Raw genomic sequence first — 57,671 nt, forward strand, 5'->3', positions numbered from 1 at the left:
CCCCAACCTGGTAATCTCCCTCGCGGTCCTATCCGCCACCCTGATGATCCCCTCTACGGCACCGGACGATAAACACAGGACGCAAACACCCAGGACAGGACTCAACACACACCAGACGCTAAACATTGAACTAGTCACCAAATACCGGGTACGCGACACCACTCAATTAATGCGAGTGGGAAGGAATTGGGGGACTACCGAACTATCGGAAGAAACCAGGAATGGAAAGAATAGAAAAATAGAAGAAAACTCCACCACAGAATTAACGTCATGACAACGATTAGCGTCATGGCAACGTTAGTGGCGGAGTCTTCTTTCTATCGTCCTATCGCAAGTATTACGGCAGCATAGTCACTGTATAGCTACTGTCACTGTAGGCAGTTTCAAATTACCTACCTGTCTGGCTGTGGCTGCCCAGTGTCTACTCGCTTTTAGCCCTGGAAACGTTCTTTGGCTTGTTCAAGGATTTTTTCAGCGGCAGCCTTGTCGCCCCAACCAGTGCCAGAGACTTCCTTGTTGGGCTCTAGGTCCTTGTAGTGGACGAAGAAGTGTTCAATCTCGTCGCGGAGATTCTGCGGCACATCATTGATGTCTTGAATGTGGTTCCAGCGTACGTCGTCGAGGACGGCGATCAGTTTGTCGTCTCCACCGGCTTCATCGGTCATGTTGAAAACGCCAACGATGCGGGCGGGGACAACGCATCCGGGGAAGACGGGTTCGGGGAGAATGACGAGGGCGTCCAGCGGGTCTCCGTCTTCGCCGAGTGTGTGGTCAATGTAGCCGTAGTCGGCAGGGTAGGCCATGGGGGTGAAGAGGTAGCGGTCGAGGCAGACACGTCCGGTTTCGTGGTCAACTTCGTACTTGTTGCGGGAACCCTTGGGGATCTCGATGGTAACGTCAAGGCTCATTGTGTAACCAACCTTTGCTGCAAGAAATAATAGTTTCTTACAGGATAGTCCAGGGTCGCACGGAGCTTGTGATTCGTGACAGAATGAAGCAGGATTGCGTTTGCATAATGTGGCATGCGTTTGGACAATAGTGGGCAACGTTTCACGTAACGTTTGGAAAAGGGCCGTTGATGAAAGACCATAGGCGTCTCGCCATCACCACCTCTATACTGGTGGTTCTTCTGCTTGTGGTGGGTGCCGTTGTGGCGTTCAATGTGGTGCCGCGCGTGCGGGGGTTGAATTCTTCGGATGCGTCCTCCTGGATGAAGGGTGTGGCGCTTCCTCCCGATACTGATAAACGTGACGATGCATTCCGTCCCGTTTCTAAAGATGCTCCTATTCCCGATACTGATGTGTTGGCTTCGCGGCTTAATAGTTTGCTTGCTGCTGCTGGTGTTGAGCATTTCACTGGTTCTGTACAGGATGCGATGACGGGAAAAGACTTGTGGAGAAAGAATTCTGATAAGTCTCTTCAGTCTGCCAGTGTGATGAAGCTACTTACCGCCCAGGCGGCTCTCCGTGTGCTGTCTGATGAGCAGCGGGTGAAAACGGAGACTCTTCTCCTTAATGGGGACACTGTCGTATTACGTGGCTATGGTGACGTTACCTTGTCTGATGCGAGTAAAGGGCAGGATAGTTTCTACCATGGTGCGGCCCGTATTGAGGATCTTGCGCAGCATACAGAAACCATGCTGCGGAAACGCGGCATCACTGTGCGGAAACTTATTGTTGATACGTCCCTCTACCGTGGATCTACTATGGCGCCAGGCTGGAATACGGAGGATATTGGTGGCGGTTCCATTGCCCCCATGTCTCCCACAATGGTGAATGGTGCCCGTCTTGATGCAACAGGGGAGGATTCCCCCCGCACTGTCGATCCTGCTATGCAAGTGGGTCGTGCGCTTGCCCAGCATCTTGGTATTGCTGTCGATAATGTTACTGTCACCAGTAAGAAGACGAATACGTCTACGATGTTGGGGAGGGTGTGGTCGGCGCCTCTTATTACCCGCTTGCATGATGTTCTTATTCATTCCGACAATGTGTTGGCGGAGGCAATTGGCCGTGAAATTGCGGTGCAGCAGGGGAAGCCTGCCACGTTTGCTGGTGCTACGGAGTCCATACGCCATATTTTGGGCGACAATGGTGTTACGACAGTCGGTTTGACGATGTTCGATGCCTCCGGCCTGTCGCTTAAGAACAGAGTGTCGTCCCATACTTTGGTGGATGTTCTTCGCTTGTCTGCGACACAGGATCAGAATCGCGCAATCCTTGATGATCTTCCTGTTTCTGGTGGATCTGGTACTCTTTCCAATCGTTTCTATGACGGTTCCCTAGCGCGTGGTTGGGTGCGTGCCAAGACTGGAACATTGTCGTCTGCTAGTAGTTTGGCGGGCATTGTGGTTACCCGGGATGGGCGTGTCCTGGTATTTGCCTTCATTATCAATGGTGAGGAGCCGTCTGCGGCCCGCCCAGTGCTGGATGCGCTTGCGACAAGCCTGCAGGCGTGTGGGTGTCAGCCGGCTCATTAGGCCAGGTCACCAGTGTGGGGAGGGAGAGTGTGTAAGGAGAGAAGATAGTAGCATAGGTCTATGCGTATGCCCTCTCGCCTATTCCGCTCCCACTTGGCCCGTACTTCTACTCCTGCTATTGCTTCTGTTCGTGCCTCTGTCTGTACTTCTATCTGTGCAGCGCTGACTGTAACAGCAATGGTTGTTTCTTCCGCAACGGCAGGAGCGTCTCCTGCGTCCCTGTCTGCGGAGTCCCCGGCGGCAGAATCTTTAGCGGTAAGCGGTGGTGTCAGTAATGCCATCGGGATTGATGGGGTAGGGAATAGTGCGTGTACGCAAAGAATGCAGAAGGCTTTAACATCTGTTCTCCAAGCTAGTGGGGTTAATTCTTTCGGCGGTATTGTGCACAGTGCGGGTAATAGTGTGGTGGGTAATAGTGCAAAGCCTGTGTGGCAGAGTAACGCTGACCGTGCGCTGGCTCCCGCATCTATTACGAAACTGTTGACAGCCTCCGCAGCTCTCCATACTTTGCAGCCGACAAAACGGCAAGAAACTGGCGTTTACCTGGCTATTGATGGAAGTTTGGTCCTGCGTGGCACGGGCGATGTGACATTGTCACGGCGTGCTACCGCCCCCACGTTTTACACGAATGCTGCCCGCATTTCGGATCTCGCCCAGCAGGTTTCACACAAGGTGAAGTATCTTCCCATTAAGCCGAAGCGGCTGATTGTGGATACGTCTTTCTACACGGGGCCAGATATGGCGCGTGGGTGGGATCGCTGGGATATTGGCGGCGGCAGTATAGCGCCCATAGTTCCGGCCATGCTCGATGGTGGCCGTATCCATGATGCTGGCTGGTATAGTCCCCACACTCCCACACCGTCCCTGCAAGTGGGGGCTACGCTTGCCCAATATTTGGGCATTGATGGGCTAAAAATAGAGGTCGGGAAACCACCTCTGGCGCTACTTCCCTTGGGGAAGGTACATTCGGCGCCTTTGCGTGATCGTCTGCATGACATGCTTATTCATTCCGATAATGTGCTGGCGGAGTCCATTGGGCGAGAAGTTGCGAGTGAGATGGGGCATCCGGCTAGTTTCCGGGGTGCCGCAGATGCTGTAATTGCCACTGTGGGTTCCCATAATGTTCCTACGCGGGGTGCTGTTTTGGAGGATACGTCTGGCCTTTCCTCCTATGATCGTCTGGCGCCGCGCACTATAGAGGAAACGCTACGTCCGCATAATTTTTCCGAGAAAAGAGATGTGACGGACATTATTCGCGATAATCTGCCGGTGGCGGGGGAGAGTGGCACACTGCGGTATCGCTTCGGGGGAGAGAATGCTGCCGCGCGGGGCCATATTCGTGCGAAAACGGGATCGTTGAATAATGTCAGTACGCTGGCGGGTATTGCGTATAGTGCCCGCTCGAATACACCGTACTACTTTGCGTTTCTGGTGAACGATACGGTGTATTGGTTGGCGACGATGCTCGTTGATAACTTGGCCGCCACTGTTTACCGTACGGGGTGTTAGCTGATGGTGTCGACGCCGCAACCGGCAAAACTGCCTAAACCGTCTAAAACGCCAGTGCTGAGCTCTGCTGCGCCACTGCCGCATGCCTCCACGTTTGGCGGGTCTGGAGATCCCCACATGTGGGCGGTGACGAAAGCTGTCCGCGCATGGTGGGAGAAACATGGTAGGCCAGCACAATTGTGTGTGGCTCTTTCCGGTGGGGCCGATTCTCTCGCACTTACCGCGGGGGCAGTCCGTACCGGCGCACAGGTAACGGCGCTCCTTGTTGACCATCAACTACAAGAAGGATCCGGGCAGGTTGCTCACCATGCTGCTGAGCAGGCTCGTCAATTGGGATGTGTTGAGGCACTTGTTATTCCCATTGTTATTAACGATGAAAACGGCCTCGGTATGGAGGGTGCGGCGCGGGAGGCCCGCTATGCAGCCTTGGATATGATGCGCGCTGGACGCCCAGTTTTGTTGGGACACACGCAAGATGACCAGGCGGAAACGCTACTATTGGGTTTGCTGCGTGGTTCGGGGCCGCACGCTATTGCCGGCATGAGTGACTGGGATGACCCCTGGGGGCGTCCGCTGCTTGGCCTACGCCGTGCCGATACGCATGCTGCTTGCGCGGAGCACGCTATTGACGTGTGGAATGATCCACAAAATAAGGATTCCGCGTTCACGCGTGTGTGTGTACGCCACGAGGTAATTCCCCTTTTGCAGGAGATTAGTGGGGGAGAGATTGTGCCGGCGTTGGCGCGTACAGCTCAACTGGTGCGGGAAGATGCTGACGAACTAGATAGCCAGGCAGACACCATACTGCGGGAGGCACTACAGCGGAGTGATGGCAGCGGGGAGCTTCCCCTGGACTCATTGCGTGAGCTTCCTCTTCCCACATTGCGGCGTGTACTGCGATTATGGCTGCATGCGCATGGTCATACGCAGGCAGGCTATACGCATTTGCAGGAGGTAGCGCGTCTTGTGACGGACTGGCATGGGCAAGGTCCCATTGCATTACCCGGTGGAGACATTGTGAAACGGCAGGATAAGGCGCTCTATTTTGTGCCTGTTGTGCCGGCTGCAGATTCTGCATCATCTGCATTATCGATGGGGTGCGGGCATGCGCATGGCTGCCGTCATGGTCATTAGCGTGTCTCTAGAGGTGTATTCAGGGTGACATCTTCGATAACGTCCTCTGAATAGATTTAGGTGTTTAGGGTGTAGACAAACTATCCTACGAAAGGTAGGACGCACAGACCGTGCCCTACGGACACCCCGCATTTGGTAGAGACCCCACCACGGATCAGACACGTCAGAGGAAACCGATGAGTACTGTGCCGGAATCAGCAACCTCCTACTATGAAAACTCCATCGAAGAGGTTCTTATCGATGAAGAAACACTCTCCAAGCGTGTTAAAGAACTAGCCGAGGCAACCGCCGCCCGACACGCTGATGACCCCGAGGATCTCATCCTTATCTGCGTCCTTAAAGGCGCCGTCATGTTCCTCACGGATTTCTCCCGCGCACTCCCCATTCCCAACCAGATGGAGTTCATGGCCGTCTCCTCCTATGGTGCCGGCGCAAGCTCTTCCGGTGTTGTTCGCATTCTGAAAGACTTGGAGCGCGATATTACCGGCCGCGATGTTGTTATCTTGGAGGACATTCTCGATTCCGGTCTCACACTTTCCTGGCTACTGCGTAACCTTTCTGCCCGTAACCCCCGCTCCCTCGAAGTAGTAACCTTGCTGCGCAAACCGGAAGCACGCCAAACTGTTAACGTGGAGTGCACCGATGTGGGATTCGACATTGACGATGATTTCGTTGTTGGCTACGGTCTGGATTTCAACGAACAATTCCGTTCCCTCCCCTTCGTCGCCAAGTTGAAGCCTGAAGTTTTTCAGTAACTGCTACTGACGTTTCACCCGGCATGAATAAGCATGAATGAATAAACCGGGTATTGTGCGAAAAAAGGCGTGAGTGGCGTCTAACCGGTACTGTGTACGTAGATACATTAGAGAAGGGATGGGCCACTCCATACGGCCCGCATGTGCATGAACCGTAAGAAGCTGTTTCGTAACATCGGCATTATTGCCTTTATCGTGCTGCTTTTTGTTGGCCTGTCGTTCTTCGGAGGTAACAACTCCGTTGACTACCAGTCCGTCAACACCTCTACCATCCTGCAACAAATAAAGGGTGACAATGTTGAGAAGGCAGTAGTAGAAGACCGTGAACAGGTCCTCAAAGTCATTCTGAAAAAGAAAACAAAAGTAGAACCTGCGGAACCACAAAAGCAGGGACTATTCGGATCCACATCCAAACAGGGTGACTCGGGGGACAAGAAACACGTCGAAGCGAAAGCTCTCTCCGCCCAGTATCCGGCTGCTTCTGCCGACGACATCTTCAGCCTCCTGCAGGAATCCAAAGTAGATGCCTTCACAACTGAAGTACACCAGTCCAGCTGGTTCACCCAGGCTCTTATCTACCTAGGCCCCACCCTGCTGCTGGTGCTTCTCATGATCTGGTTCTTCGGCCGAATGCAGAAGAACGGCCCCATGGGGTTCGGTAAATCCTTCGCCAGTGGCGTCAACAAAGACCGTCCCACCACCACGTTTAAGGATGTGGCTGGTGAAGATGAGGCAGTGGAAGAACTCAATGAAATTAAGGACTTCCTGCAGCACCCGGAACGCTACGAAAAACTTGGCGCGAAAATCCCCCGCGGTGTCCTCCTCTACGGTCCCCCAGGCACCGGTAAAACCCTCCTGGCACGCGCTGTCGCCGGCGAAGCTGGCGTACCTTTCTTCTCCATCTCCGGCTCTGATTTCGTAGAAATGTTCGCAGGTGTTGGTGCCTCCCGTGTCCGCGAACTCTTCGACCAGGCAAAAAAGAATAACCCCAGCATTATCTTCATTGATGAGATTGACGCCGTCGGCCGCCAGCGTGGTGCCGGTATTGGCGGCGGCCACGATGAACGCGAACAAACCCTCAACCAGCTACTAGTGGAGATGGATGGCTTTGAGGACCGGCAGAGCGTCATTCTTATTGCCGCCACAAACCGCGTTGACGTCCTGGACCCCGCACTCTTGCGCCCTGGCCGTTTTGACCGCCAGATTCCCGTCACCAACCCGGATCTGAAAGGCCGCCAAGCCATTCTCAAAGTGCACGCGGAAGGAAAGCCCTTCACGAAAGACTGCGACCTTGACGCCCTCGCTAAGCGCACAGTGGGCTTCTCCGGCGCTGATCTAGCCAACGTCTTGAATGAGGCGGCCTTGCTCACCGCTCGCCAAAACCAAAAAGCTATTACCCCAGACAACCTAGAGGAAGCCACCGACCGTGTTATTGGCGGGCCACGCCGTACTGGCCGCATTATTTCCGAAAAGGAAAAGAAAGTGACAGCCTACCACGAGGCTGGCCACACTATTTGTGCATGGGCCATGCCGCAAATGGATCCCGTCTACAAAGTCACTATCCTGCCGCGTGGCCGCACCGGCGGCTACTCCATGGTGGCGGGAGAAGACGACTCCGGCCTGCGGACCCGCACCCAGCTGCTCAGCCAGATCGTGTTCGCCATGGGCGGACGCACCTCGGAAGAACTCGTGTTCGCGGAACCCACCACAGGTGCCTCCAACGATATTGAGCAGGCCACCAAGATAGCCCGCGCCATGGTGAGCGAATGGGGCATGAGTGCCAAACTGGGGCCCGTCAAGTACGGGGAGGAAGAAGGCGACCCATTCCTGGGTCGCACCCTCGGTACCAAGTCCACCTACTCGCATGAGGTTGCCCGCGACATTGACGAGGAAGTACACCGCATTATTGACGCCTGCCACACGGAGGCGTGGGAAACCCTCACTCAGTATCGGGATCTGCTTGATAACCTCGCCTTTGCCCTCTTGGAGAAGGAAACTCTGCGACGCCCTGACCTGGAGGAGATTCTAGGAAGTATTGAGACTCGCCCACGTATTACCGAGTTTGACGATTTCGGCGAGCGTACTCCGTCCACACAACCACCAGTAAAGACACCTGGTGAACTGGCGAAGGAACGCGGCGAAGAATGGCCGCCGAAGATAGGTAAGCAGGCTTTGCCGGAGATCAGTGAAGACGATATTGTTCACTACTCCAGCCCGGATAAACCCGCGCAGCCGGGTCGTCCCACGCAGTCTTCTGATTCTTCGTCACAGCGACAGTCGCGCCATCATTCTGATGATGCGCAGCAGAATGGCCGCGGGGATAGCGATAACCGCCGTGGAGGCCTCTTCGGTGGATGGGGTTTTGGTAAGAATCGACGCGATAAATGAGTTACGGAGAATATGACGCACAACGTGTAGAACACGCTGTTCGGGAACTCCTCATCGGCATTGGTGAAGATCCCGACCGGGAAGGGCTCCGCGACACCCCCAGCCGGGTAGCACGCGCCTACACCGAAATTTTCGGTGGTCTACATTGCGACCCTGCTGACGTTCTTGCCACGTCTTTCACTGAAGGCTATGACGAGCTTGTTTTGGTGCGTGATATTCCCGTGTACAGCATGTGTGAACACCACCTACTGCCCTTCCACGGGGTAGCCCATATTGGCTATATCCCCAATAAAGAAACTGGCCGTATTATGGGCTTATCGAAGCTGGCCCGGCTGGTGGACCTCTATGCGAAGCGGCCACAGATACAGGAGCGGCTCACTGGCCAGGTAGCCGACGCCATTATGGATCGTTTGGATGCGCGTGGTGCTGTGGTTGTTATTGAATGCGAGCATTTGTGTATGGCTATGCGGGGTATTCGTAAACCTGGTGCCATCACTACTACCAGTGCGGTGCGGGGCAGCCTGCGCGCTAATGCCACGTCGCGGGCGGAGGCGTTGGCACTTATTCGGGATCCCCGCTGCTAGTGCCAGTGGATAGTGCTAGTGGATAAGGATGTAGGAAGGACTGCCATGGTTCATTCGCCATGTTTAGTGATGGGTATTCTCAATATCACGCCAGATTCTTTCTCGGATGGTGGTAAGTGGAATACCCGGGATAAAGCCCTTGCCCATGCCCGCGATATGGTGGCGCAGGGTGCGCAGATTATTGATGTGGGTGGGGAATCCACTCGTCCTGGTGCTACGCGTGTCACCGCGGAAGAAGAAGCCGCCCGCGTTGTTCCTATCGTGTCTGCCCTCCACCAGGAGGGTGTGACGGTATCCGTGGATACTATGCGGGCCAGTGTGGCTGCTGCTGCACTGGGGGCGGGTGCGGATCTTATTAACGACGTCTCCGGTGGGGAAGCAGACCCGGATATGCGCCGCGTCATGGCAGATGCGCGAGTCCCGTACTGTGTGATGCATTGGCAAGCTGACAAGTTCGGGGACGCTGCCGGTGCCGCCTATAACGATGCGGATATTGTGGGCAAAGTAATGGGGGACCTGCAGATTCTTGTCCAGCGTGCTCTTGACGCGGGGGTGAAAGAATCCAACATTATCCTGGATCCAGGTTTGGGGTTTGCGAAAACCCGCGACCAAGATTGGGCGTTGCTGAAAGCCCTCCCTACATTTGTTAAGAATGGTTTTCCAGTGCTGATAGGGGCTAGCCGGAAGCGTTTTCTGGGGGACGTGTTGGCAGATACGGACTCACGCTACAGCGTAGAAAGGCCCTCGGAGCCGCCGGAGCGAGATCTGGCGACCAGTGTGGTGTCGGCTTTCTGCGGACACTATGGTGCGTGGGGTGTGCGCGTCCACGATGTGCCTAGCACTGTGCAGGCCTTGGCGGTACAGCAGGCGTGGCAGGCGGGGTGTAATCCTTTCCGAGAGGATGGCTAACTGTGCTGAACCCAGGGACTGGCCCTAGCCTAGACCGCGTTGACCTCACCGGTATTTCTGCCCACGCCTATCACGGGGTAGAAGACTTCGAAAAGAAAGACGGGCAACCTTTTTCGGTTGACGTGTCATTCTGGCTAGACACACGGCAGGCAGGAAGCAGTGACGACCTATGCCACACCGTCAACTACGCCGAAGTTGCCGATATAGCATATCGAGTGTTGACGGGCCCCAGCCTCAACCTGGTGGAAACGCTCGCCCACCGTATTGCCCTACGTATCCTGCAGAAGTATCCGCCCACACAGCGGGTAGACGTATGCGTGCATAAACCATCGGCGCCCATTGAAGTACCGTTTGGTGATGTTGCCGTCACCGTCTCCCGTACCCGAGATGATCTCGCCTCTGCCCCAGGACAGTATTCCGCATGACGACGGCATTACTCTCCCTTGGCGCTAACATTGGCGATCCTCTTGCCCAATTACAGTACGCAGCCCACTGCCTAGCACCCTGGTGCTATGCCCATGCCAGTGTGTACCGGACCGCTCCGTGGGGAGTAACCGACCAACCAGAATTCCTCAACAGCGCTGTCCTGGTACGCGATATCTCCGCCACCGCACAGGACTGGCTGTCCCGCGCCCAGACTATTGAACAACAGGCTGGCCGTACACGAGAAGTGCATTGGGGGCCACGTACTTTAGACATTGACATCATTGCCTGCTGGCACAACGATGACAATAACACCCCCATTATTTCCACCGACCCCCACCTCACCCTCCCGCACCCGTATGCGCTAGAACGGAGCTTTGTGCTGGTACCCGCCCTGGAAATACTGTCTTACCACCATCCAAATCTTCCCCTCACAACAGAATTTCGGCAGGCACTTACCGCATTACGCTCACGAGATCCGGCCGCAGAGACTAGCATTCAACGAGACGTCACCCTTCAGCTTGTTCCCGGAGGAGCGCTTTCATGAAGACACCTGAGCACACTCCCGAGGAGCCGCAGAACGATAACAAACTGCATCTCACGTCTGTCAGCTCTCTTCTGGTATGGGCGGCAGTATGCGCATTTTGTGCCTGGCTGATGGTGTCGACGTTCTACTCCACCCTGGCTGACTTCACCATCTGGGTAAGTATCCCCGTCATCATTCTCGCTATTGTTGACGGGATCCTGGCTTTCTACATTCACCGCGCTATCGAACGTAACCAGGTGGGGCAGGATCATCACCAGTTGCATCCCGTCCGCGCCGCCCGCGCATTCGTGTTAGGCAGGGCATCCGCTTTTGCGGGGGCTGTCTTTTGTGGTGCCGGTATAGGTTCCGGTGTTTATGTGTGGCCCCGCATCCATACATTATCTGCTGCACAGGCAGATTCTCCCGGCATTATTGTGTTTACCGTGGCAGGTTTCCTGCTGGCGGTGGCGGGATTAGTACTAGAGCGAGCGTGCCGAATTCCGCCGGATCAGATGGAAAAAGACGCTGCTGGCGCACAAACATAACGTTATTGCTGGCAGTATGCGAAAAATTCTTGAGTAATCACAGTACTTAGTTTTGGTAAACAGTGCAGTTCTCCCGCAAAACCCGGTATCCTCGACGGTATGGATGCACCCGAATCAGCAGATGTAGAAGAGCGTGACGGCGGTCGTGTGAGTCGTTCCTCGCACTCTCACAATACGTGGCCCATAGTGGGTTTAGTGGTATTGGTCGTTTTGGCTATTGCTGCCACTGTTGTCATCATGCTCACAGATTCGAATGTAGGACTGCGCGTAGCCGTGGGGGTAGCCCTCTGGGCAGCTGTCTTGGGTGCTCTTCTTATGATGTACTACCAGCGCCGGGCCAGCCAGTACACGTCGCGAAATGGTCTTATCGCCGAGGACTATGAGCGTGCTCTGCAGCGTGAACTCGACAAGCGTGATGCGGCAGAACAGAAACGCCGCGAGGAGCTGGAGGAAGCCTCCCGGGAAGAAGTAGAGCAGCTGCGGGAAGAGCTTTCGGAATTACGGATTTCGTTGGCGCAGTTCTTTGATCCTGATTTTGATGATCAGCTCGCTATTAGCGATGGTCAAGGCTACTACTATTACCCGGATAACTCCTATGGGTATTCTTCCGATACTGACTACTCTGATGCTGATGACCTTGGCTCTGATTACTCCAGCTCTGCCTATGCTGAGGCTAGCCCCGATTACGGTGATTCGGATTACGATTTCGCCACACAGGGGTACGCCTATACATACACAGAAGATGACACACCAGAAGCACACGTTGTTCACGATGCACAGGTAGTGTTTGAAACACGTCACCCGGGTGAAAGTACTACCGGAAATACTGTTGGTGCCGGTGATGACACGCTGTCGAGTATTGTTGTCCCCAGCTTTTTCATGGATCATATCGACAACTCAACGGAAGATTCAGCAGAGGACTCGTCAGAAAAACCGGCAGAAAAGCCAGTTGAAAAGCCGGTAGAAAAGCCAGCAGAAAAACAAGCGAAGAAGTCCGCAACTATAGATTGGGACGCTTTTAGCTCTGGCCAGTCCACTCATAAATCTTCCCATAGTTCCTACAGTCCCAAGCGCGCTCACGATGGTGCAGCTACAGTATCCCCAGCATCCTCGGCATCTTCCGCGTCTTCTACTGCTTCAGCTAGCACGGGTCGACATGGCTCACATGGGACAAGGACGACAGACAATGCCAGCGCTTCTGCACATACCGAAAAAGCGTATGCAGAAAGAGAAGGCGGGCACCATGCCGCGCATAGCCATGACCAGGAACAGTCAGGCGCGCACACTAATGGTCTTAGCTTGGCAGATATTATGAAGCGACTGGAGCGGGACGCGTAAATGCTTTCCAACCCCGGATACCATCCAGGTACAGTTACCTGCCATACACATCCGCAAAGTATTGCGCAGGTAGCACGAGCTCTGCATGCTACCCATCGGCAACTTATTGTGGTGCCTACGCACGGCCATTTACACGGTGGGCACGCTGGAGTCATTGAGACCGCTGCGCGTGTGCCCGGCAGCGTCGTCATTGTCTCATCGCTATGCGCAGACAATGCTCACCTTGATGCTGTTGCGGCGGACTGCCAATTCCTGCAGTCATTGCCGGGCTGCCCCGCCTCACTCTTCTTCGCACCCGCCTGGGAAACACTGTTCCCACATGGACTGCGCACTATGGTACGGCTCAATGATCCTGACGTTATTGTTCCTCCTCCACCGGGGATAGAGGAGTCATTAACTGTGCACATGGCGTTGCTGTCACTCCTGCATCCGCAGCGTCTTTTCGTAGGGGAGAGGGATTTTTACCAGCTGGTGGCACTTCGTCACCTTGTGAAAGATCTGTGCCTTCCCACCACAGTGACGGGTGTGGACACGTTGCGGAATAGCGACGGTGTAGCTATTAGCCGCTTCAGTGAGCAACCCCGCATGGCCCCAGCACAGGCATTACCGGCCGCCTTGGTTGCCGGTGCACATGCATTCCGCGAGGGTAGCGAGGGCGTTGTTGCGGCAGCTAAGAATGTTCTTATGGCTGAGCCTAAGCTCCACGACCCGCAGGTTGCGGTAACAAATTATGATTTGGGCCCCGCTCCCGCAGAGGGGGATGCGCGGCTTCTTGTGTCTGCCTATCTGGCAGACGGAACATATTGCCACGATAATATCGGTCTCATGCTGGGTATCTCTGAGGACTAACACCATGGCTACTCTTTCACGCCGCCTTGTCGCCGGTGCTCTTTCTGGTGCACTTCTTATGTCTGCAGTGTTCTTCACTAACGCTGCACCGTGTGCGTTTGCGGAGCAGGAAAAACAGCCCCGCGTTCTTGCCGATGAACCGTTCCCACAAATTCCAGTGGGTGCTCCTCTTACTGGCAGACAGTATTCTCCGCATCGCAGTTACCTTCGTCCGGGCTGCACGTGGGATGTTTTTGGGCGTGGTCTGCAGCAGTGTAACGTGTATTCGCACGCGATGAAGCGGACAATTCCGGTGGAGATTATGCCGGCGAAAACACCTGGTAATCCGCGTATTGTAATGGCTCTTGACGGGTACGGCACCAACAATAAGAACAATGGTTTTATTTTTGGTGGCGATCTACATGGCCATTTGGCGAACTACGATGTTACCTTAGTTGCCCCCATTTCCGGTGATTACGCTGCTGGTACCTACTACACCGATTACGCGTCCCCACTGGATAATGGGAAAACTATTCGCTGGGAAACTTTCCTTGTCCAGGAGCTACCTCATTACCTTTCCCAGTATTTTCGTGTTCCAGTGCGTCCCCATTCCACAGCATTAGTGGGGTTATCCATGGGATCAGTGGGCATTATGAATCTCGCGCAGCGTTTCCCCGAACGTTATAGCGCGGTGGACTCGATGAGTGGTTTCTACACGTTATCAGCACCAGCGCAGGCAAGTTCTTTGGCAATGGGAAGTGCGTTAATGGGGTATCGTCCTCGCGCAATGTGGGGTGCGTGGCCCAGTTCCCAGTGGAAAGCACATGACCCGGCGTTAAATATTCGCCGCTACACCATGCCTGTGCGTGTGTCGTGCGGTAGTGGAAAAACGTTGACGGGGGTGGAGCCGTCACCTTTTGCGGTTACTGCGGAGGTGGCGTCCCACTCTAATACAGTGGTTTTTAAAAAGTTGGTTGAGCATTCTTCGAATCGTTCGCATTTTACGTTCCGGATAGCGGAGAAAGGTGCCCATAACTGGGCATTTTGGTTTGATGATCTCTACCGTCGGGGCGGGTATGTATTCCTTTTGCGCCATCTTGGGCTTATTCGGTAAGTAAGGGCTTTAAGTACGGGAATACTGGAGGAAATCTAGAGGAAAAGGCTGCCTGCTTCATCGTTACGACGAGGCAGGCAGCCTTTTAATGTAGGTGGATAGTGAAATACGGAGGCTTAGGATTCCAATTCTGCTTCTGCTGTTTTGGTTTCCTCTGCTGTTGCATTTTCCTCTTGGGTTGCGCGGACGGCGTCGCGCTTGGCGCGAGCTTTAGCAAGGATTTCTTTTTCCTTGCGGTCAACGAGGCCCAATAGAACGATGGATAGTACAGCGCAGATAATAAGGAAGATAAAGGCTGCACCCCACCCCATGTGCTGGGCGATGGCACCTATGCCGGTGGAGGCCATGGTGGCGCCTAGTACATAACCGAAGAGGCCGGTGAAGCCTGCTGCGGTACCTGCGATATGGGTGGGGGACAGGTCGAGGGCTTGCAAGCCGATCAGCATAACGGGGCCGTAGATGAGGCCACCGGCAAGGGCTAGTGCTGTCCAGGAAACCCACATGGGGGCATCATTTGAAGGCAGCCAGTAGAGCAGGACCGCGAGAATGACACCCACCATGAAGACAATGCCGGTGACGGAGCGACGGCCTTTGAATACACGGTCGGAGATCCAGCCGCAGAGGAGGGTGCCGATAATGCCGGAGATTTCAAAGATGGAGAAACCAGCAATACCTTGGCTAGTTGAGCCGCCACGGACCTGTGCCAGGTAGAGGGGTGCCCAGGAGACGATGCCATAGCGCAGGGTGTAGACGAAGACGTTTGCGAAAGCGAGGTACACCATAGTGGGGTTGCGCAGAATATGGCGGCGAATGGTCTGCCACGTGGATTCTGTTTTGTCAGCTTCGTCAATCTCTACGGGTGCTGGATCATTGTGGTACTCCTCGATGGAGGGTAGCCCCATGGACTGGGGGTTATCTCGTACAAGGAAGAAGGTGATGATAGCTAGAATGAAGCAGATCACTGCGGGGAACCAGAAGGCGGAGGCCCAATTGTCGGATCCGAAGTGGTCGAGGGCGTAGGCGACGAGTGCACCGGAGAGAGCACCGCCGACGTTGTGAGCAATGTTCCACAACGCCATTTTCCCGCCTCGCTCGGAGGTGGAGAACCAGTGCACCATGACGCGGCCGGCGGGAGGCCAGCCCATACCTTGGAAGATGCCGTTGATGGTCATGAGGACGGCGAAGATACTTACCGAAATGGTGCCGTCGGCAGAAATACCAATGAGGATATTGGTTAGGCCGGAGAGGATAAGTCCCAGGGGCATAAAGAAGCGAGCGTTTGCACGGTCACTGATGGTGGCGGCGAAGAATTTTGAGAAACCGTATGCCAGAAGGAGGCAGTTGGCGATAATGCCAATGTCGGTTTTACTAAGTCCGTTTTCGGAAAGAGTATTTGCAACCAGACTGACGTTGTTTCTGATGAGGTAGAAAGAGGCGTAGCCGATGAAGATACCTATGAACACCTGGAATCGTAGGCGGGGGTAGAGCTTATCGACCTCTTTCTGAGGACGTAACGGCTTTGGTTGCGGGGCGCGCAACCAACGTGGGAGTCGAGATGTGGGCTCGGCTTCTACAGTAGCTGTGGTGGTATCCACCGTAGCTGTCGCATCGGCTGTAGTGTTATCCAGTACAGCTTCTTCATCGTATGTGGAATTAATCACCTCATAATTCCTACCGTATGGACTTCTGTGCTCGTTATCGCAATTACAAGCAGTTGCCATAGTTGCCTACACGAAATGTAGTGTCCTCTGTTCTCCATCTTTGTGCCAGATTCATCTAGCTGGCAAAAGGCACTATCCTAGAGAGCGTGACTGATCGCAAAAAAACCCCGCACAATAATTCTTCCGTGGCTGCCGCAGCATCCTCTTCCGCCGAGGACAAGACTCCAGAGCAAATGCGTATCCGGAGGGATAAGCGCACACGCCTGTTAGAAGAGGCGGCGGAAGGCCATGAGGATCGCCATCCGTACCCTGTTGTCGTACCGCGTACGCATACACTGCGTGAGCTTATTGACAATAAGAGTTATGACTCGCTGGCAGACGGTGATGAGTCTGATGACGTCGTCACTATTGCGGGTCGCGTCCTGTTCGTTCGCAACACCGGTAAGCTCTGCTTTGCCCGCCTGCAAGAGGGTGTTACCAACGATACAGCTGCCACCACTGCCCTAGGCGAGGCCGCACAGTTGCAGGTCATGCTGTCGCTGGCAGAAATTGGCGAGGATGCTTTAGCGGAGTGGAAGGCTGACGTAGACCTGGGGGACTTTGTCTATGTGACGGGTCGTGTGTGCCGCTCTAAGCGAGGTGAGCTTTCCGTTATGGCCACGCGGTGGGCTATGGCGTCTAAGTCCTTGCGTCCGCTGCCGGTGGCACATAAGGAGATGAGTGAGGATAGCCGTATTCGCCATCGTTATACGGACCTCATTATGCGGGAAGAGGCCCGTAAGAATGCGATCGTACGTATTAAGGTTGTGCGGGCACTGCGTCACGCTTTGGAGCGTCGCGGCTTCCTCGAGGTGGAAACCCCTATGCTGCAGACGCTGCATGGTGGTGCCGCGGCACGTCCTTTCGCTACCCATTCCAATGCTTTGGATATTGATCTTTACCTCCGCATTGCTCCGGAGCTGTATTTGAAGCGCTGTGTTGTGGGTGGCTTGGATCGTGTTTTTGAGATTAACCGCAACTTCCGTAATGAGGGTGTGGATTCTTCGCATAGTCCAGAATTCGCCATGTTGGAGACCTACCAGGCCTACGGTACCTACGATGATGCTGCCGTCATGATGCGGGAGATTATCCAGGAGATCGCGCTGGAAGTATTCGGATCGACTACCGTCACCTTGGCCGATGGTAGTGAGTATGACTTCGGTGGTGATAGCTGGAAGACCATCGAAATGTATCCTTCCCTCAATGAGGCACTGCACCGGAAGTTCCCGGAGACTATTGGGCTGGAGGTAACAGTTGATACCTCCGTGGAAGAGCTCGAGGATGTTGCCAAGGTTATCGGTTTGGAGGTTCCCCAGAATGCCGGCTGGTTGCATGGCAAGCTGGTGGAGGAAATTTGGGAGCATCTCTGCGCCGATCAGCTAGAGGGCCCCATTTTCGTGCGTGACTTCCCGGTGGAGACGTCTCCACTTACTCGCGATCATCGGTCGAAGCGCGGTGTTACCGAAAAATGGGATCTTTACGTGCGTGGTTTTGAATTGGCGACGGCGTATTCCGAGCTGGTAGATCCGGTTATTCAGCGTCAGCGTTTTGAGGATCAGGCGCGTTTGGCGGCGGCTGGCGACGATGAAGCGATGGTACTTGATGAGGACTTTTTGGAGGCCATGGAACAGGGTATGCCGCCTACCTGTGGTACTGGTATGGGTATTGATCGTTTGTTGATGGCTCTTACTGGGTTGGGTATTCGTGAGACGGTTCTCTTCCCCATGGTGAAGCCACAGTCGAAGTAATAGTGGCAACAGTCATCCTTAAGAGTGTTTGTGACGCATTTCTCACTCTCGTAGGCAGGGAAATACGTCCAGAAGATCGCCTTAGTGTGAATGTAACTATTTAGCCCGCTCGCGCGTTCTATAGAATAGGGAATGCATAGACAGGTAGGGAGACTAATGTTCGAACGGTTTACAGATCGCGCTCGCCGTGTGGTTGTGCTGGCTCAAGAAGAAGCCCGCAATCTCAACCACAATTACATCGGAACTGAGCACATTCTGCTAGGGCTTATTCACGAGGGTGAAGGTGTTGCCGCCCAAGCCCTGGAAGCCATGGGCATTTCCCTTGAATCTGTCCGCGAACAGGTTGAGGAAATTATCGGGCAAGGTACTGAAGCACCTTCCGGACACATTCCTTTCACTCCGCGGGCAAAGAAAGTCCTCGAGTATTCCCTCCGCGAAGCATTACAGTTGGGACACAACTACATTGGCACCGAGCACATTCTGCTGGGGCTTATTCGCGAGGGTGACGGTGTTGCTGCCCAGGTTCTCACGAACCTAGGTGCGGATCTGCCGAGCGTGTGCCAGCAGGTTATCCAACTGCTCAACGGGTACCAGGGGGGTACTCCGGCAGCCGAGAATGTTCAGGAGCCAGCTGCTGCCGCGGTAGCAGCCTCTGCACCATCACGCGGGCGGGGCGGTACTCCGTCTACGTCCCTTGTTCTTGACCAGTTCGGCCGTAACCTTACTGCGGCAGCGCGAGAGGGCAAGCTCGACCCCGTTATTGGGCGCGAGAAAGAAATCGAGCGCATTATGCAGGTACTGTGCCGGCGTACCAAGAATAACCCCTGCCTTATTGGTGAACCTGGCGTTGGTAAAACCGCCGTTGTGGAGGGCCTGGCCCTCGCCATCGCCCACGATGATGTCCCGGATATCCTCGCCAACAAGCAGCTGTACAGTCTGGATCTCTCCAGCATGGTGGCAGGTTCCCGCTACCGTGGTGATTTTGAAGAGCGTATGAAGAAAGTTCTCAAGGAGATCACCCAGCGCGGCGACATCATCATCTTCATTGATGAGATTCACACGCTGGTTGGCGCAGGCGCAGCAGAAGGTTCTATTGACGCCGCCAATATTTTGAAGCCGCGTCTTTCCCGCGGCGAAATTCAGTGCATTGGTGCCACCACCATGGATGAGTACCACAAGCACATTGAGAAAGACGCTGCCCTGGAACGTCGCTTCCAGCCCATTCAGGTGCCGGAGCCAACCCAGGAAATGGCTATCGAAATTCTGAAGGGCCTGCGCGATCGCTACGAGCAGCATCACAAGGTCACTATTACCGATGCAGCTATTGCTAGCGCAGTGGACTTGTCGGCACGCTACATTACCGACCGCTATCTGCCGGATAAGGCAATTGACCTTATTGATGAGGCAGGTGCGCGGCTGCGTATTAAGCGCATGACTGCCCCACCGGACCTGCGCGAATTTGATGACAAGATCGCAGAAGTCCGTGGCCGCAAGGAGTTTGCCATCGACAATCAGGACTTTGAAAAGGCTGCCGCCCTCCGTGACGATGAGAAGAAACTCATTGCGGAACGCAAGGAACGTGAACAGCAGTGGCGTGATGGTGAATCCGCCTCGGACGCCATTGTTGATTCGGAAAACATTGCGGAAGTACTAGCTAACTGGACGGGTATTCCGGTCGCTAAGCTCACCGAGTCTGAATCTAACCGCCTGCTACACATGGAAGATGAGCTGCACAAGCGCATCATTGGCCAGAATGAGGCAGTGCAGGCGGTGGCGCGTGCTATCCGCCGCACCCGCGCCGGTTTAAAGGATCCGAAGCGTCCCGCAGGAACATTCATTTTCGCTGGCCCATCTGGTGTCGGTAAAACTGAGTTGTCGAAGGCGTTGGCAGAGTTCCTCTTTGGCGACGACGATGCACTTATTACCGTCGATATGGGCGAGTATCACGACTCCTACCAGGTGTCCCGCCTCTTTGGTTCCGCCCCCGGCTATGTGGGCTACGAAGAAGGTGGACAGTTGACGGAGAAAGTACGCCGTCGCCCCTTCTCCGTGGTGCTTTTTGACGAGATTGAAAAGGCCCACGAGCGTGTCTATGACTCCCTCATGCAGGTGCTTGACGAAGGCCGCATGACGGACGGACAAGGCCGTGAAGTGGACTTCCGCAATACGGTTATTATCTTCACGTCCAATATTGGCACCCAGGACATTTCCAAGCCCGTGGGTATGGGGTTCCAGGATTCCAAGAATGCGAATGAGAGTAACTACCAGCGCATGCAGAATAAAGTGCGCGAGGGAATGAAGAAGCACTTCCGTCCCGAGTTCCTCAACCGTATTGACGACGTCATTGTGTTCCGCCAGCTCACCGAGGACGAGATTCTCCAGATGGTGGACCTCATGCTTGCCGGTGTACAGAAGCAGCTGCGTGGCCAGGACCTCACTCTGGAGGTGTCGGATCTGGCGAAGCGACTGCTGGCAAAGCGCGGTTTCGATCCCGTATTAGGTGCCCGCCCATTGCGTCGCACTATTCAGCGCTACATTGAGGACGAACTGTCCGAAAAGATCATCTTTGGTGACTTTGTCGCTGGTGACACTATCAAGGTTGACGTCGCTGACTGGGACGCAGAAGGTGCCCACGATGACGCCATCTTCACCTTTACCACTGTGAAATCGGAAGTCCCACAAGCGGATACTTCTTCGGACACGTCCCAGGAAGAAGCTCCACAAGTGGAATAGGTGGAGCACGTACAGGACGATCAACGCTAACTCGTGCCCCGTTTCTACCCATGATATGCGACCCACTATGCGACCTGGACACAGCCGGTGTGGAATCAGGCTGTGGTGCTATGGGGCATTGCTGGGTTATTTACTGAGAGGTTTATATGCTGGATAACTCCATCCGCGATCGAGCTCTAGGCGCTATTGTAGGAGCGGCAGTAGGTGACGCTTTAGGCGCATCCTACGAATTCTTAACCGCCTCCGAAATTGCCAGCCAGGGAGACATTACGATGCGGCCAGGTTGGAGCACGGCAAAAGAATCCTCCCAGGACACCCGCACTGCAGGTGAGTGGACAGACGATACCGCCATGAGCACCGTCATTTTGCAGACGGCCGCCACGCATCACGAGTTATTGTCGACTGCTGCCCTGGACAGTATTGCAGCTGGTTTTCAAGACTGGGCGGACACGAACCCAGCCACTATAGGGACGCAAACAAAACAGGTCTTGCACATGAGCCATGCACGTACTGCCGATGCACTCTTGCGGGACTCAAAGCATCTTCCGGGAACCCGTAAAGGTGGTAACGGTTCACTTATGCGTACAGCTCCAGTGGCCCTCGCCTACCTGGGGGAGGGGAAGGGGGCTGACGCCGTTGAAGCCGCAGGAATGATCTCCGACCTCACCCACTATGACCTGCGTGCCCGGCAGGCCTGCCGGTTATGGACACTAGGTATTCGCCACGCCATTCTGGTGGGCACAGTACAGGGTGTACTGTCCTACCTGCAGAATTATGCTGAGCCGGAAGAGCAGCGTTTCTGGGTGAAACACTTCCAGGCAGCTGAGCAAGCAGATATTGCCGACCACGTAGAAACTAATGGGTGGGTAGTAGATGCGCTTGTTTGTGCATGGCATGCCATTGCCACCACCCCGGGACGTGGCAGTGAACACTTCCGCGGAGCTATCCAGAAGGCCGTCAGCCTGGACCATGATACTGACACAGTGGCGTGCATTGCGGGTGCTTTACTGGGCGCGTGTTGGGGAGCGTCTGCTATCCCCACCGAGTGGGTTTCGTGCCTGCATGGTTATCCGGGATGGACAGCCGCAGATCTAGAGCGTCTCGTTGACGAAGTGCTCGCCGGCTAGACCATAATAGCCATGCGCAGAACACTCCATTAGGCCATCGCTTAGCAGGGACTGTAAAGCGCGTTCGCGCTGTGTATCATCTGGCCATACAACGTCGAGGGCGGTCTTTTCCACCCCTCCAGAGTGCTCCCGCACAACATCTAGAAGCAGACCGCGAACTTGTCGGTCAGTACCAGTGAATTTTTGTGGTTTTGGGCGTGCCCCGTGGGTCGCAGTGTCCCATACGGGTTGTCCAGCCGCTACCCAGGCACAGGAATCAGCCAGAATACACTCTGTACAATGGGGGTGACGTGCCGTGCAGACGAGTGCCCCAAATTCCATTAATGCTGCGGAGAAGCGGGCGCCAGTAGCACGATCTGCAGGGAGTAGGGCGGATACTTCCGCCAAGTCCGCTTTTTCCCTAGGTTTTCCCTGGTCTGGGTGGCCATGGTCAACGCGTGCCACAACGCGCCGCACATTGGTATCCACCACAGAAACATTGTGCCCATAGGCAAAGCAGGCCACTGCGTGGGCAGTGTAAGACCCCACCCCGGGCAGTGATAATAACGTGTCAATATCCTGCGGAACGATATCGTTGTGGCAGGTGGCAAGCGTGCGTGCACACTCTTGTAGGCGAAGTGCACGCCGCGGGTAACCAAGTTTTCCCCAGGCCCGCACCACCTCCGCAGAACTTTCTTGTGCTAGATTGTGGGGTTTTGGCCAGCGTGTCATCCATTCTTTCCATACTGGTTCTACGCGGGTCATGGGGGTTTGTTGGCTCATTACTTCGGAGACCAATACTCCCCACGCGGATACGTCAGGTGCACGCCAGGGGAAGGGGCGGCGGGCGCCGTCAAACCACTGGAGGAGACGGTGGTGGGCATCAGAAGTAGCGAGATAACTGGCTGTCACTTGCCCAGTCTAAGACACAAGGGGGGAATGAGCAGCCAGCGTCCCTATTTTTGGTTATCGTGAGAGGGTGAGTATGGAACAACACGATTACCGCGATCAGCAAGGTCAACTACCACCCGAGATTTATCGACGGCGTCGTCTAGTGGCCATCATTGCTATTGTTATCGTCGTTATCCTTATCGTGTGGGGTATCGTGGCGGCCGTCACCAAGCATAAAGATGGTAAAGACGATGCCGGTTCCTCTACCGTAACCTCAACGTCTACCGTGGCGGAGAAAGACTCTAACGCTGCCGATTGTTCCTCCGACGATCTGCAGATTGAGGCACAAGTGGGTCGCCCGAATGTGGCCCAGGGAAATGATCTTCCACTCATTATGAAGATCACGAATAAATCCAAGAAATCATGCAAGGCTGAGATGGGGGCAGCCCACCAGCGCTATGAGATTTACACGATAAAAGCGAATCGCCCAGTGTGGAAATCAGAGATCTGCTACACCTCCGCGGAGGATCGAAAAGAAGTCCTTGCCCCCAATGAGAGTCGCCGTTTCACCGTGAGTTGGGAAGGTACCCGTCAAAATTCTGATGGGAACTGTTCCGCCCAGGCAGCAGCAGTTGTTCCTGGTGCGTACAAGCTGTACACACTGTTAGACAGCGAAATGGGCGAACCTGCCACGTTTAACGTTCTCCCCGCAGGAGAAGATGATTCTGCCGGAACTGACGAAGATGAGTCGAGTACCACTCCGTCGTCCCAAGCGGAATACGGTACAGAGCAGGGTACAGGACAAGGTACGGAGCAACAGAAGCAGAGCTCGAAGAAGAGTACAGCGAAGAGTTCAACTACACAGAAATCCCCTGTTCATTCCTCTAAAAAGAAGAATAAATCGCACACCATGCGCGGCAAATCCCAAAGTAAACGGCATAGTGAATAGTACGTGCTGGTAGCATGTAAACCTATCCTGAAAAGTCCAGGTCAGACTCATGCTAGAATGGGGCGGTTGAAAGGGGAATACACCACATGGAATTTAACGTCGGAGACGTTGTCGTCTACCCCCATCATGGGGCGGCCCAAATTGTCGATATCGAAACTCGCACTCTTAAAGGAGAGCCAACAGAATACTTGGTTCTTCATATTCAGCAGTCCGATCTCGTTGTGAGGGTTCCGCGGAAGAATGTTGAGGAAGTAGGCGTTCGCGACGTCGTCGATGCAGAAGGCTTGAAACGAGTCTTTGAAGTATTGTGTACTCCCCATGTTGAAGAACCAACGAACTGGTCTCGCCGTTACAAGGCTAACCAGGAGAAACTGGCGTCTGGCGACGTGAATAAGGTTGCAGAAGTAGTGCGTGATCTCTGGCGGCGCGAGCAGGATCGTGGCTTGTCAGCTGGGGAAAAGCGAATGCTGTCAAAGGCACGCCAGGTACTCGTTGGCGAACTGGCTCTCGCGGAAGGCTCCAAAGACACTGATCGTGATGAGCGAATTGACGCTCTTCTGGAAGAAGCTGAACGTGAGCGTAAAGCTGCTGCGGAAGCCGCACGAGAAGAAGCTAACAGCAACAGTAAAAGCAAGAGTAAAAAATAAAAGCAAGTAGTGGGGGAGCCCCTCGTGTGGAGGAGAGGAATTTTATGGTTGAGTCTGCATCAGACCGAAAAGATGGAAAAGTAGTAGCCATTGTTGCTGCTGCTGGAGTCGGCCACCGATTGGGTGCTAGCCTCCCCAAAGCATTCGTTACTGTTGGCGATCACACGCTGCTAGAACACGCCCTGCTGCGTATTGATGCCAGCCATGTTGTGGATGAAATTATCATCATGGCGGCTTTTGATATGTGTGCCACCGCGCAGGAACAAGCCCAGGGTCTCAACCTCGCCACACCTGTGCGAGTATTCCCCGGTGGTGAACTCCGCTCCGACTCTATCTATGAGGGGCTGAAGTACATCATGCGGGATGATCCGGAAGAAACTATCGGCATTGTCCTTGTCCACGATGCTGCCCGGTGCTTCGCCCCCGCAGAGCTCTTCTCCACTGTGACGGAAAGAGTACGTACCATCATGTCCCAGAACGTGGCAGCCGGGGTCGTTCCCGCCCTTCCCGTTGTGGACACCATCAAAATGGTGGATAGTTCGGGCAATGTTCTGGGAACGCCAGATCGTACTCGTTTACGCCGGGTACAAACCCCGCAGGGTTTTGACGCGAAACTGTTATGGACGCTGCACCAGGAGGCCCGCAAAGAGGGACTCTCGACCACGGATGACGCTGCCCTTTTGGAGAAGTTCCAGTTTGGTGTCGCTACTGTGCCCGGGGACGAGAAAGCCCTCAAGATTACTACCCCCACCGATTTACGCCTCGCCCAATTCATTATGGAAGAGGATGCTGAAGGATAAACGCACATGGAGACTGCGAATTGGCGCAATTTCTTCCCCCGCGTTGGCGTCGGCACTGATGCCCACCAAATAGGAGCCGACCGCGAATGCTGGATGGCCGGGCTGCATTTCCCAGACGATAAGGGATGTATTGGCCACTCCGATGCAGACGTGGTGGTTCATGCGCTTATTGATGCACTCCTCTCCGCGGCAGGTATTGGGGATCTCGGGACCATTTTTGGAGTTGGTCGTCCCGAATACGACGACGTGACAGGGGAACGTCTCCTCACAGAAACCCGTGAACTCCTTGCCGATAGTGGCTGGGTAGTTCTGAATGCCACCGTACAGATGGTGGGCAATCGTCCGAAAATGGGGCCGCGCCGTCTGGAAGCCGAACACGTCCTTACCGAATTACTGGGGGCACCGGTCTCTGTCCTTGCAACATCGACCGATGGGCTAGGTTTTGCGGGGCGCGGTGAAGGTATTGGTGCTGTTGCTACCGCTCTTGTTATGCCCGCCGACTACGCCCAAGCCGTGTCGCAGGTTATTGCAGACAATCTAGGCATGGACCTAGGTATGGACTTGGGTGAGGGCGTGAGCACGTCACTTGACGAATAGGGACATGGAATAAAACCCATGGCGGGATAAATACGGTAGAAAGTATCGTAAAAGCGTACTTTCCTCTAGAATCAAGCGCGTGACCTTGCGACTTTATGACACTGCTAGCCGATCCATCCGCGACTTCGTCCCCGTAAAACCGGGGCATGTTTCCATCTACCTCTGTGGGGCAACACCGCAGACTTACCCCCACATTGGGCATGTACGCTCCGGTGTAGCATTCGACATTCTGCGTCGCTGGTTCCTCGCCAAAGGTAACGATGTTGCCTTCGTCCGCAACATTACCGACATTGATGACAAGATCCTCACCAAAGCCGCCGAGAATGGCCGCCCCTGGTGGGAATGGGTCTCCACGTTTGAGCGCGAATTCACCAAAGCCTACGACATGCTTGGTGTACTACCCCCCTCCGCGGAACCGCGTGCGACAGGGCACGTCACCCAAATGGTGGAGTACATTCAACGCATTATTGATGAGGGGTACGCCTACCCCGCTGATGGCAACGTGTACTTCAATCTTGCTAAGTGGTCTAAGGATCCCAAGGGGGACTACGGGTGCCTTTCCGGCCAGAAGATTGAGGACATGGAGGAAGGCGACTCCGCCGGCACAGGTAAACGCTCCCCGCTAGACTTCGCTCTCTGGAAGGTCGCAAAACCGGGCGAACCCAGCTGGCCCACCCCCTGGGGGCCGGGACGCCCCGGCTGGCATATTGAATGCTCCGTCATGTCCACCACCTATCTCGGCTCTGAGTTTGATATTCACTGTGGCGGACTGGATCTGCAATTCCCGCACCACGAAAATGAGATTGCGCAGGCGCATGGTGCCGGCGATGGTTTTGCCCACTACTGGCTCCACAACGGCTGGGTGACTCTCTCTGGCGAAAAGATGAGTAAATCCCTTGGCAATACTCTCTCCATTCCCAATATGTTGGAGAAGGTTCGCCCCGTAGAACTACGGTACTACCTGGGATCTGCCAACTACCGCAGTATGCTGGAATACTCCGAAGAGGCTCTTCAAGAAGCGGCCACAGGCTATCGCCGCATTGAGGACTTCCTCCATCGCATTGTCACCCGCACTGGTAGTGAACCCGAAAAAACAATGTGGACTGACGTTTTCGAGAATGCTCTCGATGATGATTTAGGTGTCCCCGCTGCACTAGCAGAAATACACACCCAAGTCCGCGCCGGCAACGCCGCCCTAGAATCCGGCGACCAGAACCGTGCCCGCGACATTGCTGGAACTGTCCGCGCCATGGCCGATGTGCTCGGCATCGACCCACTGTCTGACCAGTGGCGCGACGCCGATAACTCCGCCAACGCAAAAGCTATGGATGCTCTCGATGTTTTGGTAGGTGCCGAATTGGAGCGTCGTGCCGAGGCACGGGCGGAAAAGAATTGGGCGGTCGCCGACGACGTGCGCGATCGTCTTAATGAGGCAGGTATTGCTATTACCGATACAGCAGCTGGCCCCGAGTGGTCGTTACAGGAGGAGAACTAATGGCAGGAAATTCAGGTCGCCGCGGCGCTGTCCGCCGCGCCGGCACGAAAAAAGGCCAAGTAAAGGGCTCCGGCGGACAAGGGCGACGCGCCCGTCGGGGACGCGGCGCCACTCCCAAGGCACAAGACCGCCACTGGTATGCGGAAAAGCAAGAACGGGTTGCCCGTAAACGTCAAACGGGGCAACGCCACAGTAACGTCAAGACACGCGACCTGCCAGAAATGGTGCTGGGTCGTAACCCCGTCGTAGAGTGCCTCCGTGCGGACGTCCCCGCCACTGCACTCTACATTGCCCAAGGAACCAGCAACGATGATCGCCTAACTGAAGCGATCAACACCGCTAAGGCCGCCGGGCTGCCTATTCAGGAAGTATCCCGTAAGGAACTTGACCGGCTTTCCGAAAACGGCATGCACCAGGGCATTGCTTTGGAGATTCCACCCTATAAATACGCGGACCCCTCCGAGCTGATCGACATCGCCCGCCAAAAAGGGGAAGCCCCCCTCATTGTCGTTCTCGACAACATTACCGACCCCCGCAATCTGGGCGCGGCAGTGCGCTCCACCGCCGCTTTTGGGGGACACGGCGTTGTTATCCCAGAACGCCGCAGTGCCTCCATGACGGCCGTCGCCTGGCGAACCTCCGCCGGGACTGCTGCCCGCCTGCGCGTCGCCCGCGCCACTAACCTCACCCACACCATACAGGCCTATGCGAAAGCCGGCTGCCAAATTGTTGGCCTGGATGCAGGCGGTGACGCCACCCTGGATAATTACGACGGCACCGGCCCCGTTGTTGTCGTCGTGGGATCCGAAGGGAAGGGCATTTCGCGGCTTGTCTCCGAGAATTGTGACACCATTATGTCCATTCCCATGGCTAGTGACGTCGAAAGCCTCAATGCGTCTGTGGCATGCGGTGTAGTACTCTCCGAGTTCGCCCGGCAGCGTCGCCTAAAAGCACAGTAAGGCACTACAGAAAAGTTGTAAGAGCGCGTTCGCTAGGCCATAGGACGCTAGTGTGACCCTAGATTTCTGACCCCTAGGCTTTCTGTGGAATAGCCCGGCAGATGAGATAGATCAGGAAGCTCAAGAAGGTCACAAACACCGACATCGGCACACCCGGGGCCAGGGACAAGAGAATTCCGCCCACCGCGGAAATCTCCGCAAATACTACCGAGAGTAGAACAGCCATGCCGGGGCGTTTCGTCACCTGGAGAGCGGCCGCGCCGGGCGTCACCAGCAGGTTAAGGACGAGTAGCGCTCCTACGATCTGCACACCCTCTGCGGAGACTAGGCCTACGAGCACTGCGAAGAGCCCGTTCACAAGACGTACAGGCACGCCGCGGGATTCAGCAACATAGTCATCTACTGAGGTGAAGAGAAGCGGGCGGCCAATAGCGAGCAGCGTTACTACTACGACGACCGTCACCACCACCAGGGTGGTGAGGTGGCTGTCGGAGACGCTCACAATCTGCCCGGTAAGAAGAGAGAACTGGCTTCCCGTACGACCTGGGTAGAGGTGGAGGAAGAGGACGGCTAGGCCAAGGCCGAAGGAGAGGACCACGCCGATAGTACTGTCCCGCTCGTGGGCTTTCTTCCCCATAATGCCGAAGAGAAGTGCGGCAATAACAGACCCAATAATTGCACCGACTCCCACCGAAGTTCCGAGGAGCAGGGCAGCAGCCGCACCTGTTAGGGCTAGTTCTGAGGTTCCGTGGACGGAGAAGGACATTTGCCGCATGACGATGAACGGCCCAATAAGTCCAGAGATAAGGCCCAAGAGTACTGCAGCGATAAGAGCGTGCTGCACAAATGTGTAGGTGAGGAGGTTGCTCGTCACCGACCAGTCGAAGAAGCCGGAGAAGAAACTGCTAAGTTCATGCATGGTGGTCGGCCTCCTGGTGGGGAGCATCTTCCGTTCCTACGACAACGATCTGGCCAGCTACGCGGGCGACAGTGATGGGGGAGTGGAAGAGCGCCGTCAGCGATTCAGTGGTCATGACGTCATCGACGGGGCCAATGCGGTAATCTCCCTCGGTAAGGTAGAGGACGCGATCCACGTAGGGGAGAACAGGGTTTATCTCATGGGTGATAAAGAGTACCGCCGTGTGATGGTCGCGGGCCTGCCGAGCAATTAACTCCACAATGCGTTTTTGCTGGGTGAGGTCGAGGCTTAGGAGCGGTTCATCGCAAAGGAGCAGGGTGGGGTTGGCGACGAGTGCTTGTGCGGCACGGATACGTTGTTGTTCGCCACCGGAGAGAGTGCCGACGGGGCGATCCGCGAAAGCCTGCGCGTCAACTTCATCAATGGCACGCTGTACTATTGCGCGATTCCTCCGCCGGGAGGCGAAGCTGGAGCAGCCCCACTTATGGCCATCAATACCTAGTTGGATAAGGTCCCGGCCACGCATGGGAAGATCTGCGTCAAGCGTGCGCTGCTGGGGAATGTAGCCCACAGAGGAGAGTCCTTTATGGACGGGTTCTCCGTTTACGAGGGCGCGGCCGCGGGTGAGCGAGGTAAGTCCTAGTATGGCGCGGAAAAGGGTACTTTTGCCGCAACCATTGGGTCCCAAAACAGCAATAAATTCGCCTGGTTGCACGTCTAAGGAAAGATCATTCCAGAGAGTGCGAGTTTTGGGGGCGCCCGGGTCAGGGTGACGGACGGGAACATCCATTCCGGCTTTATGAAGGCTAAGCACAGGTTGTGTCATGAGGCAGTCACAAGAAGAGGATTGAGGAGTGGGGGCCCGCAAACAATGCGGAACCCCCACTCGAGTTCAGTACGGTGCCGCTAGTTCATTAGTTCACTGATTCACCACTTCGGCATATCAGCACTTCAGTGATGGACTAGCGAGCACCGGTACAAGGAATGCACGTTACTCTTTGACGCTGCTACTTGACGTTGAGAGCGTCAGCAAGAGCGTTCGCATTGTCGAGCATCCAGGTGGTGTAATCCTTGTTTTCCGGCAGTGTTTCGGTGAGGTCCACGACGGGAACGTGGTGCTTTTCTGCCAGTTCACGCATGTCCTTTGTGGTGGAGTTAGCGTTTTGAGTGTTGTAGAGGAAAACGTCAGCCTTCTTGTGAATAATGCAGTCTCGCATTCCGGCTACCTGGAGAGCAGAGACATCATTGCCTTCCTCCATTGCTTCTGCGAAACCTTCAGGGGTGACGTCCTTCATGTCGGCTACGTTAACGAAGTGGACGGCGAGGGGTTCAGTTTGTAGGAAACGAGCGTGCGTGTGCTGCTTCTTGATCTTGTCGAGGACTGATTTCACCTTGTCGATGCGCTGATCAAAGGTTTTTTCATTGTCCTGATAACTGGTTTTATTGGAGGGGTCCAGGTCGCTCAGTTTCTTGGTAAGAGAGGATGCAACGTCTTTAGCAACGTCCATATTGTAGAAGACGTGCTCGTTGGGGCCTTCACCGTCGTGGTGGTGATGGTGGTGTCCCTCCTCATGAGCGTGCTCGTGTTCGTCTGTGCTCTCGTCGTCGTGCTTATCGGTGTCCTTGGCGTCGGGGGCGTCTTTGAGGAAGCTGTAAGCGGTGATGACGTTCTTCTGGTCATGGTCGGCCAGAGCGTTGACGGCGAATTCGTCGTAGCCGCCGCCGTTGACAATAGCGATATCGGCATCTTTGAGCGTGGCAATATCGTTAGGGCTGGCTTCGTAGGAGTGTGGGTCGGCTGAGGGGTCTTTGATGATGGAGTGGACAGTAGCTTTATCTCCGGCAATAGCTTTCGCAATGGAGCCATAGACATTAGTACTGGCAACAATGTTGATTCCGTCAGCGTCATGTGATGAGGAGTCATTATTGCAGGCTGTGAGGCCTCCCAATCCCACTGCGGTGGTGAGGGCGAGGAGTCCTGCTGCAAGCCGGCGTTTCAGGTTGGACAGATGACCAGACATGAGGTTCCTTTCCAAGAAAGTTTGCATCTTAATGGTAAGTTTCAGAACGATGTTCAACTAATGCACGTTGTTTTATATCTGGCGATTTGTCTCGTACACAGCGAAAAAATACTTTTCAGCATGGCAACAAGTATGTGACGTGACATAATTTTATTATTAAGTGATGGGTACTACTCCTTTTTCCCGTTTTTCTTCGTGTTTTAGCTTTTTCGGCTATCAACACGCTAGGCCTTATTCGCTAGTGAGAGTGCTTTACCTTTAGAATCGATCCAGCAGACGAAATACACCAGGAACAGTGAAACTATGCCTAAGTCCAAGCCAAAACGTGCTACCCTCGCCTCCCTTGCAGAAGAACTCAATGTTTCCCGCACGACTGTTTCCAATGCCTATAATCGACCCGATCAGCTCTCGGAAGATCTACGCACCCGTATCCTGGAAACAGCAAAGCGCTTGGGCTACCCCGGCCCGGATCCCGTTGCCCGTTCCCTAAGAACGCGCAGAGCAGGCGCAATAGGACTCCTCCTCACAGAGGAACTCGCCTTCGCAGTACGCGACCCCGCCGCCGCACAATTCCTCTCCGGACTCGCCGAAGCGTGCGGTAAGCACGAAAGTGGCCTTACCCTTATCCCCGCATCAGAAGTGGGCGATTCCAACCACGCCGCTAACGTTGTCCACCAGGCTAGCGTCGATGGTTTCGTCATTTACTCCGTTGCAGAAGAAGACCCTTACCTAGAAGCCGTCATCGACCGCAATATCCCCACAGTGGTTGCGGACCAGCCAGCTGATTTACCTGGTATTCCCACTATTACAGTCAATGACTATTCCGCTATGAAAAAGCTGGCCGACCATCTTTTTGACGCGGGACATAAGAAAGTCACCATCCTGAGCATTCGTCTGAACCCGGTACGCCACAATGGCCCAGTTTCTCTTGACGATGCACAAAATGCGCGTATGCACGTTCAGGCCAACCGTATTAGCGCTGTCCTAGATTCCGCCGTGAGCCACGGTATTGACCCCAACGACATTCTTGTTCTAGAAAGTTTCGAGAACAATTACAGTTCCGGTGTTCAGTCTGCCCAAGAAGCTCTCGCTATGCGCCCAGAGACCACCGCATTGCTCTGCACCTCGGATGTTTTGGCACTCGGTGCTATGCAGTACGCGCACGGCCACAATATTTCCGTTCCCAACGATCTCACGATTACTGGGTTTGACGGTATTCCTGAAGCACTTGCACAAAAGTTCACAACTGTTGTGCAGCCGCTCAAAGAGAAGGGCTTGCGAGCCGGCGAACTCTTATTCGCCAGCGAAAACGGTCCGGTTCAATCCGAGAAGTTGGAGTGTGTCTTCCAACCCGGCGTTACCTCCGCGCCTCCGCGCCACTAACGTGCGCTACTAGTCTGCGCTATAGGCCATGCGGCGAGCGCGAGACCGGGAATCCTTACGGTGCTGCTTACGGTCCTTCCATGTGAAGTGTGCGTTTGCGTAGTGGTTGCGTTGCTCGCATAGGTAATCAAGGACGGCTGCTGCCTCCAGCTCGTTAGCAATACGATACTGTGCAGCAGTGTCTCCCTCTCCCACCTTCACCGTAATAATCTCTGTCTGTGGTGTGGTAATTCGTGCTGGTAGTCCAGTAAAAATATGCTCATCAGTAACGTCGTCTCCCAGGTACAGTATGGCGTCTGCGCCGGTGGGCCAACGGGCAGCAAGGGACGCTAAAGCAGCATCTTTTGTGGTATTAATAACCGCGAACTCGGAGACTTTCTTACCGCGTGTAAGAGTAACACCGGGAACGGCAGACAGTCGCTCTTCTAACTCCACAGTGCGTTTCTTCGCCTCATGAGGATCTTGAGCGGTGCGAGTGTGAAGAACGACGGCGTATTTCTTCTCCTCAATTGTTGCGCCGGGAATACTATCCGCGGTCTGGGTAACTTCTTCGATAAGACGTTTGAGAAGGTCCCGCTGGTGTTTCGTGAGCTCGTGGTCGCTATCCGATATTTCTGCCCCATGGGATCCCACAAGTGTGACATCACGCGTCACGGGGGCCACTTTTCGAAGTCCGGCAATATCGCGACCACTCACAATAGCGGCTTTTGTATGGGGGATAGTCGCCAGCGTATCCAGTGCTTCTAGAGAGCCGGGGATAGGTGCAGCTTTTCGAGGATTTCGGACAAGTGGCGCCAGCGTACCGTCAAAGTCTGTAGCAACCAGGAGATGCCGCTGCGTGGCAGCTTTATCCAGCGCATCCATTAATGAAGCAGGAATGGACTGGCGGGCATTCTTCAGTGCTTCCTCATCTTTTTCTGACGTTATTGTGTGGAAGCCGGGTGCCCAGAATGCCAGGATAATGGCGGTAATAACTTGTAGAGCTGCGAGCACAATAGACGACCACATTTGGCCATCGATGAAAGCATTTTGAGCATCGTTAATAAGCTGCCCGGCCAGCTGCTGCGTCATAGGGTTATGGGCCAGCGGCTCCGCGACTGCCTGCGCGCCGGCCAGACTGCCCGTAATAGCATCGTGGGCACTGGCTGCACTACCGGGTTGTCCCATTCCCATGTGTTCTGCCATGGCGAGGGTATCGCGGACGCGCCCCGCAATATCGTCAACGTTTCTGCTGTAGAAGGTGGTGAGTAGTGAACCGCTGAGGGCAATACCAAGTGCGGCACCAATCTCGCGGCCGGCATCGTTGACGGCAGAGGCAACACCATATTTCTTTTCCGGGGTTTGCAGCATGATAGCGGTGGTGGCGGGTGCTGCGGTGAGACCTAGGCCAGTGGCGAAAATCAGCATGTAGGCGGTGATGTACCCGTAGCTACTGTCGCGCGTTACCCAGATCATCATCAGGAGTGCACCAGCCAGAATAAGGTGCCCCACAACTAGCAGCCACTTTTGCCCAATCTTGCGAGTAGCCCAGATGGATAACAGGGCGAAGATAATACAGGGCGGTACCAGCGGAGCCATGCTAAAGGCGGACTTAATGGGGCTATATCCCTGCACAAGCTGCATGAACTGAACGAGGGTGTAGAAAACACCGAAGGTGGCAGCGAACTGTATAAGGAGGGAAAGAGCGCCGGAGCCAAACCCGCGGTTAGCGAACAGGCGAACGTCTAGCAGTGGGTGGTCGCACTTTAATTTCCACACGATAAAACCAGCGATAAATGCAATAGCGGTAATGAAGCAAACGATAATGCTGGGGCTTCCCCACCCCTCGGTGGGGGCTTCAATAAGTCCTAGAACGAGTAGTGCTATACCAACTGCGGATAGTACAGCGCCCAGGGGGTCAAAGCGGGGTGGGTTCTTTTCTTTACTTTCCTCAATGGTGAAAGAACAAATAGCAATAATGGCGGCAAGGATAGCCAGACCGACGAAGATGCCTTTCCAATTGGAGTGCAACAAAATAGCGCCAGATCCCACAAGACCCAGAACAGCACCCACACCGGCGCTAGCACCCCAGATAGCAATAGCAAGCGGTCGCTTCTGGCTGGGGACGCGGGACGCCAAAATGGAGAGGGTAGAGGGCATGACGAAGGCAGCACCAAAACCGGATACTGCGCGTCCAGCGATAAGTGTATTAGCACTATCGAACCAGATGGGGACAAGGCTCCCTAGTGTGAAGACAATAAGGCCGCCAATGAAAACACCTTTTCGGCCATAGCGATCCCCAATGGCGCCGGCGGGGAGTAGTAGACCTGCCAGGGTGAGGGTGTAGGCGTCAACAATCCAGGTAAGTTGGGACTGGCTGGCCCGCGTCGCTAAAGCGATATCGGGGAGCACAGTGTTGAGGGACGCCATTGCGGCCATCACCAAAACAACACCGAAACATGACACGACGAAGAGCCAGATATCGTCGCGTGTGAAGCTATCGGGGTGTCCGGTTCGGTAAAGCTCGCGAAGTTCCTCACGGTTGTGTGACCGTAGTTTTCGTGCGGCAGTTCGCTCTCGTTTAGCCTCAAGAATGATAGCTTCTTCTGGCGTATGAGATCGCTTCATGCTCGTCTTCTATCAGGATTAAATCATGAATATTTTCTAGTTATATCCAGGGTACCTAAGGATGACGAAGCCGGCTAGTATATTTTCTCTACCTGGAAAAACCGGGTAATTGTGCGGTAATTTTTGTCCGGGCAGGACATTCGGTACCTGTGACGTATGTTGCGTATGTACCCCACTTGGTGAAACTGATTTCCACCCACGTGCGTACACACGCATTGGGGTGTTGGCTGCTAAAAGCGGAGGAGCCGGCAAGGGCATCGCCCAGCTGCGAAAGCGCGTCTCCTCCCAGTGGAAGACGTGAACCGATAGTCGATATTTTTTCGCCAGTGTGCTTGTCGTGTAGTTGCACAGTTTGCTGACGGGTAAGGCTCACAACTATTACCAGGGGTCGCAGGGGACTGGCGTGGGGGTCACTCATATCGGGCACCCCGAGCGGTGCATACTTCGTATCTAAGTGAGTTTGCGGGAGAATGCTTCCCGGCTGAATGGCATCTGGTGCCTCTGGTGCTGTCGGTGAAGGGGACAGGTGACGTTGCGGTGTAGAAGTATGAGACGGTGTAGATACATCAGTGGGAGAAGTGGACGTGTCGTCTAGGGGCTGAGTGGTATCAGCCTCATCGGAGGTATCCTCCTCGCTGGAAGAAGATGTATCGGAAGCACCAGAATTAGCGGAAGCATTGGGGGACGATGTAACGGTGGTCGATGACGGCGTAGTGGAGTGTGCAGCAGTGTCCGTGGAGTCATGCGAACTGCAACCGCTAAGAAGAGTAGTCCCCATAAGCACAGTGGTGAAAAGACATATAAGAGTCTTTTGTGGCTTTCGCATCTTGTGTGTACTGCGAGCTGTATCGGCAGTAGTTATGTTGCGAACAAGAGCATCGTGAGAAGTGGTGGGGAGGGTGGTGAAGCGGTCGTGACGAGTGGGAAGCATGTGACTCCTGTGAGTAAAGGACTACACCACATCGTACCGAAGGTAACGCTTTTCAGCCGGTCTTCAGAAAAGATTCGTTACATAATCTATGTATGAAAATGGGGTTCTGTAGTTTCCTACAGAACCCCATACAAAACTTATACAGCACTGTTGCTATAGAAGGTGTTTTAGGAGGCGGCTATATCACTCGAAGAAACGTACACAACTAGTGCCGTCTTCATGCGTTGTCGCTGTGTAATTGTCACCATTACGTCCAGCGCCTTCTACTACTCCCCGAAGGACACCCGAGTGAATCTCTGAAAGGAGGTTACACCAAATCTTTTCTAAATCGAGGGGGCAACGACCCAGTGTGAGCGTATTGGTGGTGCTGTGCCAGCAGGCTTCAAATCCCCAATCTTGAGCTAACCGCAAGAGTTCAAGATAGAAAGGACGATCACTATCGAGGGTAGTGGCCAAGTATCGCCCCATTTTTTCACCCATCCGCCGTGCCTCTACCTCGGGGACGGGAGACGTTTCATCAAGATGGTCCAATAGCATCGCAATAAGCGCATGTGACGTGCGACGATCTGGAGATTCATCTTCTCCCGGAGGGGGCATGTAGGCAATAGCGGGGCGCCCACGACCAACATGCGGAACAGCCTTACGAATAAGAAGACCGTCGTCCACCAGTGAGGAGAGGTGATCCCTAATTGTATTGAGATGTAAATGGAGTTTAGTGGCGATCTCCCGCGGTTGCAGGGGCGAATCCGATTCTCTAATGGTGTCAAGAATCAGTCTGCGGCGTGGCGGAAGATCATTTTCAGCAGGGGCCTCGGAGCAGAAAGGATATCCTGGGCTCTGTGCTGCGCCAAGCTTGGCCATTAACCTAATCCTTCAATTGTGTGTTCACTTTAGGTGTTGAATTTTCCGGAAGAGCATTCAAGAATGAATGCGCCCACCGGTTAACATCGTGGGTAAGAACCTGGCGACGAAGCGCACGCATACGCCGACGGCGTTCCTCGTCAGAGTCCGTAAGTGCACTCATTATTGCATCTTTTACACCCTCGATGTCATAGGGGTTACACAGGTATGCAGCGCGTAGTTCACGTGCAGCACCAGTGAATTCGGATAGTACCAGAGCTCCGTTTCCGTTAGTAGTTGCGGCAACGTACTCTTTACAGACCAAATTCATGCCATCTTTCAGTGGTGTGACAAGCATGACATCTGCACTGCGGTAAAGCGCCAGCAGCTCCTCAAAACCAGCTGATTGGTGCAGGTAAGATATCACGGGCCTACCAACAGAACCGAACTCGCCATTAATACGGGCAACCTTTTCTTCAACACGTGAGCGTAATTCGCGGTAAGCGTCAACTCGCTCACGGCTAGGTGTGGCTAGCTGAACAAACACAAACTTTTCTGGATCAATACGACCCTCTTGAAGAAGCTGGTGCAGTGCCTCCAACCGAATTTCTATCCCCTTCGTGTAATCCAAACGGTCCACGCCTAAGGCCATTTTTTCGGGGTTACCAAGCGTTTGCCGCAATTCCCTACTGCGACGTCTAACACTTTGCTGCCGCGCCGTAGCGTTAAAGCGGGGTGAGTCAATAGAAATTGGGAAAGCACCTACACGCACGGAACGAAATTCATTGTCGCCAATAGGAACAGCAACTTCACCATAATGGCCAGGAGTATTAATTTGTCCCCTGGTAATAGCATGCTTGCGGCGCACAAAAGTAAGGCGTTGGAAGTTGACGGCGTCGTGGGGCAAGTGGAATCCCACAAGATCTGCGCCGAGCAGGCCATCAATAATTTCATCGCGCCAGGGTAGCTGGTCGAAGAGTTCTAGTGGGGGGAAGGGAATGTGCAGAAAGAACCCAATGCGAACATCGGGGCGTAGCTCACGCAGCATTTGCGGTACTAGCTGCAGCTGATAGTCGTTTACCCACACAATGCCGTTAGGGGCGGCTACTTCTGCAGCACGCTCTGCGAAGCGGCGGTTAACTTTTTGGTAGCTTCGCCACCAGTCCTCGCGATAGGTAGGGGGAACAATGCAGTTATGGTAGAGGGGCCACAGGGTATCGTTGGAAAAACCCTCATAGTAGTTCTGTACTTCATCCGCGCTAAGAGCTAACGGAACAACAGTTTTACCATCCTGTTCGAAAGGTTCAGGGGAGACGTCTGGGACGCCAGGCCACCCAATCCACGCACCGTGGTTTTTCTTGAGAATGGGCTCAAGAGCAGTAACTAGGCCACCGGGGCTACGCTTCCACTCTTGCGATCCATCTTTATTAGTGACGAGGTCGGTGGGAAGTCTGTTAGCAACAACAAGAAAATCTGCGCATTTAGTGGCATCGACGGTTTCTACAGCATTTTCTCCAGTGCTGACGCCAGAAGTAACCTGGTCGTCTTTATTAGGCTGACCGCCGCCAATGTCTGACATAGTCACTCCTCTGAGTCAGATAAACCTACTCCAAGCATGTTCATCAGTTCGAGACTTTGCTCAGGACTCTCTGCGTAGCCTGCTACGACACGACGCGCACGACGGGCAGTTTCCTCTTCCAGAGGACCGTAATTGTCGTGGTTAATACGCGTAATATCGCTAGTCTTCGGGGGCATAAAACATTTTCCTTAGATGAGTGTGTGATCAATTCCATAGTAGGTGAGGGCGCTCATTTTTCCCAGTACTAATGCTTGTGCAGATAAATTCCACCATTGGCGCCTTTATCCATTAGGATGGGATAAGCCCGGCTAGAGTGGCGCAATTGGTAGCGCATCCGACTTGTAATCGGAAGGTTGCGGGTTCAAGTCCCGTCTCTAGCTCCACCCTTATTTTTATTCCACGCAGTGCACACTTCGTACAGAGCATTCCGTACAGTGTATTTCATACAGTGCACAGACGAAGCCCTTCGCTAGCGGTTTTGCTAGCGTATTTGGCGTTGAGCTTATTCCGCTGTTGTTGTAGACGTTGCAGATGTACTTGCGGACGTGCTTGCGCTAGCACTGGGCGTAGTACTCGTCGTGGGCTTCTTCGACTGCTGATCGAAAAGCTTCTTGCACTCAGGAATCTTTTTAATGCTCTCGGTCGTTTTCTTATCCCCCATACCAATAGCAGTAGTAGCCTTCGAGGCGGCCTCGGAGTAGCGGTTGTACACCTTCTGGATAACGGCAGTAAGGTCCTCTAGCTCCTTTTGTGTAGTAATGGGGTGGCTACGGAGGTAAACAGCCCGTTCGCTAAGAGTCTTATCGCTTTCGCGCATAACATCGACAAGCTCTTGCAAGGTTTTCTTCTGGTTCTTGTTTCCGTACATCATGACGGAGCTGTTGTTAAGACGAAGAGCAGAGTCGCGGAAGTCAGCAGCCTCTCGTTCGAGGGTGGGGCTGAGGCGGTCTAGGTACTTTTCTGTGCTTTCGCCCTTCTTTACGGCGAAATTATTAAGGTCTGTGGCAATAGTGTCGTAACCTGGGCAGAATGTTGTCCAGAAACTATTAATCGAGCTTGCGGGGAGCTGTGCTTCTTGGGTTTCCTGTTTGTGCGGGTGGCTATCGACGAAAGTTGTGATAGCGAGGATCATAATAATGACGAGCCCGAAGGAAAGACCAGCAAAAATCTTTTTGCGGCGAGCAGAACGATACTCTGAAGATTCCTCTTGTGGAGCAGTCTCGTTGGAGTCGTCTTTGGGCTGTGTCGGGGTGGTCATAGTTCCTCGCTGATCGTAGATGCACAGATAAATGCACAGTAATTATATGCGTAAGTAATAGCGTTATTCACCTAAGCGATCCTCTGCAGTCCTCTGTGATCCTTTTCAGAAAGAGGCAAGAGGAAAAAGAGGAGGGTGGATAAACTCTTTCTGCAAGAGTCTACCCACCCTCCTATGCGGCGACAACACTGCTAAGCCATATCTACATGGCTATATGCCACAGGTGCTTTTATTTGAGGACTGCGCGCGGTCCGTCAACCTTCGGCGGGTTTACGCAGGAGCGAATACCCTCAGAAAGCGGGCAGAAGCGCAGTGGCGACTTCAGCTTGTAATCGCGTGGAGCACCGCCGGTGGCAGTAATCTTGCGGAATGTTGCAGGTCCGTTAGTAGGAATACGCTTCAAAGTGGGGTCGGTTAGCGCATTAACGGTGTAGAGACCGAAGCGGGAATCGTACTGTCCCCATTCGTAGTTATCGACAATGGACCAGTAGTTGTAGCCCACTACCGGATAGCCGTCAGCAACCGCACGCTGTACCCAGAACACGGTGTCATTCAGCCAGTCACCCTTGGTGAAGCCATCGGGGCGGTTTCCGTTGTAGCTGGGGATACCGGTTTCTACCATGTAAACAGGCTTGCCGGGGAATGCTGTGGAGAAGTGCTGGATGGCGAAGTAGATGCCTTCTGGCTGGGGATCGATCTTGTCGAACTTAGACGTTGCACCGTAAATGGCGGAGAGGTTGGAGAGGGCAACGGTGTAGTAGTAATCAATACCAACGAAGTCGAGTTCTTTTTCCACACGTTTGAAGAAGAATTGGTCCGCAATAGAGGTGACGAAAGGCAGGTAGGCCTCGTTGGAGCCAACGTGGGAGTGCTTATCGTATTTCTTGATAGTGCGGTAGGCAATTTTATGTGCTTCTTGCACATTCTTCATGAAGGGGATCATATCGGAGCGCTTAATGTTGCCGATTTCTACTTCGTGGCCGAAGAAGACGAGGGGCTCATTGAACGTGATCCACATGGTGCCATTGCCGCCGTAGCGCTTGGCAATGAAGTCTACGAAGTGTTCGTAGTCCTTCAAGGTCTCCTTGTTCATGAACTCACCTTGGTCCTGTACCCAGCCTGGGTAAACGTAGTGGACGGTGGTAATCATGGGAGTCATGCCCTTGCGACGCATGGTCTTGATGACGTCGTCGTAGTAGTGGATTTCTTTCCAGTTCCACTGCCCCTTCTTGGGCTCAATGCGAGACCACTCAATGGAGATACGGAAAGTGTTAAGCCCCATGGACTGTGCATTGCCAAGGTCTTCCTTGTAACGGTGACGGAAGTCCGTAGCGTTTTTAATGGGGTTGACCTTCTTCGGGTCTTTCTTGGATTCACGGTTGACATACCGCAGCCAGTTGCTGTCGTAGTTGCTACCTTCTACCTGGAATCCGGCGGTAGCAGAACCCCAGTGGAATTTACCCCATCCCTGGGTGACGCTGTTCTGTGCAGCTTCTGCAGGAGCTGCGGTAAGGGGGGCAGCGAGCATAGCCACGCTAGCGACGGCGGCGATGAGCTTACGAGAAAGCGAGTGCAGCTTCATATCGTTCCTTCGTTGATGACGTCAGATAGTTCTGGTGTTTGCACAAGTAGGTAGTAACTACCTAAATCTGACAACCTAGTAAAAACTTTAACGGTAAAGGATGGAGAAGGCGTGTGTATTTCCAGTAATTGCCAGTCCTCTGTTGCTTCCAGCAAATTTTCAGGAACGTTGTAGAAACTGTGCAGCTACTGTGGACACAATAGAAATATGAGTTTTGGAGACAAGCGAGACATCAGAATGACTAGTGGTACCAGTAGTACAGACAACAGTGCTACCAACGCTGTTAGCAGCGCTATTACTCCTGCTCATGCAGATGTTGGCGGTTTCCCCGACTACACCGGAACAAAAATTCTTGTTGTTGACGATGAACCATCAATAGTTGAGCTGCTAACCGTCAGCCTTAAATACCAGGGGTTTAAGGTGGCCGCGGCATCTTCCGGAGAAGAAGCTCTCACAGTGGCACAGCGCTTTCACCCCGATGCCTTCATCCTTGACATCATGATGCCCGGTATGGATGGATTCCGGTTGCTCTCCCGTCTCCGGGAAGCCGGGCATGACGGTCCCGTCCTCTTCCTCACCGCAAAAGACGCAATAGAAGACCGCGTCCACGGATTGACCTTGGGGGCAGATGACTACGTCACCAAGCCTTTTAGCTTGGAAGAAGTTATTGCCCGGCTACGAACAATTTTGCGGCGTAGTGATCGCAGTTCTTTTGGTCAACCCAGTAATCACCTCACGTTCGCCGATATTGAGCTAGATGACGACACCCACGAGGTGTGGAAGGCAGGGGAATTAGTTGAGCTGACCCCAACTGAGTTCGCCCTATTACGATATTTCATGGTGAACGCGGGGGTTGTGCTGTCTAAGGCACGCATCCTGGATAACGTGTGGGACTACGACTTTAATGGTGATGCCAATGTAGTGGAGTCCTACATTTCGTATCTGCGGAAAAAAATTGACACTGGTGACGTGAAATACCTGCACACCCTGCGCGGAGTTGGTTATGTCCTACGCGAACCACGCAAATGATTCCTATGATTCACCCGCGTATCCAACCCATAAGCGGGTACCCCTCGTTGCCCGACTGCCGCTGCGAATCTCCCTCACTATTGGGTGTCTTTTCCTGCTATTCCTTGGTGTTGTAGCGTCCAATATTTTTGTGGCAACAGCACAGTGGAAAACCAGCATGGATGCTATTTCTAGCGACCTCAATGATGCACGCTACGGGTGGGCAGCGCATCCAGAAGCTGTCCATTTTACGCAGTACGGATACAGTGATAGCTCCCGCGATATGCAGCACCACACCGACTCGCTGCATACAAGCGAGTGTCCCGAAGAGGAACTAGCGACTACGCCACCCTCTCATTTTTTCCTCTCCCTTTCCCTACCTAACGGCAGCACCGAAATCTATAACGACAATCGAACTGCCCCAGATATTTCCCATCTACCCGCTGATAATGCTATTCACCAGGTAAATTCTGTGGGAGACGGGCCTACGTGGCGCGCCATTAAATACCATGTTGATCTTGTCGTGGGGAGTGGCAGTGCAGGGGAAACACGTGTGGTACCAGGCGTTGCAACATTGGCGCTCCCCATGGGGGCGGCTCGACACGCGTTGCAGCGTCTTATCGTGGTACAAGTAGTGGTTGCACTTGTCGTTCTTACCCTGGCGGGGGGCCTTAGCTGGGTTTTGGTGGATACGGCCTTGACACCACTGCAAAAAGTAGAAGATGCCGCAGTCGATATTGCCACCGGGGATTATTCCCGTCGTGTTCCCCTGACTGGATATGACACTGAAGTGGAATCGTTGGGGTACACCTTCAACCACATGGCATCCCAAGTACAGGAGACTATTTCAGAACGGGCAGAATCGGAGCAACGTGCCCGGGCGAACGAAAACAGTATGCGGCAGTTTGTGGGAGACGCGTCGCATGAATTACGCACACCACTGACCGCTGTGCGAGGTTTTGCAGAGGCTGCCCGCATGGGAGCTATTGATACCGACATTGCCCTGTCGCGAATTACCGAAGAAAGTAGCCGTATGCAGGTACTTGTAGAAGACCTGCTACTCCTTACCCGTATTGATAACGGCACTCCTTTTGATCTTGCCGACATCAAGGAAATTAGCGTGGGATCTCTGCTGACCAGTGCCGTGGATGCGGCGCATGTTTCGTGGCCAGACCGCGATATTAGCCTTGTCCTATCTGAAGATGGCATTGTGGTGGGCGACGAAACACGACTCCGGCAAGTAGTGGATAATCTTATTGTGAATGCCGTACGGCACGCCGGGGAGAACGCCCAAATACGGGTGGGACTGCGCATAGACCATGAGCATGATAATGCTCTTATTATGGTGTCCGATAACGGTATTGGTATGGATGCCGACACCGCGTCACATGTTTTTGACCGCTTCTTCCGCGGCGACCACTCCCGCGCACGCGATACAGATGACCGCAGTGGCGGGCGTGGTTCTGGTTTGGGGCTCTCTATTGTGAAATCTCTAGTGGAAGCTCACCGCGGCACAGTGACAGTAGCTAGTAGCCCCGGGGCGGGAACACAGTTCGTTGTCACCTTGCCTCTGGCTGTAGAAAGTGACGATTAAGACAGCTTGGAACCGTCGCGCCAGTTCACACCTAATTCTGCTAGTGCAGTGCGAATTTTTTCAGCAGCGTCATCCATTTCCGCATCCGGGACATCATGGGCGGCTTTGCTGAAGTCATAGTCTGACATCTCCCATGCTGGGAAAATATGGACGTGAGTATGGGGAACGTCAAAACCTGCAATGATGTTTCCGGCACGTGGGGCATCCCACGCACGGCAGACTGCTTTACCAAGTAATTGTGAGACTTCAGACACGTGTGCCCATACGTCACTGGGGAGTTCCGTCCACTTATCTACCTCTTGGCGGGGGACGACTAGAGTGTGTCCAGGCTTCAGGGGTTCAATCGATAAAAAGGCCACTACCTGGTCATCTTTATAGACAAATCGACCGGGGAGGGTACCGTCGATAATCATGCTAAAAACAGATGTCATGCCCCTACCATACTCAGAAAGAGTTACTACCGGTTCCTACTGAGACTATTTATCTATGAGGGGAACTAGGTATACCTGAGTTCAACCAAGTAGTCTGAGGGTATGCGAGTACTTTTAATTGGTTCTGGAGCCCGTGAACACGCCATTTTGCTTGGTTTAGCCCGTGACCCTGAGGTCACAGAAATTCATATTGCCAATGGCAATGCGGGCACAGACTGTACTCCAGCGGGATCTCACGCCACCGTCACGCGTCACGCTGTTGAGGAAACGTCTCGCAGTGGTTGTGTAGCGCTCGCCCGCGACATTGACCCTGACCTTGTTGTTATCGGGCCAGAAGCACCACTGGTGAAAGGTGTTGCAGATGCCCTTCGCGAAGCTGGCTTTGCAGTCTTTGGCCCCAATAAAGCAGCAGCCCGCATTGAGGGGTCGAAGGCTTTTGCAAAAGACGTTATGAAAGCTGCCGGGGTGCGCACAGCTCATGCAGAAATCATTGCCAGTGATCCAGAAGGCGTAGCTGCCCCCTCCGATGCAGTTATTAACGAAGTACTCGACCATTTTGGCCCTACCTGGGTGGTCAAAGATGACGGTCTGGCAGCAGGTAAAGGCGTTGTTGTAACCGAAGACCGCAAGAAAGCTCTCGCGCATGTTAATGATGTGCTGCAAACGGGCAATCCAGTACTCGTGGAGAGCTATCTAGACGGTCCCGAGATTTCTCTCTTTTGCCTAGTTGATGGCGAAACCGTCGTTCCTCTCCTCCCAGCGCAGGATCACAAGCGCGCCTACGACAATGACAAGGGCCCTAATACGGGCGGTATGGGAGCGTATTGCCCACTTCCTTGGTTGCCGCAAGATGCAGTGGACCGCATTGTGAAAGATATATGCGAGCCCGTCGCCAAGGAAATGGTGAAGCGGGGGTGCCCTTATTCTGGTCTTCTCTATGCGGGATTGGCGTGGGGTAAAGAGGGCCCGGCCGTGGTGGAATTTAACTGTCGCTTCGGCGATCCAGAAACACAGGCGGTACTTTCCCTCCTGAAAACTCCGCTGGGGCAGCTTCTTCACTCTATTGCTACGGGTACTCTTGCGGAGCAGCCGCCGCTGGAGTGGGAAGATGGTGCAGCTGTTGTTGTTGTGCTAGCCGCTGAAAATTATCCGGCTTCGCCTCGCAAGGGCGACGTTATTCGCGGAGTGGCGGAGCTTGAGAAGCAACATCCGGGAGTTGTCCTTCATGCGGGTACCGCACGCGATAGCGATGGCAATTATATTTCCAACGGGGGACGTGTGCTAGGGGTTGTGGGGAAGGGTGAGGATCTCGCTAAAGCCCGTGCTCAAGCATACGAATACTTGGAGCACATTAACCTTGAGGGTGGTTTTAGCCGCTACGATATTGGTCAAAAAGCCGAGAAGGGGGAAATCTTCATTCCACGGTAAACCAATGTTCATGAGGGTTCTGCCTATGATGGTGAAGACGTCTGTCATGAAGACAGACGAGTTGGCCATAGAACGCCAGAAGTGTTTCAGGATAGAACAGGATCCACTATGAAAAATTCTCTGCTGCGTCGCAGCGCAACCTTAGCACTCACTATCCCCCTGGTAATGGGACTAGCTGCATGCTCTGACGACTCCGGAGATAATGAAGATTCCTCTACCGCAACATCTACATCCGCCTCTGCCAAGCACATTAAGGGACTCCCCGACGGATTTGATTTGCAGGCACACCGTGGTGGGCGCGGTGAAAACACCGAAGAATCAGCGCAGGCCTTCCGGCATGCTATCGAAACCGGTGTTAGTACTCTAGAACTCGACATTGTGATGTCGAAGGACGGCATCCCCGTGGTGTGGCACGATCCCGATGTCCAAGCTGAGAAGTGCCACGATACGGCACCTGCCACCCCTAACGACCACATGTACCCCTACGTGGGTAAGCTCGTCCACAACCTCAACTGGTCCCAGCTACAAACCTTGAGCTGCGACAAGAAACTTGCCGATTTCCCCGGCCAGAAAGTGGCTAAGGATAACCGCATGATTCAGCTGAAGGATGTTTTCGACATCGTTAAGAAGTACGGTGCGGAAAAGGACATCTACTACAACATTGAAACCAAGGTAGAAGCCGACGACCACAGCAAGTCTGCAGAACCAAAGGAATTCGTGGACGCCATCATGGGTGCCGTCAAGGACGCCGGCGTCCAAGACAAGGTTATGATTCAGTCCTTCGACTGGCGCACCTTCCCCCTGATGAAGGATGTAGCCCCAGAGGTTCCACTAGTCATGCTCTATGACGAAACCACGTGGCTGAAGGATTCCAAGTGGACCGGTGACGTTAACTACGACGATGTCAATGGTGATGTCATTAAGGCTGCTAAGAAACTTGGAGTGCAGGTACTGTCACCTGGATACACCAACCCCTACGGTTTGCTCCCCGGCCAGAAAGACTACAAGCTCGTCGCCGATAAGAAGTTCATTGACGCCGCCCACAAGGAGGGCCTACGCGTCGTTCCGTGGACCATCGATAACAAGGATGTGCTTGCCCAGCAGATTGAGGCTGGTGCGGACGGTATCATCACCGACTACCCGACTATGCTGCGCAAGGTTATGAAGGATAAGGGTCTCTCCCTCCCGAAGTCTTTCACCCTGAAAAAGGGCGACAGCGAAGCTATTAAGAAGGACTAGCTCGCAGGTTCTTCCCTAATCTGGTGGGAGTATGCCGCCAGGACTGTCAAAACTGCTAAGGGATAGTGCAGAAAGAGTACGGAAAAGCGCAGAAGGAACGCAGAGAGAATACAGTATGAAAAAACTGGTAAGTGCTGTTTTATGCGCAGCTACTATGGTGGCGGCATTAGCGGTGCCCGCTGAAGCCGCACCCAATCCAGCGTCCAATCTTCCCCATGGTTTTGACCTTCAAGCCCATCGCGGTGGAATGGCGGAATATACAGAAAGCTCGCTGGCGGCGTATGCGCATGCTCTTAAAGTTGGCGTTACCACCTTGGAGATGGATATTTACCTCTCCAAGGATGGGAAGCCAATGATCTGGCACGATCTGGTCATTAAGCCGCAAAAGTGTCGTGATACGGCACCGGCTTTTCCCCATGATCCGGCATACCCCTATGTAGGGAAAACTATTGCGTCGCTAACATTTCAACAGCTTCGGACGGTCCGCTGCGATAAGTTCCAACGCCACTATAAGGACACTCTTCACCGAGTTCCGAATGCCACCATCTACACCCTTGATGAGCTTTTCGATATGGTGCGGAAGACGGCAACGTACCCGGTACATTTCAATATTGAAACGAAGACAGTGCCGGTAAAAGATAGTGACGATAAAGCTTATCGGACAATGAAATCCATTGTTGATACGTCCCGTAAGCATGGTTTCTTAAACCGCATTATGCTGCAGTCTTTCGACTGGCGCACGCTAGAAATGGTGCGGAAGTATTCACCTAGTGTCCCTACGGTGATGCTGTACAGTCGCGCACACTGGGTATCTTTCACACCCATGAGTGGCCCGGTTGATTATCTGCGCGTAGGCGGAGACATTATTAAGGCTGCTCAGCAGTTGGGCGCGCAAGTCCTGAGCCCCGACTATGGCAGTGAACATAACCTCTACGCCGATGCAACGCTTTGTGCACGTGCACACGCGGCTGGTTTGAAGGTTGTGCCCTACACTGTGGATTCTGAAGAAGCGATGCGTAACCTGATTACGGCTGGTGTGGACGGGTTCATTACGAACTATCCCACGCGCGGCAAACAGATCGCTCACTCCATGCAGAAAATGTAGAGGAGCCAGAGTAATAAAACACAGTAATAAAACTCTGTGTAGGGAACTACATATAGCTATTCAGTGGCTTATATAGTGACGTATCAGTGGCGCCGATGTTTTAACATCGGCGCCACTGTTGTCTGCATATTTGTGGAGCGGGCATAATAGGAGGCGTGGAAAAGATGCAGAAGCCGCGAATCGCGAATGTCCTAGCCAACCGTTACGCCTCCCCCGAGATGGTGGAGTTGTGGAGTGCCGAGCACAAGATCATCATGGAGCGAGAGCTCTGGATCGCTGTTCTCCGTGCTCAAACTGACCTGGGAGTGGGTGACCCCCAGATAGCAGAAGAGGCCCTCGTCGCCTACGAATCTGTGAAGAACAAGGTTGACCTCGCATCCATCGCCCGTCGTGAAGCCGTCACCCGCCACGATGTGAAAGCCCGCATTGAAGAATTCTGCGCACTGGCCGGATTCGAACAGATTCACAAAGGCATGACCAGCCGTGACCTCACCGAAAACGTGGAACAGCTGCAAATAAAGCGTTCCCTGGAACTTCTCCGTGGTCGCGCCATTGCTGTTGTTACCCGCTTAGCACACATGGCCGCCACTTACAGTGATCTCGTCATGACCGGGCGCAGCCACAATGTAGCCGCCCAAGCCACCACCTTGGGCAAGCGCTTCGCCTCTGCCGCAGACGAAATGCTGGTGGCCATTGATCGTGTGGATCATCTGATTGATACGTTCCCCCTGCGCGGCATTAAAGGCCCCATGGGAACCAGTCAAGACATGCTTGACCTCCTCGATGGTCATGAAGCTAAACTCCGCGACATGGAGAGAGGTATTGCCGAACACCTGGGATTTTCCACTGTCTTGGATTCCGTCGGCCAGATCTACCCACGTTCTCTGGACTATGACGTCCTTACCGCCCTCGTTCAACTGGGTGCCGCGCCCGCCAGCCTTGCCACCACTATCCGCCTTATGGCTGGCCAGGAACTTGTCACAGAAGGCTTCAAGCCGGGCCAGGTGGGATCCTCAGCCATGCCACACAAGATGAACGCCCGCTCCTGCGAGCGTGTGTGTGGTTTCCAGGTGATCCTGCGCGGCTACTCCACCATGGTTGCCGATATGGCGGGCAACCAGTGGAATGAAGGTGACGTATCCTGCTCCGTCATTCGTCGCGTGGCTCTACCAGATGCCTTCTTCGCCCTGGACGGCATGTTTGAAACCTTCCTCACTGTATTGGAAGAGTTCGGCGCCTACCCGGCCGTCATTAATAATGAACTCCACCGCTATCTGCCGTTCCTGGCCACAACTAAAGTGCTTATGGCTTGTGTGCGTAAGGGTGTGGGCCGTGAACAAGCCCACGAAGCCATTAAGGAAAACGCTGTGGCTGTTGCCCTCAACATGCGTGAAAACGGTGGTGAGCAGGATCTCCTGGAGCGTCTTGCCGCCGACGACCGGATCCCTCTGAGCAAGGAAGAACTAGAAGAGACACTGGCAGATAAAGAAGCCTTTATTGGTGCTGCACCCAGCCAGGTACAGCGCGTTATTGCCAAGGTCGACCAGTGGGTTAAGCGCTACCCAGAGGAAGCAGCCTACCAGCCCGGCGAGATTCTCTAGGCTGCCCATCCCCCCATTCCATAACCTTCCCATAACCCCGTTTCATAACTCGAGAGAGTAGGCATCCACTATGCGCCCTCAACTTTCCGATTACAAGCACCTTTCTGCTGGTAAAGTCCGCGAACTGTACGAAATTGACGATGACACGCTACTGATGGTCGCCACCGACCGCATCTCCGCCTATGACTGGATCTTGAGTACTCCAGTTCCCGACAAAGGCCGTGTGCTCACCGCCATGAGCTTCCACTTCTTCGACATTATCGACTTCCCCAACCACCTTGCCGGCGGTCCGGAAGACGAGCGTATTCCTGCAGAAGTGCTGGGTCGCGCCATGGTGTGCAAGAAACTGGACATGGTGCCGGTGGAATGCGTTGCCCGTGGCTACCTCACCGGCTCGGGCCTTATCGACTACAAGGCTACTCAGCAGGTGTGCGGCGTGGATCTTCCGGCTGGACTGGTGGAATCTAGCCAGCTGCTGGAACCAATCTTTACCCCCGCGGCGAAAGCAGAACTAGGGGAGCATGACGAAAACGTTTCCCTGGCACAGGTTGCTGACATGGTCGGCAAAGATCTGGCGGAGGAACTGAAAGCCGACACCCTCAAGATCTATACGCAGGCTGCCACTGTGGCGAAAGAACGCGGCATTATCCTGGCCGATACTAAATTCGAGTTTGGCCGCGATAAGGACGGCACACTGGTTATTGGTGACGAAGTTCTCACCCCGGACTCCTCCCGCTACTGGCCTGCTGACGAGTACTGTGAGGGCAAAGTTCAGCCCAGCTTCGATAAGCAGTATGTGCGTGACTGGCTCACTAGCCCCGCCTCCGGTTGGGACAGAACAAGCGACACTCAACCCCCAGCACTGCCAGCAGATGTTATCGCGGCTACCCGCGCCCGCTACATTGAGGCCTATGAGAAGATCTCCGGCAAGAGTTTTGCCGATTGGCCAGGTAGCGCACTCTAACACAACTCCAACAACTACCCGCAAAGAAACCACGTGACCACTCCACACAATTCCGGTGTGAGCTCAGAAACTCACACCGCCCCGCTGACACCTCCTATAGCTCCACGCCATCCACAGGTACGCGAGTACCACGGCCGTCGTTTTGTTGACGACTATGAATGGTTGCGCGACAAGGATAATCCGGAAACAATCAGCTACTTGGAGACGGAAAACGCCTACACCGAGCAACAGACTGCCGATCTGAAGCCGTTGCAGGAAAAGATTTTCCAGGAGATCCGTGGACGCATTAAAGAAACTGATCTCTCCGTCCCCACACGGCATAAAAACTGGTGGCATTACGCGCGCACGCAGGAAGGTAAAGCCTATAGTGTGGTGTGCCGCCTGCCCGCCAAGCCGGTGACGGCACCAGATGCGTGGGAACCGCCGCAGCTTACCCCCGGGAAACCGATAGAGGGAGAAGAAATTCTCCTGGACTGTAATGAGCTTGCCGACGGCACGGACTTCTTTGCGTTAGGTGGAGCCAGTGTTACCAGGGATGGCCGCTATTTGGCGTACCTTACCGACACTGTTGGTAATGAGCGCTACACCCTCCACATACGGGATCTTCAGACGGGGGAGCAGCTTCCTGACGTCATCACCACTATCGCTGCCGGGGTGGAATGGTCCAATGATGGTGACTACCTCTACTACCAGCGTGTTGATGAGGCTTGGCGGCCCGACTCGGTATGGCGTCACCAGCTCGGTACGGACCCTGCCGCCGATGTGCGTATTTTCTATGAACCCGATGAACGCTACTGGGTGGGCATGGGTTCTACTCGTGATGAAAAGTATTTCACTATTGCTGTCTCCTCCAAGATCACTACAGAATTATGGTTCTTGGATGCGGACGACCCCGCCGGGGAATTCCAGTGTGTACGCCCCCGCGAGGAGGGCATCGAGTACGGGCTTGACCACTTCACTTTGCCCGCTACCGGCACCTTGCCAGAGCGGGATGGCTTCGTGGTTGTCCATAATGCGAGTGGCCCTAATTCGTGTGTTGCACTTTCTGATACGTGGCAGTTGAGTAACCTCAACTCCCTCAACGAACTACCCCAGTTACTTCCCCATGATGACGCCGTGCGGATTGAGGATGTGGACGCCTTCACCGGCTATCTGGCAGTGTCATACCGGAAAGAAGCATTGCCACGTCTGGGGCTCATCTTCCTGGATACGGAACGGGCAGTGAAACCAGGGGAGACCCTCGTCGATCTTTGTGGAGAAATGCAGGATATTGATGTGGGGGAGGAGCTTTTCAACATTGGTATCCACGCTAACCCGGAGCCGGCCGCACCACTGTTGCGTCTTTCCTACGGTTCTTTTATTACTCCGCCAACGGTAGCTGATTATCGTCTGTCCGATGGTGCGCTCATTATTCGGAAGCAGGCGGAAGTACAGGGTGGCTATGATCCTTCCCGCTACGAGCAGAAACGTTTGTGGGCAACGGCCAGTGACGGCGAACGCATCCCCATCTCCCTCATCGCCCGAAAAGGTACGCATGGGGAGGATCCCTACCGTCCCACCCCAGCACCGTTGCTGCTCTACGGCTATGGATCCTATGAGGATTCACGCGACCCAGGTTTTTCTGTGTCGCGCCTGAGTTATCTGGATCGCGGTATGGCGCTTGCTATTGCGCATGTGCGGGGTGGTGGCGAGATGGGCCGCCGCTGGTATGACGATGGCAAGTTGGAGAAGAAACCGAATACGTTTACCGATTTCATCGCCTGCGCCGATTATCTGATTGCGGAAGGATACACGACACCCGCACAGATGGTGGCTAATGGTGGTTCTGCCGGTGGCCTTCTGATGGGTGCGGTGGCGAATATGGCCCCGGATCGTTTCGCCGCAATTGAAGCGGATGTGCCTTTTGTGGATCCGCTTACCAGTATGTTGATGCCGGAGCTACCGCTGACCGTCATCGAGTGGGACGAGTGGGGCGACCCGCTACACGATCCCGCTATCTATGATGTGATGGCCAGCTATTCCCCCTACGAGAACGTCACCGCGCAGGAGTATCCGGCGATCCTGGCGACGACGAGCCTCAATGACACTCGTGTGCTGTATGTGGAGCCAGCGAAGTGGGTGGCGAAACTGCGTGCTGTGGCAGGGCCAGTGACGAAGCATGAGATTTTGTTGAAGACAGAAATGAATGCTGGGCATGGGGGAGTGTCGGGGCGTTATGCGCAATGGCGTGAGATCGCTTTTGAACTGGCGTGGATGCTCTCGCAAACAGGGCTTTAGCATTATAAAAACCGGCTTCTGCAGGGTAGAATGTGCATGAATCCTTGTATTTTCAAGGTCCCCGTGACGCCCATTAAGAGGAGAAAAGCGTGGCTCGCGTAGTAGTCGATGTGACGATCAAGCCGGTAATCCTGGATCCCCAGGGTAAAGCCATTCTGGGTGCAATTAAGCGCCTGGGATATGAAGGTTTTGACGATGTTCGCCAAGGTAAGCACTTCGAGCTAGAAGTAGCTGACAGTGTAACCGATGAGCAGCTCGATGAGATCGCGCAGAGCCTCCTCACCAATACGGTTATTGAGGAGTATGTCGTTCGTCGCGTGGAGAACGAGGCGAAGTAGCACAATGGCGACCCGAGTTGGTGTAATTACTTTCCCGGGCACCCTCGACGATGTCGATGCTGCCCGTGCTGTGGAATATGCTGGAGCCGAAGCCGTGTCCCTGTGGCACGCCGACTCCGACCTCAACAATGTTGACGCAGTTGTCGTCCCGGGAGGTTTCTCCTACGGCGACTACCTCCGCTGTGGCGCTATCGCCTCCCACGCCCCCGTCATGCGGGAAGTGGTGGAGGCTGCCAAGAAAGGCATGCCTGTTCTAGGTATCTGCAACGGTTTCCAGATCCTCACCGAATCTGGTCTCCTCCCCGGTGCCCTCACCCGCAACCAGGATCGCCGCTTCATCTGCCGTGTGCAGCCTCTCGAAGTGTGCAATGCGGAAACTGCCTGGACTAATCGCTTCGCTAAAGGCGACATCATGACCGTCGTCTTGAAGTCTGGGGAAGGCCGCTACGTTGCCGAACCCGACACCTTGAAGATGCTGGAAGATGAGGGACGCGTTGTGTTCCGCTGCGCTGACCAAACCCTCAATGGTTCTATCAATGACATTGCTGGTGTGTGCTCCGAAAACGGTCGCGTTGTGGGCCTTATGCCGCACCCTGAACATGCCATCGACACGATGACTGGCCCCACTGCGGACGGCCTCATCATGTTTAAGTCCGCCCTCGACGCCGTCCTTTCGGTCTAGCGTCCCCACCGGAAAGGATTGATGAGAGATGTCTGAACAGCAGCTTGATACCGTTGCCTACGCGGCAGCCACCCCCGACCTGGAACAGCCCTGGAAAGAACTCGGCCTGAAAGAAGACGAGTACCTCCGCATTCGCGAAATCCTCGGCCGTCGCCCCACCGACGCAGAACTCGCCATGTACTCCATCATGTGGTCCGAGCACTGCTCCTACAAGTCCTCCAAAGTTCACCTGGGATACTTCGGTGAAACAATGACCGAGGACATGCGCAAGAACCTACTCGCCGGTATCGGCGAGAACGCCGGCGTTATCTCCATCGGTGACGACTGGGCCGTCACCTTCAAAGTGGAATCCCACAACCACCCCTCCTACGTGGAGCCCTACCAGGGTGCCACCACCGGTGTGGGCGGCATCGTCCGCGACATTATGGCCATGGGCGCCCGCCCCGTCGCCGTCATGGACCAACTCCGCTTCGGCCCCTCCGACGCCAAGGACACCAAACGTGTCCTCCCCGGCGTTGTCGCTGGTGTGGGCGGCTACGGCAACTGCCTAGGCCTCCCCAACATCGGTGGCGAAACCGTCTTTGACGAAACCTACGCCGGTAACCCACTGGTGAACGCTCTCTGCGTGGGCACCATGCGTGTAGACGACCTCCACCTGGCCTTCGCCTCCGGTAAAGGCAACAAGGTTATCCTCTTCGGCTCCGCCACCGGACTCGATGGCATCGGCGGCGTTTCCGTCCTTGCCTCCGAAACCTTCGACGACAGCTCCGCAGAGACTGGCGCTAAATCCCACAAGAAACTCCCCTCCGTCCAGGTAGGCGACCCCTTCGCAGAGAAGGTCCTCATCGAATGCTGCCTTGACCTCTACCACGCCAACATTGTTGTGGGCATCCAGGACCTGGGCGGTGCCGGACTCTCCTGCGCCACCTCTGAACTGGCTGCCGCCGGCGACGGCGGTATGCACGTTGACCTCGACAAGGTTCCCATGCGCGCCAAGGGCATGACCCCCGCCGAGGTCCTCTCCTCCGAATCCCAGGAACGCATGTGCGCCGTCGTCACCCCCGAAAATGTGGATGCCTTCATGGACATCTGCAAGAAGTGGGATGTACAGGCCACCGTTATCGGTGAAGTTACCGATGGCGACCACCTGGTTATCGACTGGCACGGGGAAACCGTTGTGGACGCCGTCGCCCACACCATCGCCCACGAGGGCCCCGTCTACAACCGTCCCATCGAATACCCCGACTGGCAGGACGCTGTGAAAGCAGACACCAGCGTCAGCCTGGCCCGCCCGACCAGCCCCGAGGAACTCCGCGACACCCTCTACCGGATGCTCGCCTGCGAAGACCTCTGCTCCCGCCGATTCATCGTGGAACAGTACGACCGCTACGTCCGTGGCAACACCATTGAGGCAGAAAACGCCGACGCTGGTGTTCTCCGCATCGACGAAAACACCGGACGCGGCATCGCCCTCGCAACCGACGCCTCCGGCCGCTACACCTACCTGGACCCCTACACCGGCGCCCAGCTAGCCTTCGCGGAAGCCTACCGCAACGTTGCCGCCACCGGTGCCCGCCCCGTCGCCGTCACCAACTGCTTGAACTTCGGTAACCCGGAAGAACCCGCCATTATGTGGCAGTTCAAAGAAGCCGTCCACGGCCTGGCTGACGCCTGCGCCCACTGCGGTGTGCCCGTCACCGGCGGTAATGTCTCCTTCTACAACAAGACCGGCAATACCTCCATCCTGCCGACTCCGCTTGCCGGTGTCCTGGGTGTTATCGACAATGTTGATGACGCTATCGGTACCGCTTTCGGGTCCCAACCCATGGAAAGCATCTTCCTGCTGGGCGAAACCAAGGATGAATTCGACGGTTCCATCTGGGCCAAGACCATGCACCAGCACCTCGGTGGTGTTCCCCCGCAGGTTGATCTTGACCACGAGCAGAAACTCGCCGAGTTCATGGTGGAAGCGGCCAAGACTGGCACCGTCTCCGCCGCTCATGACCTCTCCGAAGGTGGACTTGCCCAGGCGGTTATTGAATCCGCCCTCGGCGGCAATGTGGGTGTTACCATCACCCTGCCGGAGGGTACTGACCCGTTCGTAGAGCTCTTCTCCGAATCTGCGGGCCGTATTCTCGTTGCCGTCCCACGCGACCAGGAAGACGCCTTCACTGCGCAGGTGGAAAAGTCCGGTCTGCCCTGCACGCGCATTGGTGTTGTGGAAGAATCCGCCACCGTGACCGTCCAAGGACAGTTCGCCGAGAAGCTAGAAGATTTGCGCCAGGCATGGGAAGGTACCCTCCCCACTCTGTTCGCACACGCTTAAGTAACTGTGTCACGCACGGCCCCGTCACCAGCGGAATTACGCGCCGTCATCCTTAGTATCCTGCCCTGGATAGAGGATGACGGCGCCGCCGTGCCGCCACGCTCAGACTCCCGCTACAGTGCTATTGCGGAAGCTGTACGCGGATCCGCCCGCACGCTTGCCGAGATCGCTCCCGGCCGCAGTGTGGAAGTTCGTATCCCTCCCTTCGTCGCCGTGCAGTGCATTGACGGGCCCCGTCATACACGCGGCACCCCGCCCAATGTGGTGCAAACTGACCCGCACACGTGGCTGCGGCTGGTCACCGGCCAGGAATGTTGGGAAGATGCCATTCCCCTCCACCTCAGCGCTTCGGGAAGTCGTGCCGGAGAGATCGCGCACTGGCTACCCATTGTGCCCACGTGTGCCAACTGACTAACTAATGAGTAACTAACGAGACGACTACCAAGAAAGGTACGATAAGTACCATGAGCAGCCCCTTGGATGACCTAGGAGAGCAGAAACCACGCGAGGAATGTGGCGTCTTCGCAGTGTGGGCTCCCGAGGAAGAAGTTGCAAAGTTAACATTCTATGGCCTCTTTGCCCTCCAACACCGTGGGCAGGAAGCCGCCGGCATCGCCGTGGGTGACGGCCAACAAACCATCGTCTTCAAAGACCTTGGCCTGGTTAACCAAGTATTCGATGAACAAACCTTGCAGGCCATGCAGGGAAATGTTGCTATTGGGCACACTCGCTACTCCACCACAGGTGCATCTACCTGGGAAAACGCTCAACCTATGTTCCGCTCCATGGGAGAGGATACGGGTGTAGCGTTGGCCCATAACGGTAATCTCGTCAACACCACTGCGCTGTTACGCCGCGCTATCCAGCTTGGCATTATGTCGGAAAACGAACTGGATGGGTGTACATCCGACACGGACATTGTGGCATCTCTTCTCGCACACACTGCTGTCAAGCATGGATTAGAAGACGCTGCCCTGCATCTCCTTCCCAAAGTAGAGGGTGCCTACTGCTTCGTCATGTGTGATAACGACACTATCTATGCCGCACGTGACCCCTACGGAGTACGCCCATTAAGTCTTGGGCGGTTGGAGCGTGGCTGGGTTATCGCCTCTGAAACCTGTGCCCTGGACATTGTGGGCGCCTCCTACGTGCGCGATATTGAGCCAGGCGAGTTCGTCACCATTAATGCTTCTGGAGTGCATTCTCGGCATTTCGCGGAACCCCGGCACGCGCGCTGTATTTTTGAGCACGTCTACCTGGCGCGTCCAGATTCATACCTTAACGGGCATTCTGTGAACAGCACACGTGTGGGAATTGGGCGGCGGCTAGCGAAGGAACACCCCTGCGATGGTGATCTTGTTATCCCCGTCCCCGAATCAGGAATGCCGGCAGCAGTCGGCTATG

Annotated in this window: 50 protein-coding genes, 1 tRNA gene and 1 pseudogene (1 of these 52 running past the window's edge); 38 read left to right on the forward strand and 14 right to left on the reverse strand. The window is 54.6% G+C overall.

Annotated elements, in window-relative coordinates; all coding sequences use genetic code 11:
* Window positions 1-274 (forward strand): hypothetical protein (locus tag QZV76_RS06485; RefSeq protein WP_290599152.1); only part of this gene is annotated, 274 nt, incomplete at its 5' end.
* A 157-nt stretch (window positions 275-431) separates the two neighbouring features.
* Here QZV76_RS06485 and QZV76_RS06490 read toward each other — a convergent pair.
* Window positions 432-908, reverse strand: a complete 477-nt coding sequence (locus QZV76_RS06490; protein WP_290599153.1) for an inorganic diphosphatase — start codon at window positions 906-908, stop codon at window positions 432-434.
* A 170-nt stretch (window positions 909-1,078) separates the two neighbouring features.
* Between QZV76_RS06490 and dacB (QZV76_RS06495) the strand changes: the two genes are divergently transcribed.
* The 13 genes from dacB (QZV76_RS06495) (at window position 1,079) to QZV76_RS06555 (ending at window position 14,529) form a co-directional block, all read left to right on the forward strand.
* A complete protein-coding gene (gene dacB, locus QZV76_RS06495) occupies window positions 1,079-2,476 on the forward strand; it encodes a D-alanyl-D-alanine carboxypeptidase/D-alanyl-D-alanine-endopeptidase (protein WP_290599154.1) in 1,398 nt (465 codons plus the stop codon).
* A 60-nt stretch (window positions 2,477-2,536) separates the two neighbouring features.
* Window positions 2,537-3,985 carry a D-alanyl-D-alanine carboxypeptidase/D-alanyl-D-alanine-endopeptidase gene (gene dacB / locus QZV76_RS06500; protein ID WP_290599155.1) on the forward strand — a complete coding sequence of 483 codons (1,449 nt, stop codon included), beginning with the start codon at window positions 2,537-2,539 and terminating at the stop codon, window positions 3,983-3,985.
* Window positions 3,986-4,039: 54 nt separating this feature from the next.
* The gene (gene tilS / locus QZV76_RS06505) at window positions 4,040-5,119 is read left to right on the forward strand and encodes a tRNA lysidine(34) synthetase TilS (protein ID WP_290599156.1); all 1,080 of its coding nucleotides are present in this window, start codon (window positions 4,040-4,042) and stop codon (window positions 5,117-5,119) included.
* Between the two features lie 176 nt (window positions 5,120-5,295).
* Entirely contained in the window at window positions 5,296-5,874 is a 579-nt protein-coding gene (gene hpt / locus QZV76_RS06510; RefSeq protein ID WP_290599157.1) for a hypoxanthine phosphoribosyltransferase, read from the forward strand.
* A gap of 147 nt (window positions 5,875-6,021) precedes the next feature.
* Entirely contained in the window at window positions 6,022-8,262 is a 2,241-nt protein-coding gene (gene ftsH, locus QZV76_RS06515; RefSeq protein WP_290599159.1) for an ATP-dependent zinc metalloprotease FtsH, read from the forward strand.
* Window positions 8,259-8,846 carry a GTP cyclohydrolase I FolE gene (folE, locus tag QZV76_RS06520; protein ID WP_290599160.1) on the forward strand — a complete coding sequence of 196 codons (588 nt, stop codon included), beginning with the start codon at window positions 8,259-8,261 and terminating at the stop codon, window positions 8,844-8,846. Before ftsH ends, folE begins: the two co-directional genes overlap by 4 nt.
* Before the next feature lie 45 nt (window positions 8,847-8,891).
* Window positions 8,892-9,755, forward strand: coding sequence for a dihydropteroate synthase (folP, locus tag QZV76_RS06525; RefSeq protein ID WP_290599162.1), 864 nt, complete (start codon window positions 8,892-8,894; stop codon window positions 9,753-9,755).
* A 2-nt stretch (window positions 9,756-9,757) separates the two neighbouring features.
* The gene (gene folB, locus QZV76_RS06530; protein ID WP_290599163.1) at window positions 9,758-10,180 is read left to right on the forward strand and encodes a dihydroneopterin aldolase; all 423 of its coding nucleotides are present in this window, start codon (window positions 9,758-9,760) and stop codon (window positions 10,178-10,180) included.
* Complete coding sequence (folK, locus tag QZV76_RS06535) at window positions 10,177-10,725, forward strand: 2-amino-4-hydroxy-6-hydroxymethyldihydropteridine diphosphokinase (protein ID WP_290599164.1); 549 nt, start codon at window positions 10,177-10,179, stop codon at window positions 10,723-10,725. The genes folB and folK overlap by 4 nt, the downstream gene beginning before the upstream one ends.
* On the forward strand, window positions 10,722-11,249 hold the full coding sequence (locus QZV76_RS06540) for a DUF3180 domain-containing protein (protein WP_290599165.1): 528 nt from the start codon (window positions 10,722-10,724) through the stop codon (window positions 11,247-11,249). Before folK ends, QZV76_RS06540 begins: the two co-directional genes overlap by 4 nt.
* A 99-nt stretch (window positions 11,250-11,348) precedes the next feature.
* Window positions 11,349-12,587 (forward strand): DUF6779 domain-containing protein, encoded by a 1,239-nt coding sequence (locus QZV76_RS06545; protein ID WP_290599166.1) that lies wholly within the window; start codon window positions 11,349-11,351, stop codon window positions 12,585-12,587.
* A complete protein-coding gene (locus QZV76_RS06550) occupies window positions 12,588-13,436 on the forward strand; it encodes a pantoate--beta-alanine ligase (protein ID WP_290599168.1) in 849 nt (282 codons plus the stop codon).
* A gap of 4 nt (window positions 13,437-13,440) precedes the next feature.
* Window positions 13,441-14,529: an alpha/beta hydrolase family protein gene (locus tag QZV76_RS06555; protein WP_290599169.1), complete on the forward strand. Its 1,089-nt coding sequence runs from the start codon at window positions 13,441-13,443 to the stop codon at window positions 14,527-14,529.
* 116 nt (window positions 14,530-14,645) lie between these two features.
* On the opposite strand, the gene QZV76_RS06560 is transcribed toward QZV76_RS06555, so the two are convergent.
* Complete coding sequence (locus QZV76_RS06560) at window positions 14,646-16,067, reverse strand: MFS transporter (RefSeq protein ID WP_290599235.1); 1,422 nt, start codon at window positions 16,065-16,067, stop codon at window positions 14,646-14,648.
* Window positions 16,068-16,423: 356 nt separating this feature from the next.
* Between QZV76_RS06560 and lysS the strand changes: the two genes are divergently transcribed.
* From lysS to QZV76_RS06575, 3 genes and pseudogenes are all read left to right on the forward strand, one after another.
* The gene (gene lysS / locus QZV76_RS06565) at window positions 16,424-17,977 is read left to right on the forward strand and encodes a lysine--tRNA ligase (protein WP_290599237.1); all 1,554 of its coding nucleotides are present in this window, start codon (window positions 16,424-16,426) and stop codon (window positions 17,975-17,977) included.
* Window positions 17,978-18,133: 156 nt separating this feature from the next.
* Window positions 18,134-20,635, forward strand: a pseudogene (locus QZV76_RS06570) (ATP-dependent Clp protease ATP-binding subunit); the annotation flags it as partial.
* A 221-nt stretch (window positions 20,636-20,856) separates the two neighbouring features.
* Window positions 20,857-21,837, forward strand: coding sequence for an ADP-ribosylglycohydrolase family protein (locus QZV76_RS06575; protein ID WP_290599170.1), 981 nt, complete (start codon window positions 20,857-20,859; stop codon window positions 21,835-21,837).
* Here QZV76_RS06575 and QZV76_RS06580 read toward each other — a convergent pair.
* Window positions 21,802-22,728: an A/G-specific adenine glycosylase gene (locus tag QZV76_RS06580; RefSeq protein WP_290599172.1), complete on the reverse strand. Its 927-nt coding sequence runs from the start codon at window positions 22,726-22,728 to the stop codon at window positions 21,802-21,804. The genes QZV76_RS06575 and QZV76_RS06580 overlap by 36 nt on opposite strands.
* A 73-nt stretch (window positions 22,729-22,801) precedes the next feature.
* On the opposite strand from QZV76_RS06580, the gene QZV76_RS06585 reads away from it, so the two are divergent.
* From QZV76_RS06585 to rlmB, 6 genes are all read left to right on the forward strand, one after another.
* Window positions 22,802-23,656, forward strand: coding sequence for a hypothetical protein (locus tag QZV76_RS06585; RefSeq protein WP_290599173.1), 855 nt, complete (start codon window positions 22,802-22,804; stop codon window positions 23,654-23,656).
* Between the two features lie 86 nt (window positions 23,657-23,742).
* Window positions 23,743-24,303 (forward strand): CarD family transcriptional regulator, encoded by a 561-nt coding sequence (locus QZV76_RS06590; RefSeq protein ID WP_290599174.1) that lies wholly within the window; start codon window positions 23,743-23,745, stop codon window positions 24,301-24,303.
* Window positions 24,304-24,347: 44 nt separating this feature from the next.
* On the forward strand, window positions 24,348-25,103 hold the full coding sequence (gene ispD, locus QZV76_RS06595) for a 2-C-methyl-D-erythritol 4-phosphate cytidylyltransferase (RefSeq protein WP_290599175.1): 756 nt from the start codon (window positions 24,348-24,350) through the stop codon (window positions 25,101-25,103).
* Between the two features lie 6 nt (window positions 25,104-25,109).
* Complete coding sequence (gene ispF / locus QZV76_RS06600; protein WP_290599177.1) at window positions 25,110-25,700, forward strand: 2-C-methyl-D-erythritol 2,4-cyclodiphosphate synthase; 591 nt, start codon at window positions 25,110-25,112, stop codon at window positions 25,698-25,700.
* 79 nt (window positions 25,701-25,779) lie between these two features.
* The gene (cysS, locus tag QZV76_RS06605) at window positions 25,780-27,195 is read left to right on the forward strand and encodes a cysteine--tRNA ligase (RefSeq protein WP_290599178.1); all 1,416 of its coding nucleotides are present in this window, start codon (window positions 25,780-25,782) and stop codon (window positions 27,193-27,195) included.
* Window positions 27,195-28,154: a 23S rRNA (guanosine(2251)-2'-O)-methyltransferase RlmB gene (gene rlmB, locus QZV76_RS06610; RefSeq protein ID WP_290599179.1), complete on the forward strand. Its 960-nt coding sequence runs from the start codon at window positions 27,195-27,197 to the stop codon at window positions 28,152-28,154. Before cysS ends, rlmB begins: the two co-directional genes overlap by 1 nt.
* A gap of 73 nt (window positions 28,155-28,227) precedes the next feature.
* Here rlmB and QZV76_RS06615 read toward each other — a convergent pair whose 3' ends face one another.
* From QZV76_RS06615 to QZV76_RS06625, 3 genes are all read right to left on the reverse strand, one after another.
* The gene (locus tag QZV76_RS06615; protein ID WP_290599180.1) at window positions 28,228-29,073 is read right to left on the reverse strand and encodes a metal ABC transporter permease; all 846 of its coding nucleotides are present in this window, start codon (window positions 29,071-29,073) and stop codon (window positions 28,228-28,230) included.
* A complete protein-coding gene (locus tag QZV76_RS06620; protein ID WP_290599181.1) occupies window positions 29,066-29,899 on the reverse strand; it encodes an ATP-binding cassette domain-containing protein in 834 nt (277 codons plus the stop codon). The genes QZV76_RS06615 and QZV76_RS06620 overlap by 8 nt, the downstream gene beginning before the upstream one ends.
* Before the next feature lie 181 nt (window positions 29,900-30,080).
* Window positions 30,081-31,094 (reverse strand): zinc ABC transporter substrate-binding protein, encoded by a 1,014-nt coding sequence (locus tag QZV76_RS06625; RefSeq protein WP_290599182.1) that lies wholly within the window; start codon window positions 31,092-31,094, stop codon window positions 30,081-30,083.
* Window positions 31,095-31,397: 303 nt separating this feature from the next.
* Between QZV76_RS06625 and QZV76_RS06630 the strand changes: the two genes are divergently transcribed.
* The gene (locus QZV76_RS06630; RefSeq protein WP_290599184.1) at window positions 31,398-32,477 is read left to right on the forward strand and encodes a LacI family DNA-binding transcriptional regulator; all 1,080 of its coding nucleotides are present in this window, start codon (window positions 31,398-31,400) and stop codon (window positions 32,475-32,477) included.
* A gap of 9 nt (window positions 32,478-32,486) precedes the next feature.
* Here the strand turns inward: QZV76_RS06630 and otsB are convergent, their stop codons facing one another.
* The 5 genes from otsB to QZV76_RS06655 form a co-directional block, all read right to left on the reverse strand.
* Window positions 32,487-35,084 carry a trehalose-phosphatase gene (otsB, locus tag QZV76_RS06635; RefSeq protein ID WP_290599185.1) on the reverse strand — a complete coding sequence of 866 codons (2,598 nt, stop codon included), beginning with the start codon at window positions 35,082-35,084 and terminating at the stop codon, window positions 32,487-32,489.
* Window positions 35,085-35,172: 88 nt separating this feature from the next.
* Window positions 35,173-36,015, reverse strand: coding sequence for a hypothetical protein (locus QZV76_RS06640; RefSeq protein WP_290599187.1), 843 nt, complete (start codon window positions 36,013-36,015; stop codon window positions 35,173-35,175).
* 183 nt (window positions 36,016-36,198) lie between these two features.
* Window positions 36,199-36,876, reverse strand: coding sequence for a helix-turn-helix domain-containing protein (locus QZV76_RS06645; protein ID WP_290599189.1), 678 nt, complete (start codon window positions 36,874-36,876; stop codon window positions 36,199-36,201).
* Window positions 36,877-36,880: 4 nt separating this feature from the next.
* Complete coding sequence (locus QZV76_RS06650; RefSeq protein WP_290599191.1) at window positions 36,881-38,434, reverse strand: trehalose-6-phosphate synthase; 1,554 nt, start codon at window positions 38,432-38,434, stop codon at window positions 36,881-36,883.
* 2 nt (window positions 38,435-38,436) lie between these two features.
* Entirely contained in the window at window positions 38,437-38,610 is a 174-nt protein-coding gene (locus tag QZV76_RS06655) for a hypothetical protein (RefSeq protein ID WP_290599193.1), read from the reverse strand.
* 131 nt (window positions 38,611-38,741) lie between these two features.
* Here QZV76_RS06655 and QZV76_RS06660 point away from each other — a divergent pair.
* Window positions 38,742-38,817 (forward strand) — tRNA-Thr (locus tag QZV76_RS06660).
* A gap of 119 nt (window positions 38,818-38,936) precedes the next feature.
* Here QZV76_RS06660 and QZV76_RS06665 read toward each other — a convergent pair.
* Both QZV76_RS06665 and QZV76_RS06670 read right to left on the reverse strand, forming a co-directional pair.
* On the reverse strand, window positions 38,937-39,692 hold the full coding sequence (locus QZV76_RS06665) for a hypothetical protein (protein WP_290599194.1): 756 nt from the start codon (window positions 39,690-39,692) through the stop codon (window positions 38,937-38,939).
* Between the two features lie 229 nt (window positions 39,693-39,921).
* On the reverse strand, window positions 39,922-41,274 hold the full coding sequence (locus QZV76_RS06670; RefSeq protein WP_290599196.1) for a family 1 glycosylhydrolase: 1,353 nt from the start codon (window positions 41,272-41,274) through the stop codon (window positions 39,922-39,924).
* Window positions 41,275-41,511: 237 nt separating this feature from the next.
* Here QZV76_RS06670 and QZV76_RS06675 point away from each other — a divergent pair, with 237 nt between their 5' ends.
* Together QZV76_RS06675 and QZV76_RS06680 are read left to right on the forward strand one after the other, a co-directional pair.
* Complete coding sequence (locus QZV76_RS06675; RefSeq protein ID WP_290599197.1) at window positions 41,512-42,303, forward strand: response regulator transcription factor; 792 nt, start codon at window positions 41,512-41,514, stop codon at window positions 42,301-42,303.
* The gene (locus tag QZV76_RS06680) at window positions 42,278-43,876 is read left to right on the forward strand and encodes a HAMP domain-containing sensor histidine kinase (protein WP_290599198.1); all 1,599 of its coding nucleotides are present in this window, start codon (window positions 42,278-42,280) and stop codon (window positions 43,874-43,876) included. Before QZV76_RS06675 ends, QZV76_RS06680 begins: the two co-directional genes overlap by 26 nt.
* Here the strand turns inward: QZV76_RS06680 and QZV76_RS06685 are convergent.
* Window positions 43,873-44,307: an HIT family protein gene (locus tag QZV76_RS06685; protein WP_290599199.1), complete on the reverse strand. Its 435-nt coding sequence runs from the start codon at window positions 44,305-44,307 to the stop codon at window positions 43,873-43,875. The two genes, QZV76_RS06680 and QZV76_RS06685, sit on opposite strands and share 4 nt — an antisense overlap.
* Before the next feature lie 102 nt (window positions 44,308-44,409).
* Here QZV76_RS06685 and purD point away from each other — a divergent pair, with 102 nt between their 5' ends.
* The 11 genes from purD to purF form a co-directional block, all read left to right on the forward strand.
* The gene (gene purD, locus QZV76_RS06690; RefSeq protein ID WP_290599200.1) at window positions 44,410-45,735 is read left to right on the forward strand and encodes a phosphoribosylamine--glycine ligase; all 1,326 of its coding nucleotides are present in this window, start codon (window positions 44,410-44,412) and stop codon (window positions 45,733-45,735) included.
* A gap of 108 nt (window positions 45,736-45,843) precedes the next feature.
* Window positions 45,844-46,974 (forward strand): glycerophosphodiester phosphodiesterase family protein, encoded by a 1,131-nt coding sequence (locus QZV76_RS06695; protein WP_290599201.1) that lies wholly within the window; start codon window positions 45,844-45,846, stop codon window positions 46,972-46,974.
* Window positions 46,975-47,089: 115 nt separating this feature from the next.
* Window positions 47,090-48,079, forward strand: a complete 990-nt coding sequence (locus QZV76_RS06700; protein ID WP_290599203.1) for a glycerophosphodiester phosphodiesterase family protein — start codon at window positions 47,090-47,092, stop codon at window positions 48,077-48,079.
* A 164-nt stretch (window positions 48,080-48,243) separates the two neighbouring features.
* A complete protein-coding gene (gene purB, locus QZV76_RS06705) occupies window positions 48,244-49,680 on the forward strand; it encodes an adenylosuccinate lyase (RefSeq protein WP_290599239.1) in 1,437 nt (478 codons plus the stop codon).
* A gap of 70 nt (window positions 49,681-49,750) precedes the next feature.
* Complete coding sequence (locus QZV76_RS06710) at window positions 49,751-50,644, forward strand: phosphoribosylaminoimidazolesuccinocarboxamide synthase (RefSeq protein WP_290599205.1); 894 nt, start codon at window positions 49,751-49,753, stop codon at window positions 50,642-50,644.
* Window positions 50,645-50,677: 33 nt separating this feature from the next.
* Window positions 50,678-52,921, forward strand: a complete 2,244-nt coding sequence (locus QZV76_RS06715) for a S9 family peptidase (protein ID WP_290599206.1) — start codon at window positions 50,678-50,680, stop codon at window positions 52,919-52,921.
* A gap of 89 nt (window positions 52,922-53,010) precedes the next feature.
* Window positions 53,011-53,259 carry a phosphoribosylformylglycinamidine synthase subunit PurS gene (gene purS / locus QZV76_RS06720; RefSeq protein WP_290599207.1) on the forward strand — a complete coding sequence of 83 codons (249 nt, stop codon included), beginning with the start codon at window positions 53,011-53,013 and terminating at the stop codon, window positions 53,257-53,259.
* A gap of 4 nt (window positions 53,260-53,263) precedes the next feature.
* Entirely contained in the window at window positions 53,264-53,941 is a 678-nt protein-coding gene (purQ, locus tag QZV76_RS06725; protein WP_290599208.1) for a phosphoribosylformylglycinamidine synthase subunit PurQ, read from the forward strand.
* A 28-nt stretch (window positions 53,942-53,969) separates the two neighbouring features.
* Window positions 53,970-56,267 carry a phosphoribosylformylglycinamidine synthase subunit PurL gene (gene purL / locus QZV76_RS06730; RefSeq protein ID WP_290599209.1) on the forward strand — a complete coding sequence of 766 codons (2,298 nt, stop codon included), beginning with the start codon at window positions 53,970-53,972 and terminating at the stop codon, window positions 56,265-56,267.
* A gap of 6 nt (window positions 56,268-56,273) precedes the next feature.
* Window positions 56,274-56,678 carry a sterol carrier family protein gene (locus QZV76_RS06735; protein ID WP_290599211.1) on the forward strand — a complete coding sequence of 135 codons (405 nt, stop codon included), beginning with the start codon at window positions 56,274-56,276 and terminating at the stop codon, window positions 56,676-56,678.
* Window positions 56,679-56,731: 53 nt separating this feature from the next.
* Window positions 56,732-57,671, forward strand: the 5' portion of a protein-coding gene (gene purF, locus QZV76_RS06740; RefSeq protein WP_290599212.1) for an amidophosphoribosyltransferase. The gene runs 614 nt beyond the window's last position; the window shows 940 of its 1,554 coding nt (coding positions 1-940); the start codon lies at window positions 56,732-56,734; its stop codon lies beyond the right edge, outside the window.

Origin of the sequence: Lawsonella sp. (assembly GCF_011525565.1) — a bacterium.
Classification (GTDB): Bacteria; Actinomycetota; Actinomycetes; order Mycobacteriales; family Mycobacteriaceae; genus Lawsonella; species Lawsonella clevelandensis_A.

Coding starts and splice junctions, on each gene's coding strand:
- QZV76_RS06490 (WP_290599153.1), bottom strand. CDS start 908: ATGAGCCTTGACGTTACCATCGAGATCCCCAAGGGTTCCCGCAACAAG.
- dacB (WP_290599154.1), top strand. CDS start 1,079: ATGAAAGACCATAGGCGTCTCGCCATCACCACCTCTATACTGGTGGTT.
- dacB (WP_290599155.1), top strand. CDS start 2,537: ATGCGTATGCCCTCTCGCCTATTCCGCTCCCACTTGGCCCGTACTTCT.
- hpt (WP_290599157.1), top strand. CDS start 5,296: ATGAGTACTGTGCCGGAATCAGCAACCTCCTACTATGAAAACTCCATC.
- ftsH (WP_290599159.1), top strand. CDS start 6,022: ATGAACCGTAAGAAGCTGTTTCGTAACATCGGCATTATTGCCTTTATC.
- folE (WP_290599160.1), top strand. CDS start 8,259: ATGAGTTACGGAGAATATGACGCACAACGTGTAGAACACGCTGTTCGG.
- folP (WP_290599162.1), top strand. CDS start 8,892: ATGGTTCATTCGCCATGTTTAGTGATGGGTATTCTCAATATCACGCCA.
- folK (WP_290599164.1), top strand. CDS start 10,177: ATGACGACGGCATTACTCTCCCTTGGCGCTAACATTGGCGATCCTCTT.
- QZV76_RS06540 (WP_290599165.1), top strand. CDS start 10,722: ATGAAGACACCTGAGCACACTCCCGAGGAGCCGCAGAACGATAACAAA.
- QZV76_RS06545 (WP_290599166.1), top strand. CDS start 11,349: ATGGATGCACCCGAATCAGCAGATGTAGAAGAGCGTGACGGCGGTCGT.
- QZV76_RS06550 (WP_290599168.1), top strand. CDS start 12,588: ATGCTTTCCAACCCCGGATACCATCCAGGTACAGTTACCTGCCATACA.
- QZV76_RS06555 (WP_290599169.1), top strand. CDS start 13,441: ATGGCTACTCTTTCACGCCGCCTTGTCGCCGGTGCTCTTTCTGGTGCA.
- lysS (WP_290599237.1), top strand. CDS start 16,424: ATGCGTATCCGGAGGGATAAGCGCACACGCCTGTTAGAAGAGGCGGCG.
- QZV76_RS06575 (WP_290599170.1), top strand. CDS start 20,857: ATGCTGGATAACTCCATCCGCGATCGAGCTCTAGGCGCTATTGTAGGA.
- QZV76_RS06585 (WP_290599173.1), top strand. CDS start 22,802: ATGGAACAACACGATTACCGCGATCAGCAAGGTCAACTACCACCCGAG.
- QZV76_RS06590 (WP_290599174.1), top strand. CDS start 23,743: ATGGAATTTAACGTCGGAGACGTTGTCGTCTACCCCCATCATGGGGCG.
- ispD (WP_290599175.1), top strand. CDS start 24,348: ATGGTTGAGTCTGCATCAGACCGAAAAGATGGAAAAGTAGTAGCCATT.
- ispF (WP_290599177.1), top strand. CDS start 25,110: ATGGAGACTGCGAATTGGCGCAATTTCTTCCCCCGCGTTGGCGTCGGC.
- rlmB (WP_290599179.1), top strand. CDS start 27,195: ATGGCAGGAAATTCAGGTCGCCGCGGCGCTGTCCGCCGCGCCGGCACG.
- QZV76_RS06615 (WP_290599180.1), bottom strand. CDS start 29,073: ATGCATGAACTTAGCAGTTTCTTCTCCGGCTTCTTCGACTGGTCGGTG.
- QZV76_RS06620 (WP_290599181.1), bottom strand. CDS start 29,899: ATGACACAACCTGTGCTTAGCCTTCATAAAGCCGGAATGGATGTTCCC.
- QZV76_RS06625 (WP_290599182.1), bottom strand. CDS start 31,094: ATGTCTGGTCATCTGTCCAACCTGAAACGCCGGCTTGCAGCAGGACTC.
- QZV76_RS06630 (WP_290599184.1), top strand. CDS start 31,398: ATGCCTAAGTCCAAGCCAAAACGTGCTACCCTCGCCTCCCTTGCAGAA.
- otsB (WP_290599185.1), bottom strand. CDS start 35,084: ATGAAGCGATCTCATACGCCAGAAGAAGCTATCATTCTTGAGGCTAAA.
- QZV76_RS06640 (WP_290599187.1), bottom strand. CDS start 36,015: ATGCTTCCCACTCGTCACGACCGCTTCACCACCCTCCCCACCACTTCT.
- QZV76_RS06645 (WP_290599189.1), bottom strand. CDS start 36,876: ATGGCCAAGCTTGGCGCAGCACAGAGCCCAGGATATCCTTTCTGCTCC.
- QZV76_RS06650 (WP_290599191.1), bottom strand. CDS start 38,434: ATGTCAGACATTGGCGGCGGTCAGCCTAATAAAGACGACCAGGTTACT.
- QZV76_RS06655 (WP_290599193.1), bottom strand. CDS start 38,610: ATGCCCCCGAAGACTAGCGATATTACGCGTATTAACCACGACAATTAC.
- QZV76_RS06665 (WP_290599194.1), bottom strand. CDS start 39,692: ATGACCACCCCGACACAGCCCAAAGACGACTCCAACGAGACTGCTCCA.
- QZV76_RS06670 (WP_290599196.1), bottom strand. CDS start 41,274: ATGAAGCTGCACTCGCTTTCTCGTAAGCTCATCGCCGCCGTCGCTAGC.
- QZV76_RS06675 (WP_290599197.1), top strand. CDS start 41,512: ATGACTAGTGGTACCAGTAGTACAGACAACAGTGCTACCAACGCTGTT.
- QZV76_RS06680 (WP_290599198.1), top strand. CDS start 42,278: ATGTCCTACGCGAACCACGCAAATGATTCCTATGATTCACCCGCGTAT.
- QZV76_RS06685 (WP_290599199.1), bottom strand. CDS start 44,307: ATGACATCTGTTTTTAGCATGATTATCGACGGTACCCTCCCCGGTCGA.
- purD (WP_290599200.1), top strand. CDS start 44,410: ATGCGAGTACTTTTAATTGGTTCTGGAGCCCGTGAACACGCCATTTTG.
- QZV76_RS06695 (WP_290599201.1), top strand. CDS start 45,844: ATGAAAAATTCTCTGCTGCGTCGCAGCGCAACCTTAGCACTCACTATC.
- QZV76_RS06700 (WP_290599203.1), top strand. CDS start 47,090: ATGAAAAAACTGGTAAGTGCTGTTTTATGCGCAGCTACTATGGTGGCG.
- purB (WP_290599239.1), top strand. CDS start 48,244: ATGCAGAAGCCGCGAATCGCGAATGTCCTAGCCAACCGTTACGCCTCC.
- QZV76_RS06710 (WP_290599205.1), top strand. CDS start 49,751: ATGCGCCCTCAACTTTCCGATTACAAGCACCTTTCTGCTGGTAAAGTC.
- purQ (WP_290599208.1), top strand. CDS start 53,264: ATGGCGACCCGAGTTGGTGTAATTACTTTCCCGGGCACCCTCGACGAT.
- purL (WP_290599209.1), top strand. CDS start 53,970: ATGTCTGAACAGCAGCTTGATACCGTTGCCTACGCGGCAGCCACCCCC.